The organism is Williamsia sp. (assembly GCF_016462415.1).
Classification (GTDB): domain Bacteria; phylum Actinomycetota; class Actinomycetes; order Mycobacteriales; family Mycobacteriaceae; genus Williamsia_A.
This window is the reverse complement of sequence record NZ_JAEMTF010000017.1, coordinates 1-57,671: the sequence shown is the minus strand read 5'-3', so window position 1 is coordinate 57,671 and position 57,671 is coordinate 1. Positions and strand designations below refer to the sequence as shown.

Sequence of the window (57,671 nt, the reverse complement as noted above, 5' to 3'; positions counted from 1 at the left end):
ATCTGCAGCAGGTGCTCAAGGACGCCGAGTCCGACGAGATCCTGGGCAAGATGAAGGTGTCCGCCCTGCTCGAGGCCCTGCCCAAGGTCGGCAAGGTCAAGGCTCAGGAGATCATGACCGAGCTCGAGATCGCACCGACCCGCCGCCTGCGCGGCCTGGGCGACCGTCAGCGCAAGGCGCTGCTCGCCAAGTTCGACCAGGGCTGAACGCCCTGAGCTCAGACGTTCGGAGGGGTCGACTGGTTGTTTTGGTCGGCCCCTCCGCCGTCGGCAAGTCCAGCGTCGTGCGTCGTCTGCGCGAGCTGATGCCCGACCTCGTCTTCAGTGTCTCGGCCACCACCCGAGCGCCCCGGGCCGGCGAGATCGACGGACGCGACTACCACTTCGTCGGCGCCGAACGGTTCGCCCAGATGATCGCCGACGGGGACCTGCTGGAGTGGGCGGAGATCCACGGCGGCCTGCAACGGTCGGGCACGCCCGCACGACCGGTGTTCGAGGCCCTGGAGGCCGGTTCGCCGGTCCTGGTCGAGGTCGACATCGCCGGTGCCCGCGCCGTGCAGGCCCGACTCGCCGACGCCATCACCGTGTTCCTGACCCCGCCCAGCTGGGAGGTGTTGGTCGAGCGCCTCACCGGCCGAGGCACCGAGACCGCCGAGGTCATCGAGCGCCGACTCGAGACCGCACGGGCCGAACTGGCCATCGCCCACGAGTTCGACCACGTCATCGTCAACGACGATGTCGACCGGGTGGCGCAAAACTTGGTAAGCTTGCTGGTCGGGCGTGAGGATTCCCGGACGCCGTGATCGGCGACCGTCGTGTACACCCGCCTGAACAGTGCGTTTCGACCGACGAGATGTCACAGACAGTACGAAGTGAGGACTTTGCGTGAGCAGTCAGACCAGCGTCGAACCGACCGACGTCGCCGACGCCCCGGCCTACGACACCCCGTTGGGCATCACCAACCCGCCCATCGATGAATTGCTCGAGCGTGCGTCGTCGAAGTACGCCCTGGTGATCTACGCGGCCAAGCGTGCCCGACAGATCAACGACTACTACAACCAGCTCGGCGACGGGATCCTCGAGTACGTGGGCCCCCTGGTCGAGCCGGGCATGCAGGAGAAGCCGCTCTCGATCGCGATGCGGGAGATCCACGCCGATCTGCTCGAGCACACCGAAGGCGAGTAGTCCCATTCGCGGTGAGCGGGACGAGGCGGCGTGAGCGGTAGCGGAACGTCGCGACGAATCGTCGTCGGGATCGGCGGCGGGATCGCCGCCTACAAGGCCTGCTCGGTCATCCGGCACTTCACCGAGGCGGGGCACGATGTCCGGGTCATCCCGACACGTGCCGCCCTCGAGTTCATCGGGGCCGCGACCCTCGAGGCGTTGAGCGGCAACCCGGTCAGCGCCGAGGTGTTCGACGACGTGGAGCACGTCCCGCACGTGCGCATCGGCCAGCAGGCCGATCTGGTGATCGTGGCACCCGCGACCGCCGACCTGATGGCCCGCACCGCGACCGGCCGCGCCGACGACCTCCTCAGCGCCACCCTGCTCACCGCACGGTGCCCGGTGCTCTACGCCCCGGCGATGCACACCGAGATGTGGGAGCACCCCGCGACGCAGCACAACGTCGAGACGATCCGTTCCCGCGGCGGCGTCGTCATGACGCCGGCCTCGGGACGACTCACCGGCAAGGACACCGGAGCGGGCCGACTGCCCGACCCGTCGGAGATCGCCCTGATGGGCGAGGTGTTGCTCACCGACCCCGACGCATTGTCCTACGACCTGCGCGGCACCCGGGTCCTGATCACCGCGGGCGGCACCCGCGAACCGCTGGACCCCGTCCGGTACCTCGGCAACCGCAGCTCCGGCAAGCAGGGGTTCGCGCTCGCCCGCGCGGCATCACACCGCGGTGCCACGGTCACGTTGATCGCCGGTGCCACCGCCGAGCTGGCCGTCCCGTCCGGCGTCGAGCTGATCCCGGTGGTGACCGCGGCGCAGATGGCCGACGAGATCGCCAAGCGCGCCGACGAGGCCGATGTGGTGATCATGGCGGCCGCGGTCGCCGACTTCCGTCCCGTCAGCGTCGCGGACTCGAAGATCAAGAAGGGCGCGGCCGGTCCGGCCCCGATCGAACTCACCACCAATCCCGACATCCTGCGCACCCTCGTCGCCGCGCGCACCGCAGGCGACGTCGCCGCGTCGACCGTCATCGTCGGGTTCGCCGCCGAGACCGGGGACGCGACCGGGGGAGTGCTCGACCACGGTCGGGAGAAGCTGGCGCGCAAGGGATGTGACCTGTTGGTGGTGAACGCGGTCGGCGACGGCAAGGCGTTCGGCACCGACGACAACACCGGCTGGCTGCTGGCGGCCACCGGGACCGAGACCGCGCTACCGCTCGGATCGAAAACACTCATGGCGAGCCGAATACTGGACGCCGTCACCGATCTACTACCCGTGGATCGATGTAGCTGAGGAACGCAGTCACACCGGCTGGCCAGGTCACCGATCCGCCACCGGTATGTGTACCTTGAACAATCGTTACTCGGGGGACACACGAACACCTGCGGGTACACACCTGCCGTCACCACCACTGACCACTGCCGTGCAATCTCGAGAGGAAATGATGACCAGTTCTGGCCACCGTCTCACCGGAGCCTCCCGGCTCTTCACCAGCGAATCGGTCACCGAAGGCCATCCGGACAAGATCTGCGATGCCATCAGTGACTCGATCCTCGACGCGCTGCTCGAGCAGGACAAGCACTCCCGCGTCGCCGTGGAGACGCTGGTCACCACCGGCCAGGTCCACGTCGCGGGCGAGGTCACCACCTCCGCCTACGCCGACATCCCGAAGATCGTGCGCGACAAGGTCCTCGAGATCGGCTACGACTCCTCGTCCAAGGGCTTCGACGGTGCCTCGTGCGGCGTCAACGTCGCGATCGGCGCGCAGTCGCCCGACATCGCCCAGGGTGTCGACAACGCCTACGAGGCACGCGTCGACGGCGAGACCGACGAGATCGACAAGCAGGGCGCCGGCGACCAGGGCCTGATGTTCGGCTACGCCACCATCGAGACCCCGGAGTACATGCCGGTCCCGATCGCGCTGGCCCACCGCCTGTCGCGTCGCCTCACCGAGGTACGCAAGAACGGCACGCTGCCCTACCTGCGTCCCGACGGCAAGACCCAGGTCACCATCGAGTACAACGGCGATCAGCCGGTCCGTCTCGACACCGTCGTCCTGTCGACCCAGCACGCCGCCGACATCGACCTGATCAAGATGCTCACCCCCGACATCAAGACCCACGTCGTGGACACCGTGCTGGCCGATCTCGACCTCCCGACGCTCGACACCTCCGACGTGCGTCTGCTGGTCAACCCGACCGGCAAGTTCGTCCTCGGTGGCCCCATGGGCGATGCCGGCCTGACCGGCCGCAAGATCATCGTCGACACCTACGGCGGCATGGCTCGTCACGGTGGCGGCGCGTTCTCCGGCAAGGACCCGTCGAAGGTCGACCGCAGTGCGGCGTACGCGATGCGGTGGGTGGCCAAGAACGCGATCGCCGCCGGTCTCGCGCAGCGCATCGAGGTCCAGGTCGCCTACGCGATCGGCAAGGCCGCCCCCGTCGGGCTGTTCGTCGAGACGTTCGGCACCGAGACCGTGGACCCGGCCAAGATCCAGGCCGCGATCGCCGAGGTCTTCGACCTGCGTCCCGGTGCGATCATCCGGGACCTCGACCTGCTGCGTCCGATCTACGCGCCGACCGCGGCCTACGGACACTTCGGTCGCACCGACGTCGACCTCCCGTGGGAGAACACCGACCGCGCCGACAAGCTGAAGGCGGCCGCCGGCCTGTGACGACCCGGACCGTCACGACGGTCCGTCTGATCCCGATCCACACAGACGCCACCGATCGATGAGCGCACGCGCTGCCACACGCACGCCTGCCGCCCATCGGCCGGTGGCGTCCGTGCTGCCCATGCTGGGTCTGGCACACCTCGATCGGCCGTTCGACTACCAGGTCGACACCGACCAGGACGAGGCCGCGGTCCCCGGTGCGCGTGTGCGCGTCCGGTTCTCCGGACGTCTCGTCGACGGCTTCGTCCTCGAACGGCTCGAGACGAGCGAGCATCCCGGCAAGTTGGGGTGGCTCGACCGGGTGGTGTCGCCCGAACCCGTCCTGACCCCGGAGGTCGCCGCGCTGTGTCGCGCCGTCGCCGACCGGTACGCGGGCACGATGACCGACGTGCTGCGGTTGGCCATCCCCCCGCGGCACGGGCGGACCGAGCAGGCCCCGGTTGCCGACATCACCGACACCGACACCGTCCCGGTCGCACCGGACCCGGCCGGGTGGGCCCGCTACCGCAACGCGGAGTCCTTCACCACCGTGGTCGGTGCCGGTGGACCCGGCCGCGCCGCATGGCAGGCACTGCCGGGTGAGGACTGGTCGCTGCGACTGGCCGAGCTGGCCACCCATGCGGTGCGCTCCGGCCACGGCGTCCTGATCGTCGTCCCGGACCAGCGCGATCTCGACCGCGTCGAGCGCGCGTGTCGCGAGGCCATCGGGGACACGGTCGTCGCACTGTCGGCCGGGCTGGGGCCGGCCGCCCGTTACCGCCGCTGGTTGCGGGTGCTGCGCGGAACGGCGATGGTCGTCGTCGGCACCCGCAGCACCGCGTTCGCACCCGTCCATCGCCTCGGGCTGATGGTCGTCTGGGACGACGGCGACGACAGCCTGACCGAACCCCGGGCGCCGTACCCCCATCCGCGGGAGGTCGCTGTCCTGCGCGCCGCCGAGAGCGGGTGCGCGCTCGTGATCGGTGGGCTGACCCGCACCGCCGAGACACAGACCCTCGTCGACTCCGGATGGATGCACGACCTCGTCGCCGACCGCGCGACGGTCCGCGCCCACGCGCCCCGGATCCTCGCGATCAGCGATGAGGACCGCCGCGTCACCCGCGACCCCAACGCCCGGGTCGCACGTATCCCGGAGATCGCTTTCGACGCCGCCCGCGCCGCGCTGGCCGCGCAGACCCCGGTGCTGATCAGCGTGCCGCGGCGCGGTTACCACCCGTCCCTGGCGTGTGAACGTTGCCGAACGCGTGTCCGCTGCCGCCGGTGCCGCGGCCCGATGTACGCCGACGGCCCGACCGCTCGCGGTGAACCCGTCCGGATCACCTGCCGGTGGTGTGGACACCACGAGTCGTCGTTCCGGTGCGCGGAGTGCGGCGACACCCACCTGCGCGCCCTCACCTCCGGTTCGAGGCGCACAGCCGAGGAACTGGGCAAGGCGTTCGCGGGCGTGCCGGTGATCACCTCCGGCGGCGACCACATGGTCGACACCGTTCCCACCGGTGCGCGTGTGGTCGTCTCGACCCCGGGGGCCGAACCCGTCGCCGAGGGCGGATACGGCGCGGCGGTGCTGCTCGACACGTGGGCGCAGATGGACCGTCCCGATCTCCGCGCGGGCGAGCAGACCCTGCGCCGCTGGTTCGCCGCGATCACCCTCGTCCGTTCTGCGTCCGACAACGGCACCGCGGTCATCGTGGCCGACGCCGGGATCCCGGTGGTCCAGGCCGCCATCCGTTTCGACGCGGTCGGTTTCGCCGTCGACGAGGTCCGACAGCGTGCCGAGCTCGGACTACCGCCCGCGGTGACGATGGCGTCGGTCGACGGCGCGGCGACGTCGATCGCCGCGTTCGCGGACTCGGTGGCCCTGCCTTCGACCGGCGAGGTCCTCGGACCGGTCGACCTCCCGCCCGACGCCCGACCGCCCGCCGGCAGCGACCGCACGACCGACGGTGGTGACGTCGCGCGGATCCTGTTGCGCGTCAACCGTTCCGAGGGTCGCGAACTGGTCCGCGCGCTGCGGGACGCGCAGATCGCACGCACCACCCACCACGACGCCGGAGCGCTGCGGGTACAGGTCGACCCGCCCACGATCGGTTGACGTCGGCCGCGGTTCGATCGGCGTCGATCCGCGGTCGGTCGAGCCCATAGACTCGTACGCGCCCGGTGCACCACAGCGCCGGGTACGAGGAGAGGATGCAGACGTGTCGGTGGTGCCCATCCGATTGTTCGGCGATCCGGTACTGCGCACCCGTGCGGCCGAGGTCACCGATTTCGGCCCCGAGCTCGGCCGTCTCATCGACGACATGTTCGAGACCATGGACCGGCACAACGGTGCCGGACTCGCCGCGACGCAGATCGGGGTCGAGTCGAGGGTCTTCGTGTTCAACTGCGGGGGAATGCGCGGACACATCGTCAACCCCGTCTGGTCGGCCGAGGGCGACGACACCCAGACCGGTCCGGAGGGCTGCCTGTCGATCCCCGGGATCCAGGCCTCGTGCACCCGTGCCGCGATCGTGACGGTCAGCGGTGTCAACCGCGACGGCGTCCCGCTGCACTTCACCGCCGAGGAGATCGTCGCCCGGGCCATCCAGCACGAGACCGACCACCTCGACGGGGTGCTGTTCCTGCAACGCCTCGACGCAGGTGTCCGCAAGGGCGCCATGCGCGCGGTCCGGGAGTCCGAATGGTTCGCCGCGGGCGTCACCAGCAGCGACGATCCGGGCGCGTACCCGACGACGTGGGTCCACGAGCCCGAGTCTCAGACAGTCAGGGTCGCCGAGTGAGGGTCGTTTTCGCCGGGACGCCTGAACCCGCCGTGGCGTCGTTGCGGCGTCTGCTCGACTCACCCGATCACGAGGTCGTCGGCGTGATCACCCGACCCGACGCCGAATCCGGCCGTGGTCGCAAGGTCGTGCGGTCCCCGGTCGGGACCCTGGCCGACGAGGCGGGCATCGAGGTCATCACCCCGCGTCGGCTGTCCGAGCCGGAGGCGGTCGCGACACTGACCGGATGGGCGCCGGACTGCTGTGCCGTCGTCGCCTACGGCGCACTGGTACCGAAGGCGCTGCTCGACCTGCCGCGCCACGGATGGATCAATCTGCATTTCTCGCTGCTGCCGGCGTGGCGGGGCGCCGCCCCGGTCCAGGCGGCCATCGCCGCGGGCGACGAGATCACCGGCGCCAGCACGTTCCAGATCGAGGTCGGCCTCGACACCGGCCCGGTGTTCGGAACGCTCACCGAGCGGATCCGACCCACCGACACCAGCGGCGACCTCCTCGAGCGACTGGCCGAGCACGGATCGCACCTGCTCATCTCCACCCTCGACGGGATCGAGCGCGGTGAGCTCGTCGGGGTGCCGCAGCCCCCGGACGGGGTCAGCCTCGCGCCCAAGGTCGACGTCGCCGACGCGCGCGTCCGCTGGGATCGCCCCGCGCACATCGTCGATCGTCAGATCCGTTCGGCCACACCGGCTCCCGGAAGTTGGACCGAGTTGGGAGAAGTTCGTTTGAAGATCGGCCCCGTCACCATGACCGACGACGAACCGCTGCCCGCGGGCGCACTGGCGGTGTCGAAGAAGTCCGTCCTCGTGGGTACCGGCACGGCGCCGGTCCGCCTGAGCACGGTGCAACCACCCGGCAAGAAGCCGATGGGCGCCGCCGACTGGGCGCGCGGCGCGCACCTCGAATCAGGCGCGGTGCTGTCATGATCCGCCACGACCACGCGTCCGTTCTGACGTCCGCACCGGTCGACGGGGTGGTCGTATGACCCGCCCGGCACACATCCGCGACAAGGCCGTCGACCCGGTTCGCAAGGCCGCGCGCGACGTGCTGCGAGCGGTGCGCGAACGCGATTCCTACGCGAACCTCGTACTGCCCAAACTGCTCCGTGAGCGGGGCATCACCGGCCGCGACGCCGCCCTGGCCACCGAGCTCGCCTACGGAACGTGCCGGGCCACCGGGGTGCTCGACGCGATCATCGCGTCGGCGGCGGGCCGGGCGGTCGACGAGATCGACGGACCGGTGCTCGACGTCCTCCGGCTCGGCGCCTACCAGTTGCTGCGCACGCGCATCGGTGCCCACGCGGCGGTCTCGACCTCGGTCGATCTCATCCGCAGCGAGGCCGGCCAGGGCCCGGCCGGGTTCTGCAACGCGGTGCTGCGCAAGATCTCCCAGCGCGACGAGGAACTGTGGACCGAGGAACTCGCTCCGTCGATGGCCGACGACGTCGTCGGTCACCTGGCGTTCCGGTACGCCCATCCGCGCTGGATCGCACAGGTCTTCGCCGACGCCCTGGCCGGTCCGGACGGTGGCGTGCGCGCCGGTGAACTGCAGTCGGCGCTCGCCGCCGACGACGAACGGCCGATCGTGCACCTCGCGGCGCGTCCGGGTCTGATCAGTGCCGAGGAGCTGGCGCTGGCGACCGGGGGAGAGGTCGGGGCCTTCTCGCCGTACTGCGTGTACCTGCCCGGCGGCGATCCCGGCAAGCTCGACGCCGTCCGGGACGGGATGGCCGGCGTCCAGGACGAGGGCAGCCAGTTGGTGGCCCGCGCGGTCACCGTCGCACCGATCGAGGGGGACGACACCGGACGCTGGCTCGACCTCTGCGCCGGTCCGGGCGGGAAGGCGGCCATGATCGGTGCCCTCGCCGAGATCGACGACGCCGCCCTCGACGCCGTCGAACCCTCCGAGCACCGTGCCGAACTGGTGCGGACATCGGTGAAGGGACTGCCCGTCACCGTGCACGTCGCCGACGGTCGCGACAGCGGACTGACCCCCGGGTACGACCGCGTCCTCGTCGACGCCCCGTGCACCGGTCTGGGCTCGCTGCGTCGACGTCCCGAGGCCCGGTGGCGCCGCACGCCGTCCGACGTGCCCGAACTCGTCGCCCTGCAACGCCAGTTGTTGCTCGCCGCACTCGAACTCGTGCGTCCCGGCGGTGTGGTCGTGTACTCGACGTGCTCGCCGCATCCGGCCGAGACCGTCGGTGTGGTGGAGTCGGTGGTCGCCGAAGGACTGGCGCGCACCGTCGATGCCCGCCCCCTGGTGCCGGTCGACGACCTCCTCGGCGACGGCCCGTACGTCCAACTGTGGCCACACGTCCACGGCACCGACGCGATGTTCCTGGCCGCCCTGACCCGTCCCTGACCGTCACCGGGCGACAAGGTGATACCGATCGCGCCCACGGCGATGCATAGACTTCCCGCCATGTCTTCCGACCGTCCGGCCCAGCCGATGATCGCCCCGTCCATCCTGTCCGCCGATTTCGCCAACCTGGCCGCCGAGGCCAACGCGGTCGGCGACTCCGACTGGCTGCACGTCGACGTCATGGACGCCCACTTCGTCCCCAACCTCACCCTCGGACTGCCGGTGGTCCAGAGCCTGCTCAAGGCCACCGAGATCCCGATCGACTGCCACCTGATGATCGAGGACCCGGCCCGCTGGGCGCCGCCGTACGCCGAGGCCGGCGCCCACAACGTCACCTTCCATGCCGAGGCCACCGACGATCCGATCGCCGTCGCCAAGGACATCCGCGCCGCCGGGGCGAAGGCGGGGCTGAGCCTCAAGCCGGGCACCGACCTCGAGCCGTACCTGGAGATCCTCGCCGAGTTCGACACCCTGCTCGTGATGAGCGTCGAGCCCGGTTTCGGCGGACAGTCCTTCATGCCGGAGGTGCTCGAGAAGGTCCGCACCATCCGCAGGCGGATCGACTCGGGCGCCCTGCGCCTTCTCGTCGAGATCGACGGCGGTATCAACGCCGACACCATCGAGCAGGCCGCGGAGGCCGGGGTCGACTGCTTCGTCGCCGGCTCGGCGGTCTACGGCGCCGCCGACCCCGCGGTCGCGGTGTCGAAGCTCCGCGCGCAGGCACTCGCGGCGCGCGGCTGACCGTGACCACCGGCGGACCGCGACGCCACGAGTCGGCGATGCGCGAGGCCATCGCCGAATCCGTCCGGGCTCGCGGGCGGAGCTCGCCCAACCCGCCGGTCGGCGCGGTCATCGTCGACGACACCGGCGGGGTCGTCGGGCGCGGACACACCCAACCCGTCGGCGGCCCCCACGCCGAGGTCATGGCGTTGCGAGACGCCGGCGCTCGCGCCCGGGGCGCCACGGCGGTGGTGACCCTCGAGCCGTGCGACCACACCGGCCGCACCGGTCCGTGCACCCGCGCGCTGATCGACGCGGGCGTCACGCGTGTGGTCTACGCCGTCGACGACCCGAATCCGGGTGCGGGCGGGGGAGCGACGACCCTGCGTGCGGCCGGGGTCGAGGTCGAGGCGGGTCTGCTCGGCGACGTCGTCACGCACGGTCCGCTGCGCGAGTGGCTGTTCCGGCAACGGACGTCTCGACCGCACGTCACGGCCAAGATCGCGGCGACCCTCGACGGCCGCATCGCCGCACCGGACGGGACCAGCCAGTGGATCACCGGATCGGCTGCGCGCGAACGGGTCCACGTCGACCGCGAAGAACTGGACGCGATCGTGGTGGGCACCGGCACGGTGTCGCGCGACGACCCGACGCTGACCGCCCGGTTCCCCGACGGGACCCTGCGAGGGCACCAGCCGGTCCGGGTGGTCCTGGGTGATCGACCCATCCCGCCCGATGCACGGATCCTGGGCCCCGAGGCGCCGACCGTCCACGTCCCCGGACACGATCCCGTCGCTGTCCTGCACGCGCTGGACGACGCACTGCACGTCCAGGTCGAGGGCGGGCCGACCGTCCTCGGCGCGTTCTTCGCCGCGGGTCTGGTCGACCGCGTCCAGGTCTATCTCGCGCCGACGATCCTGGGTGCCGGGGCGGCCGCGGTCGACGACCGCTCGGTGCAGACGCTGACCGATGCGCATCGTTTCGTCCGTACCGGTCTGGAGATCCTCGGCGATGACGTTCTGCTCACCCTGACCTCAACCCCCTGACCGGCGTTTTCGCCGGTCGAGGGCGCGCGGGGTGCAGGTCTTGCTGTGCTAGCGTCGAAGAAGAAGTTCTCAGGGCGGGGTGCAATTCCCCACCGGCGGTGACGGCGAGAAATCGGCGAAGCCCGCGAGCGCCCGGACCACCGACCGACCGGTCGGAGGGACGGGGTCAGCAGATCCGGTGTGACTCCGGAGCCGACGGTCACAGTCCGGATGAGAGAGAACGCACCGCGGTGGATTCCGCGTTCGTATCGCCCTGAGTCGTGACGACTCGAGGAGCATTGGTGTTCACCGGAATTGTCGAAGAGCGCGGGACCGTCGTCTCGCGCGAGGACCTCGTGGATGCGGCGCGGTTCACCGTGCGCGGCCCACTGGTCACCAGCGACGCCGGACACGGGGACTCGATCTCCGTCAACGGCGTGTGCCTGACCGTGGTGGACCAGCCCACCGCCGACGACTTCACCGTCGACGTGATGGCCGAGACCCTGCGCCGCAGCAGCCTCGCCTCCCTGGACGCCGGGGCGCCGGTCAACCTCGAGCGGGCCATGTCCGCAGGTGGGCGGTTCGGCGGACACATCGTGCAGGGCCATGTGGACGGGGTCGGACACGTGCTGTCGGTCGACCCGTCCGAGAACTGGACCGTCATCCGTATCGGCATCGACGCGGCCACCTCGCGCTACATCGTGGAGAAGGGATCGATCACCGTCGACGGTGTCTCCCTGACCGTCTCGGGCATATCCGAGCCCGGAGCGGAGTTGTCCTGGTTCGAGATCTCCCTGATCCCGACCACCCTGTCGATGACGACGCTCGGCACCGTGACCGTCGACACCGTGGTGAACCTCGAGGTCGACGTGATCGCCAAGTACGTCGAGCGCCTCACGGCCACTTCGACCCATTCCGACGATTCCCACCACAACGACGAGGTTGCATCGTGACGATCTTCGACACCGTCGAGCGCGCAGTCGCCGACATCGCAGCGGGCAAGGCCGTCGTCGTGGTCGACGACGAGGATCGGGAGAACGAGGGCGATCTGATCTTCGCCGCCGAGAAGGCGACGCCCGAACTGGTCGCGTTCATGGTCCGCTACACCTCGGGGTACCTGTGTGTGCCGCTCGACGGCGCCGACTGCGACCGTCTCGGTCTGCCGCCGATGTACTCGGTGAACCAGGACAAGCACGGGACCGCCTACACCGTCACCGTCGACGCGCGTGAGGGCATCGGCACCGGCATCAGCGCCTCGGACCGGGCGGCGACCATGCGTCTGCTCGCCTCGTCGGAGAGCACCGCCAACGACTTCACCCGTCCCGGACACGTCGTCCCGCTACGCGCCAAGGAGGGCGGGGTGCTGCGGCGCCCCGGTCACACCGAGGCCGCGGTCGACCTCGCGCGGATGGCTGATCTCGCACCCGCCGGCGTCATCTGCGAGATCGTCAGCCAGAAGGACGTGGGCGCGATGGCCCAGACCGACGAGCTGCGGGTCTTCGCCGACGAACACGACCTGGCGCTCATCTCGATCGCCGACCTCATCTCGTGGCGTCGTCGGCACGAGAAGCATGTGGTGCGCATCGCCGACGCCCGGATCCCGACCGATCACGGCACGTTCCGGGCCGTCGGCTACACCAGCATCTACGACGAGGTCGAACACATCGCCCTGGTCCTCGGCGACATCCCCGGACCCGACGGCGAAGGCAACGACGTCCTGGTGCGGGTGCACTCGGAGTGTCTGACCGGCGACGTCTTCGGTTCGCTGCGATGCGACTGCGGACCGCAACTCGACGCGGCCATGGAGATGGTCGCCGCCGAGGGCCGGGGCATCGTGCTCTACATGCGTGGACACGAGGGCCGCGGGATCGGCCTGCTGCACAAGCTCCAGGCCTACCAGCTCCAGGACAGCGGTTCGGACACCGTCGACGCGAACCTCGAACTGGGGCTGCCCGCCGACGCCCGCGACTACGGACTCGGTGCACAGATCCTGGTCGACCTCGGCGTCAGCTCGATGCGCCTGCTCACCAACAACCCGGCGAAGCGGGTCGGGCTCGACGGGTACGGCCTCCACATCACCGAGCGGGTCCCGATGCCGGTCCGGCCCAACGCCGAGAACCTCCGCTACCTGCGCACCAAGCGGGACCGCATGGGTCACGATCTCGACGGCCTCGACGACCTCGGATCGGGTTCGGCCGCCAACGCGGGCGGGACGTCGGCGTGAGCGGGGCGGGCGAACCGATCGTCGAACTCGCCGCGGCGTCGGATCTGAAGCTGGCGATCGTGGCGTCGCAGTGGCATGCCACCATCTGTACCGCCCTGCTCGACGGAGCGCTGCGCGTCGCCGAGACGGCCCAGATCTCCGCACCGACGGTGGTGCGGGTGGCCGGGGCGATCGAGCTGCCGGTGGTGGTCCAGGCGCTGGCGCGCACACATGACGCGGTGGTGGCGCTCGGTGTCGTCATCCGTGGTGAGACACCGCATTTCGAGTACGTGTGCGACGCGGTGACCGCAGGTCTGACCCGGGTGTCGCTTGACGAGAGCACCCCGGTGGGCAACGGCGTCCTCACGACGCTGAACGAACAGCAGGCGCTCGACCGGGCCGGTCTGCCGGACTCGTTCGAGGACAAGGGCGCCCAGGCGGCCACCGCGGCACTGGCCTCGGCCATCACTCTCGGTGAGCTCGCGAAGCTCTCACCGCGGTGACCCGTCCGATGGATGCCTCGACCTCGACCGAATGGGACTTCACCTACCGGAGTCGGCGCACGGCGCGGTACGCGACGGTTGTGGCGGCGCTGTTCGTGATCGCCCACGTGGCGGTCGGCATCCTGTTGCGTGTCTCCGACACCGGGGTGCGGTTCCGCATCACCGACCAGATCGGTCTGGCGATGATCGGGGTCGTGCTCGGTGGCGCGATCATGACCCTGACGCTGCCCCGGATTCGGGTCGGCCGCTCGGGCGTGGCGGTGCGGAACATCCTGGGGGAGCGGGTCTTCGACTGGGCTGACGTCGAGGGCATCTGGTACCCCGATTCCGGACACTGGGCCCGTCTCGAGCTGCCGGCCTACGAACACGTCCCGGTGATGGCCATCCAGGCCAACGACGGTCTCCGCGCGGTGGAGGCCATGGACACCTTCCGTGAACTGCTGACCCGCTACCGCCCCGAAGCGGCGCAGGAATAGCTCGCGTAGGAGGAATCACTCCCCACCGAGGGCGTAAGGCCGTCGGTGCCGGTGATTGTGATGGGAAAAGCCGCCGACGGTGCGGAAAGCACGCATCGAGTGTGCGTCGTCTCGTATCGGATCTCGCGTGCCGTAGTCAGCACACTCGATGGCGCTTTCCACACAGTCAGCAACCGTGTTGGCGTTCCGTGCCACGATCGCACCGCCGCTCAGCGGGTCCCGGTGCCTGTGTGCTGGGCAACCCGGGGCTGATTGTGTGGAAACCTGCCGTCGAGTGTGCTGAGCGCCCACCGTGAGATGTGCTCGGAACGGCGCACACTCGATGGCGCTTCGCACACAGTCAGCAACCGTGTCGCCGATCAGCGGGTGTCGCCCATGACCTCGCCCTCGCGGCGGGGATCGGCTCCACCGATCCATCCGTCGCGGTCGCGGACTACGGCGGCCAGCCCGGACGACTGATCGGCGACCGACACCTGGTGCCCCATCTTCCGTAGCGCGAGGACCAGTGGGTCGCGGTCACCGTTGTCGGTCGGATCGATGCCGGGATGCTCGCCGCCGACGTTCGTGGTCGGGGTGTTGGCGGCCCCGAAGTCGACTCCTGACACCGCCTGCTGCGGATCGAGCCCCCAATCCAGGATCCCGACGAGCGTCTTGATGACGAACTGGATGATCACCGAACCACCGGGGGAGCCCACCGCGGCGACCAGATCCCCACGACCGCCGTCGGCGGTGTCGAAGACCAGGGTCGGCGACATCGAGCTCCGCGGTCGCTTACCCGGCTCGACCCGGTTGGCCACCGGCGCACCGGATTCGTCGACCGGGTCGGCGGAGAAGTCGGTGAGCTGGTTGTTCAGGATGAACCCGTCGACCATGTGGAACGACCCGAACGCGGACTCGACCGTCGTCGTCATCGACGCGGCGTCCCCCTTCTTGTCGATGACTACGATCTGGCTCGTCCCGTGCTCCGGGGTCGGCACCACGCCCGCGGGCACCGGTCCGAAGTCACCCGCCTGTGCCTCGCCCATCGAACGGTTCGGATCGATCAGCGACGCACGCTTCTTCAGATAGGCGGGGTCGGTGAGCGCAGCAAGTGAACCGCCCGGCAGCGGGACGAAATCGGTGTCGGCGACGTACTTGTCGCGATCGGCGTAGGCAAGTCGTTCGGCCTCGGAGATCAGGTGCACGGCCTGCGCGGTCGGCACCCCGCCGTTGCGGTTCCGGTCACGCGGACCCATCGAGGCCAGGTCGAAGTTCGACAGGATCCCCATGGCCGAGGCGACGGTGATACCGCCGGACGACGGCGGCGGCATCCCACACAGGACGTGGCTGCGGTAGGTGGTGCACAGTGATTCCCGCTTTCGGGCGCGGTAACCCGCCAGGTCCTCGAGGGTGGTCAGGCCGGGCGTCATGCCGCCGGCGGTCGACCCCACCTTGTCGACGATGTCGCGGGCGATCGCACCGGTGTAGAACGCATCGGGTCCCTCGCTCGCGATGGCGCCGAGGGATTTCGCGTAGGCCGGGTTGTTCAGCGTGGTGCCCGCGGCTTTCGGGGTCCCATCCGGGTTGAGGAAGTACGCCTTCGCCTCCGGATCGGCGACCAGATCGGTTCTGCTGTCCGCGATCGCAGCCGCCATCCGTGGGCTGATCGCGAAGCCGTTGTCCGCCAACGTCACCGCGGGGGCGAAGAGGTCACCCCACTTCTTCACGCCGTGGTCGGACTGCGCCATCTCGAGCATCCGCAGGACGCCCGGGGTGCCGATCGACCGTCCACTCGCTCGCGCCGACGGAACGGGCTCGGTGCGCTCGGTCGGGCTGACGTACCGCAGGTAGTCGCCCGTCGCCGCGGCCGGCGCGGTCTCCCGGCCGTCGTAGGCCTGCACCGATTTCGACGCCGCGTCGTAGTAGACGAGGAAGGCACCGCCACCAATGCCGGTGGCCTGCGGCTCCACCAGACCGAGGACGGCCTGCGCGGCCACCAGCCCGTCCGCGGCGCTGCCGCCGTCGCGGACGACGTCGCACGCGGCCTTGGTCGCCAGGGGGTTGGCGGTGACCACGGAGTACGACCCGGTGCGCACCGGTGTCATCTGCGTCCGGTAGCCGGTGGCCACCTCCGGGTTGGTGGCGATGTCGCGACTCGGCGGCGCCCCCGAGGTGGCCGACGCGGCCGCGACCGGTGTCCCGTTGGCCACATTCGTACACGTCCCCGAGTCGGGTCCGGACGCGGTGGAACCGTCGTCGCCACAGGCGACCGAGGTCAGGGCGATGGCGGCGACGGCGAGAACGGCCATGCTGCGAGCGGGACGGGGGTGCACCTTCATCCGCCGACGCTAACAAGTCGGGCACGTCTGTGTGCCGTACTAACCTGGACGGCGTGCCCGATCCGACCACGTACCGCCCGGCGCCGGGGAGCATTCCGGTCCACCCCGGCGTCTACAAGTTCCGGGACACCTATGGCCGCGTCATCTACGTCGGCAAGGCGAAGAACCTCCGCTCACGGCTCACCTCCTACTTCGCCGACCTGGCCACGCTGCACCCGCGGACACGGCGGATGGTCACCACCGCCGCCTCCGTCGAGTGGACGGTGGTCGGCACCGAGGTCGAGGCGCTGCAGCTCGAATACAACTGGATCAAGGAGTTCGACCCGCGGTTCAACGTCCGCTACCGCGACGACAAGACGTACCCGATGCTCGCGGTCACGCTGAACGAGGAGTACCCGCGGTTGTTCGTCTACCGCGGACCGAGGCGCAAGGGCGTCCGCTACTTCGGCCCGTACTCGCACGCCTGGGCCATCCGCGAGACCCTGGACCTGCTGACGCGTGTGTTCCCCGCCCGTACGTGCTCGGCCGGTGTGTTCAAACGCCACCGTCAGATCGACCGTCCGTGCCTGCTGGGCTACATCGACAAGTGCGCCGCGCCCTGCGTGGGTCGGGTCGACGCGGCCGAGCACCGCGAGATCGTCCAGGACTTCTGCGACTTCCTCGCCGGTCGCACCGACCGGATGATCAAGCACCTCGACAACCAGATGGCCGCCGCAGCAGCCGATCTCGACTTCGAGCGAGCCGCGCGTCTGCGTGACGACGTCGGTGCGCTCCGTCGCGCCCTGGAGAAGCAGGCGGTCGTCCTCGGCGACGGCACCGATGCCGACGTGGTCGCCATGGTGGCCGACCAGCTCGAGGTGTCGGTGCAGATCTTCCACGTCCGCGGCGGTCGTGTCCGGGGCGAGCGCGGGTGGGTGGTCGAACGCACCGACGTTCTCAACGCGACCACCGACAGCGACGACGACACCCCCGACCTCGGCGAGCAGGTCGGGCAGTTCCTGACCCAGTTCTACGGCGCCCAGGTCGACCAGGACGCCACGGTGAGCGTCGACTCCGACCACGAGGGCGCCGAGCCCGTTCCGCGCGAGGTGCTCGTCCCGGTGCTGCCGCCGGATGCCCCGGAGTTCACCCGGTGGCTGTCGGGGCTGCGCGGGTCGAACGTCGATCTGCGCGTGCCGCAACGCGGCGACAAGAAGGCGCTGTTCGAGACCGTAGAACGCAACGCGGGGGAGGCGCTGACCCAGCACAAGCTGCGCAGGGCGGGAGACCTCACGACCCGGTCGGCGGCACTCACCGAGATCCAGGAGACCCTCGGACTCGACATCGCGCCCCTGCGGATCGAGTGCATCGACATCTCGCACGTGCAGGGAACCGACGTCGTCGCCTCGCTCGTCGTCTTCGAGGACGGCCTGCCCCGCAAGTCCGACTACCGGCACTACGCGATCAAAGAGGCTGCCGGAGACGGTCGTTCCGACGACGTCGCGTCGATCGCGGAGGTGACCCGTCGCCGGTTCCTGCGCTATCGCGCCGACGGTCGACCCGACGCGGGTGTGGTGCTCGAGAGTGGTCCGGTGCCGGCGAACCCGGACGCATCCACGGGGGCCGACGACAACGGTGGAGACCTCGCCCCCGAGGCGTCGATCGACCCGGCCACCGGTCGGCCCCGCCGTTTCGCCTACCCCCCGAACCTGTTCGTGGTCGACGGTGGTGGCCCGCAGGTGCGCGCCGCGGCCGAGGTGTTGCGTGAGCTCGGCATCGACGACGTGGCCGTGATCGGGTTGGCCAAACGCCTCGAGGAGGTGTGGGTACCCGATGACGACGACCCGGTGATCTTCCCGCGTACCAGTGAGGCGCTGTTCCTCCTGCAGCGCGTGCGCGACGAGGCCCACCGGTTCGCGATCACGTTCCACCGCAGCAAGCGCAGCAAGCGGATGACGGCGTCGGTTCTCGACGGTGTCCCCGGACTCGGCCAGACCCGCCGGGCCGCGCTGGTGTCCCACTTCGGTTCGGTGGCCCGGCTGCGCGATGCGTCGATCGAGGAGATCGCGACCGTGCCGGGCATCGGTCAGTCCACCGCGAAGGCCGTCCAGATGGCCCTGGCCGGTCCGGTGGTCGAGTCCTCATCCGGTGCGCCGGGGCCACAGCAGGCAGGATCGACCGAGCGGACACAGGATTCGCGAACAGATGGGAACAGCGATGGCTGACCGGGACCCCGCGACCGGCACCGACATGGTGCCCGGCGCGACGGCCGGGCGACAGATCGACGTCCTGCTCGTCACCGGGATGTCCGGCGCCGGTCGCGGCACGGTGGCGAAGCTGCTCGAGGACCTCGGGTGGTACGTCGCCGACAACGTCCCCGCGTCGCTGATCACCAGCATGGTCGGTGTGGCGCAGAGCGACGACCCGTCGATCACCCGACTGGCACTGGTGATGCGGGCGGGCGCGGAGTCGTTCAGCGCCGAGGTGTCCGACGTCCGCGAGGAGCTCGAGGCCCTCGGTCAGCACCCCCGATTGTTGTTCCTCGATGCCGGCGACGCCGCGCTGGTGCGTCGTTTCGAGCAGGTTCGTCGCTCACATCCGCTGCAGGACAACGGAACCCTGATCGAAGCGATCGCGCGTGAACGCGCCGTGTTGGCGAAGGTGTCGGAGACGGCGGATCTGGTCGTCGACACCTCCGACCTGTCGGTCACCGCGCTGCGCCGAATCGTCGACAACGCGTTCGCCCAGCCGTCGACCACCGAGGTGCGGATCGCGTTCCAGTCGTTCGGTTTCAAGTACGGTCTGCCGATCGACGCCGATCTCGTCGCCGACGTGCGCTTCCTGCCCAACCCGTACTGGGTGCCCGAACTCCGAGACCACAACGGTCTCGAGTCGCCGGTCTCGGAATACGTCCTCGGTCAGCCGGGCGCCTCGGACTACCTCGACGCGTTCGAACGCGTGATCCGCCTCACGGCACGGGGATACGAGCGAGAGGGCAAGCGCTACATGACCGTCGCCGTCGGGTGCACCGGCGGCAAGCATCGCAGCGTGGCGATGTCCGAACAGCTGCGGACACGTCTGTCGACCGCCACCGCCGACGCTCCTGACGTGCCCGACACCGCGGAGGGCCGCGCGTTCGCCGTCCGGGTGGTCCACCGCGACCTGGGACGCGAATGAGCCGCGCGATGGGCAAGATCGTCGCCCTCGGCGGCGGTCACGGTCTGCACGCCACCCTGAGTGCCATGCGTCGGCTCAGCGACGAGGTGACCGCCGTGGTCACCGTCGCCGACGACGGCGGGTCGTCGGGCCGGTTGAGATCAGAACTCGGCGTCATCCCGCCGGGGGATCTGCGGATGGCGATCGCGGCGTTGATGTCGGCGGGCGGTGAGCACGAACCGGCCGGTGGTCGGGACCGCTGGGTGGCACTGCTGCAGCACCGATTCGGTGGGCGCGGGGCGCTGGCGGGACACCCGGTGGGCAACCTGCTGCTCGCGGGCCTCACCGAGGAGCTCGGCGATCCGGTATCGGCTCTCGACGCCGTGATGGAGCTGTTCGGAGTCCCCGGTCGGGTACTGCCCATGTCCGCGGTGCCGCTGAACATCGAGGCGGAGGTCTCCGGGCTCGAGGCCGACCCGCGGATCAGCCGCAGCATCGCCGGTCAGGTCGCGGTGGCCACCACCCCGGGCACCGTCCGACGCGTCCGTCTCCTCCCGGCCGATCCGCCCGCCTGTCCGGAGGCGCTCGACGCCATCGCCGCCGCCGATCTCGTGGTGCTCGGCCCCGGATCGTGGTTCTCCAGCGTCATCCCGCACGTCCTCGTGCCCGAGCAGCTCGCGGCGCTCAAGGCGACCTCGGCCCGGCGGATGTTGTTCGTGAATCTCGCACCGGAACCCGGTGAGACGAGCGGCTTCTCGGTGGAACGCCATCTGCACGTGCTGCACGCCCACGCCGACGACTTCCGCGTGGACGACGTCATCGTCGACGCCGGTTCGGCGCCGGCCGGGCGGGAACGCGAGCACGTCGAGCGGGCGGCCGCACTGTTCGGCGCCCGATTACACGTGGGCGACCTCGCACAGCCGGGTACCCATGTACACGATCCGGAGAAATTGGCCTCCATGGTGCTTACGCTGTGCGAGGAAGAGACCGATGGCTACGCTGTCGGGGCGGTCGACCGACCGCCTTCGGCAGACCGGCTCGGGTAGCCCCGGCGCCGCGAGTACGACGGGGGACGGTGTCGACGCCCGCGATCACGGGCCAGCAGCGACGAGTCGGCGGAACGCCGACGAACCAGGAGTCTGGGGGGCGACCCCCGGCAGGAGGACAGCAACCGGTGGCGATGACAGCAGCCGTCAAGGACGAGCTGAGTCGGCTCGTGGTGACTCAGACGAGTTGCCGCAAGGCCGAGGTGTCGGCGTTACTGCGGTTCGCGGGCGGCCTGCACATCGTCGCCGGACGCGTCGTCGTCGAGGCCGAGGTCGACCTCGGCAACGTCGCCCGCCGTCTCCGCAAGGAGATCTTCGACCTCTACGGCTACAACTCCGAGGTTCACGTCCTGCGCAGCGGCGGGATCCGCAAGAGCGCCCGCTACATCGTCCGCGTCACCAAGGACGGTGAGGCCCTGGCCCGCCAGACCGGTCTGCTGGACATGCGTGGCCGACCCGTGCGCGGACTGCCCGCACAGGTCGTCGGCGGCGGCGTGGCCGACGCCGAAGCCGCCTGGCGTGGAGCGTTTCTCGCACACGGCTCACTGACCGAACCCGGACGGTCGTCGGCGCTGGAGGTCAGCTGCCCCGGACCCGAGGCGGCGCTGGCGCTGGTCGGTGCCGCACGGCGCCTGGGGGTCTCGGCCAAGGCGCGGGAGGTCCGCGGGGCCGACCGCGTCGTCATCCGCGACGGCGAGGCCATCGGCGCCCTGCTGACCCGGATGGGTGCCCAGGACACCCGACTCACATGGGAGGAACGGCGGATGCGCCGCGAGGTGCGCGCGACCGCCAATCGGCTCGCCAACTTCGACGACGCGAACCTGCGCCGGTCGGCCCGGGCCGCGGTGGCCGCGGCCGCGCGGGTCGAGCGCGCCCTCGACATCCTCGGCGACACCGTCCCGGATCACCTGGTCGCGGCCGGTCGGTTGCGGGTCACCCACCGCCAGGCGTCGCTGGAGGAACTGGGACAGCTCGCCGACCCGCCGATGACCAAGGATGCGGTCGCCGGACGCATCCGCAGGCTGCTGTCGATGGCGGACAAGAAGGCCAGGACCGACGGCATCCCCGACACCGAGTCGGCGGTCACCTCCGAACTGCTCGACGAGGCCTGAGCAGACCCCTGCACCACCGGGCGAAGGCGTCGCCTTCGCCTGCGGGAGCCCGGCAGATTAGGCTGGCCGTACCGCGACAGATCTACATACACCCCACAGCTGAGGAGCTCATTGTGACCGTTCGGGTAGGCGTCAACGGATTCGGCCGGATCGGCCGCAACTTCTTCCGTGCCGTCGAGGCGCAGAAAGCGCTGGGCACCACCGACATCGAGATCGTCGCCGTCAACGACCTGACCGACAACGCGACCCTCGCGCACCTGCTCAAGTTCGACTCGATCCTGGGTCGTCTCGACGCGGACGTCACGCTGGAGGGTGACGACACCATCGTCATCGGCGACCAGAAGCTCAAGAGCCTATCGGTCAAGGAGGGCCCCGCCGCACTCCCGTGGGGTGACCTGGGTGTCGACGTCGTCGTCGAGTCCACCGGCATCTTCACCAAGCGGGACAAGGCGCAGGGCCACCTCGACGCCGGCGCCAAGAAGGTCATCATCTCCGCGCCGGCCTCCGACGAGGACATCACCATCGTGATGGGCGTGAACGACGACAAGTACGACGGCAGCCAGAACATCATCTCCAACGCCTCGTGCACCACGAACTGCCTCGGCCCGCTGGCCAAGGTGCTCAACGACGAGTTCGGCATCGTCAAGGGCCTGATGACGACGATCCACGCCTACACCCAGGATCAGAACCTGCAGGACGGCCCGCACGCCGATCTGCGTCGCGCCCGCGCCGCCGCCATCAACGTGGTGCCCACCTCGACCGGTGCGGCCAAGGCCATCGGCCTGGTGCTCCCGGAGCTCAAGGGCAAGCTCGACGGCTACGCGCTGCGTGTGCCGATCCCGACCGGCTCGGTCACCGACCTCACCGCACACCTGCGCAAGGCCGCCACGGTCGACGAGATCAACGCCGCGATGAAGGCCGCCGCCGAGGGACCGCTCAAGGGCATCCTGAAGTACTACGACGCGCCGATCGTCTCCTCCGACATCGTCACCGACCCGCACAGCTCGCTGTTCGACGCCGGCCTGACCAAGGTCATCGACGACCAGGCCAAGGTCGTCTCCTGGTACGACAACGAGTGGGGCTACTCGAACCGCCTCGTGGACCTCATCGGTCTCGTCGGCAAGTCGCTGTAAGGGCGGTCGATCTCCTCTCATGGCACTTGCATCGCTGAAAGATCTGCTCGACGCGGGCGTGGCCGGTCGCATCGTCCTGGTGCGCTCGGACCTCAACGTCCCGCTGGACGGGGAGACCATCACCGACCCCGGACGCATCATCGCCTCGGCGCCCACCATCGCGGCCCTGGCCGATGCGGGTGCCTCGGTGATCGTCACCGCACACCTCGGACGCCCCAAGGGTGAGCCGGATCCGAAGTTCTCCCTCGGACCGGTCGCCGCCCGCCTGGGCGAGGAACTCGGACGCAACGTCCAGCTCGCATCCGACGTCGTCGGCACCGACGCGCTCGCGCGCGCCGAGGGCCTGACCGACGGTGACGTCCTGCTCCTGGAGAACATCCGGTTCGACCCGCGGGAGACCTCCAAGGACTCCTCCGAGCGGGAGTCGCTCGCCAAGGCCCTCGTCGAACTCGTCGGTGACGACGGTGCGTTCGTGTCCGATGGTTTCGGCGTGGTCCACCGCGAACAGGCGTCGGTCTACGACGTCGCGAAGTTGTTGCCGCACTATGCCGGTGGACTCGTCGAGTCCGAGGTCAAGGTCCTGCAGAAGCTGACCGCCGATGTCGAGCGGCCGTACGCGGTCGTGCTCGGCGGGTCGAAGGTGTCCGACAAGCTCGGCGTCATCGAGGCCCTCGCACCCAAGGTCGACACCCTGGTCATCGGCGGCGGCATGGCGTTCACGTTCCTGGTCGCCCAGGGACTCTCGGTCGGCACGTCGCTGCTGCAGGACGATCAGGTCGAGGTCTGCAAGGACCTGCTGGAGCGGTTCGGCGACGTCATCCACCTCCCGGTCGACGTGGTCGTGGCCGACTCGTTCTCCGCCGACGCCGCCACCCAGACGGTCTCGGTGCGCGACATCCCGGACGGCTGGATGGGTCTCGACATCGGTCCGGAGTCGGTGAAGCGGTTCGCGGCCGTGCTGGGCGAGGCGCAGACCATCTTCTGGAACGGTCCGGCCGGCGTGTTCGAGTTCGACGCCTTCGCGGCGGGCACGAAGGGGGTGGCCGAGGCCATCGCCGGCGCCACCGCGTCGGGTGCGTTCAGCGTCGTCGGTGGCGGTGACTCCGCCGCGGCGGTCCGCCACCTCGGTCTGTCCGACGATGCGTTCTCGCACATCTCCACCGGCGGTGGCGCCTCGCTGGAATACCTCGAGGGCAAGGAGCTCCCGGGGCTGAAGGTCCTGGAGGACTGAGAACCGTGGCAAACCGCAAGCCGCTGATCGCGGGCAACTGGAAGTGCAACCTCAACCACCTCGAGGCCATCGCACTCGTCCAGAAGATCGCCTTCGCGCTCCCCGCGAAGTACTTCGACAAGGTCGACGTGACGGTCATCCCGCCGTTCACCGACATCCGCAGCGTCCAGACCGTCGTCGACGGCGACAAGCTGCTGGTGACCTACGGTGCGCAGGATCTCTCGGAGCACGATTCCGGTGCGTACACCGGTGAGATCAGCGGTGCGTTCCTGGCCAAGCTGGGCTGCACCTTCGTCGTCGTCGGGCATTCCGAGCGTCGGACGTTGCACGCCGAGACCGACGAGGTCGTGCTCGGCAAGACCAAGGCGGCGCTGCGGCACGGGTTGACGCCCATCGTCTGCATCGGTGAGGGCCTCGACGTCCGCGAGGCGGGGGACCACGTGGCCTACAACGTCGCGCAGCTGACGGGTTCGCTCGCCGGCCTGACGGCCGACGAGATCGCGAACGTCGTCATCGCCTACGAGCCGGTCTGGGCCATCGGCACCGGTCGGGTCGCGAGTGCGGGCGACGCGCAGGAGGTCTGCGCGGCGATCCGATCGACGCTGGCCGAACTGGCCGACGCCACGGTGGCCGCGTCGGTGCGGGTCCTCTACGGCGGCTCGGTGAGCTCGAAGAACGTCGGCGAGATCGTCGGTCAGACCGATGTCGACGGCGCCCTCGTGGGCGGCGCGTCGCTCAAGTCCGACGAGTTCGCGACCCTGTCCGCGATCGCCGCAGGTGGACCGCTGCCCTGATCGAGGGGTGGACCACGTAGACTCGCCGGGAGTTTGCGTCGCGACAACGAAAAGGATCACCGTCAGTGAAGTTCGTCTTGGACATCGGATTGGTCATCACCAGCGTTCTGATGGTGATCCTCGTGCTGCTGCATCGCGGTAAGGGCGGCGGCCTGTCTTCCCTGTTCGGTGGTGGCGTCCAGTCCAGCCTGTCCGGGTCCAGCGTCGTCGAGCGCAACCTCGACCGGCTGACGATCTTCGTCGGCGTCATCTGGTTCATCTTCATCCTCGGCATCGGTCTGGACATCAAGCTCTCCTGACGCCCGAGATGCCGCCGGTCGCATTGGGCGGGATACTGGTGCGATGACGGAACAGTCCACGGCAGCAAGCAGTCCCGCGTCCGACCGCACCACCTCCGAGCACGGCGCGGACGAGAGCTTCGTCGCCCCCTCGGACGTCCGCGTCACCTCGACCGCCACCGGTAGGCAGGCGACCGAACCCCTGCGCGAGGACATCCGACTGCTCGGCGGTCTGCTGGGTGACATCGTCCGCGAACACGCGGGCGAGGAGATCTTCGACCTGGTCGAACGGGCTCGGGTCGAGTCCTTCCGGGTGCGTCGTTCCGAGATCGACCGCGGTGAGCTCGCCGAGACCCTCGCCGGTCTGGACGTGGCGCAGGCAACCCCCGTCATCCGCGCGTTCAGCCACTTCGCGCTGCTGGCCAACCTGGCCGAGGACATCCACCGTGAACGCCGCCGCGCGATCCACGTCCGCGCCGGCGACCCGCCCGTGGACTCCAGCCTGACCGCGACCTACGCCAAACTCGCCGAGGCCGGCCTCTCCGACGAGGAGGTGGGTCGCGCACTTGCCGACGCCGTGGTCGTCCCGGTGATCACCGCCCATCCGACCGAGACACGCCGACGGACCGTCTTCGAGGCCCAACGTCGCATCACCGACCTCATGCGCTTCCGCGGGCGCACCGAGCTGACCCCCGACGAGGACACCGAGGTCACCGCCGCCCTGCGCAGGCAGGTGCTGACGCTGTGGCAGACCGCGTTGATCCGCCTCGAGCGTCTGCGCATCGAGGACGAGATCGAGGTGGGCCTGCGGTACTACGACGCCGCGTTCTTCTCGGTGATCCCCACCATCAACGCCGCCCTGCGCGACCAACTGCGCGACCAGTACCCCGACGCCGGGTTGACCGACGAGCCGATCCTGCGGATGGGGTCGTGGATCGGAGGCGACCGCGACGGCAACCCCTTCGTCACCGACAAGATCGTCGCGATGGCCACCGGACGGGCCGCGCAGACCGCGGTGACCCACCATCTCGAACAGCTCACCATCCTGGCCCAGGAGCTGAGCATGTCCTCGCGGCTGGTCACCGTCAGTGACGAACTCGTCGCACTCGGTGGGATCGACGACCCCGACGACACCGCGACCGACGAGCCGTACCGACTCGCGCTGCGGCGCATCCGATCGCGACTGATGTCGACCGCCCACGACCGCTTCGGTCCGCAGACACAGGCGCTGGTCGACGCGTTCGTCGACACCGAGGCCCCGCCCTACGCGACCGCCGCGGAACTCCTCGCCGACCTCGACGTCGTCGACGCGTCCCTACGAGCGAACCGCGACGGCCCACTCGCCGACGACCGCCTGCTCACGCTGCGTGAGGCGGTGCGCGCCTTCGGGTTCCACTTGTCGGGCCTCGACATGCGGCAGAACTCCGACGTGCACGAGGAGGTGATCGCGGAGCTGCTCGCCTGGTCGGGGGTACACGACGACTACTGCTCCCTCGACGAGGCCGACCGGGTCGCGTTACTGACCCGCGAACTCGCCGATCGGCGCCCGTTGGTGCGGCCCGGTGCCCAGCTCGGTGAGCTGGCCGCGAAGGAACTCGCGATCGTCACCGCAGGCGCCCGCGCCGTCGCCGACTACGGTCCGGAATCGGTCCCGAACTACATCATCAGCATGTGCACCTCGGTCAGCGACATGCTCGAGGCGCTGATCATGCTCAAGGAGGCCGGGCTCTTCGATCCCGGCTCGGCCGACGAAGGACCGCGCTGCACCGTGCGCGTCGTGCCCTTGTTCGAGACCATCGAGGACCTGCAGCAGGGCGCCGCGACGCTGCTGGCCGCGTTGGACGTCCCGCTGTACCGCGCGCTGGTGTCGGCGCAAGGCGACATCCAGGAGGTCATGCTCGGCTACTCCGACTCCAACAAGGACGGCGGCTACCTGGCCGCGAACTGGGCCCTGTACCGAGCTGAACTGGACCTCGTCGAGGCGTCGGAGAAGGCCGGGATCCGTCTGCGGTTGTTCCACGGTCGTGGCGGAACGGTCGGTCGCGGTGGCGGACCGTCCTACGACGCGATCCTGGCCCAACCCCCGGGCGCCGTGCAGGGGTCGTTGCGCATCACCGAGCAGGGCGAGGTCATCGCGGCCAAGTACGCCGAACCCGTGCTCGCCCGTCGCAACCTGGAGACGCTCCTGGCGGCGACAATCGAGTCGACCCTGCTCGACACCGAGGGCCTGGGCGACGAGGCCGAGGCCGCGTATGTGGTGCTCGACGAGCTCGCCGCCCTCGCGCGGGGTGCCTACAGCGCGCTGGTCCACGACACCCCCGGATTCGTCGAGTACTTCACCTCGTCCACGCCGCTGTCGGAGATCGGTGCGCTCAACATCGGCAGCCGACCGGCGTCGCGCAAACAGACCGAGAAGATCTCGGACCTCCGCGCCATCCCCTGGGTGCTGTCGTGGACGCAGTCACGGGTGATGTTGCCGGGCTGGTACGGCACCGGGTCGGCGTTCGAGCAATGGATCGACGGTGATCCCGAGCGGCTCGAGACGCTCCGCGGTTACTACCGCAGCTGGCCGTTCTTCCGGACAGTGATGTCGAACATGGCCCAGGTGATGGCCAAGTCGGACCTCGGGCTGGCCGAACGGTATTCGCGGTTGGTGGCCGACGAGTCGTTGCGCGAGCGTGTCTTCGGGATGATCACCGCCGAGCACCACCGGACCGTGCAGATGTACTTCGACATCACCGAGACCACCGATCTGCTCGCCGACAACGCGTCGCTGGCCCGATCGGTGTTCAACCGGTTCCCGTACCTCGAGCCGTTGAACCTGCTGCAGCTCGAACTGCTCAAACGATTCCGTGCCGGCGACGACTCCCCGCAGGTCCGGCGCGGGATCCAGCTGACGATGAACGGACTGGCCACCGCGCTGCGCAACAGCGGTTAGTCGCCGGACGTCAGGCGTCCGGGCGCACGGTGATGACCCGGAGGGTCGAGCGGATCTCGTCCGGGGTGAGGCTGTCGAGGCTGTCGCGTGCGTGCAGGAACCCGATGCAGGCGTACACGAGGGCACCGGCACGCATCCGTGCCTCGGCGGGCTCGAACCCCAACTCCAGGAGCGCTTCCTGTACGACCGAGAACACCAGCCGATCGAGCCGCCGGACGGTGTCGGCCACGATCACGTTCGTGCGGGCCCACTCCCGGATCGCGGTCTCCACCGCCCAGGAGCGGTCGCCGACGAGTGACGCCGTCATCGCCTCGAGCCGTTCGCGTGGCGCCATCGACCCGAGTTCGACGAGCGCACGCATCGAGTCGTTCTGCGCATCGCACCAGTGGTCGGCCACCGCCTCCATCAACCCGGTGATGTCGGCGAAGTGCCAGTAGAAGCTGCCCTTCGTGACGTGCAGTTCCGCGCAGAGACGGGTGATCCGTACCGCGGCGACGCCATCTCGGACCAGCAGATTCAACGCGGCGCGCACCCAGTCGTCCACGGACAGTCGACGGGCGCGTCGGCGCGGGGCGTGATCGTCGGGCGACGGCGCGCAGGTCTCCGGCGCGGTCATGCCGAACGCCCGCGACGCGACGGGGTGGGAACGGGGTGGTGACGATGGGTGCACAAGATGGATCCGCAGTCCTCATGACGTTGCCGGTGGTTGCCCGCGGGCACCATGACGGCACCACGCGGTGTTGCGACCCTGACCGACCACCCGAAGTCGGATCTGACCCCGCGCACATACTACCCGGCGTTGTGAGATATCACAGGAATGCCGGGTCCAGAGTTGGTGCGGTCACAGGACCGCACCGACCATCACAACTTGCTCGCGGCTCCCGTGTCGACGAACCAGACCGTCGCGTCGGATCCGTGCGCACCCGCACACGGCCATTCGACCGGGTCACCGCCGGTGACCCCGGCCGCGACGGCATCGGCCTTGTCCTCGCCGGCGACGAGGAACCACACCTGCGCGGCACGGTTGACCGCGGGCAGGGTCAGGGTGATCCGACGCGGCGGGGGTTTGGGGGAGTCGGTGACGGCGACCACCGCGGCGGTCTGCTCGGCGCGGGCGTCGGTGTGCGGGAAGAGCGAGTTGATGTGGCCCTCGCCGCCCATCCCGAGCAGGTGCACATCGAAGACCGGGCTGCCCGCCCCGTCACCGTGCTCATGCAGTATCCGGGCGTAATCGGCCGCGGCGGCGTCGATGTCGTCACCGAACCGACCGTCGGACGGCTCCATGACGAACACGCGGTCGGGGTCGACGTCGACGTGGTCGAGCAGGGCGTGGGTCGCCTGGCCGTAGTTGCGCTCGTCGTCGTCGCGCGGGACGAACCGGTCGTCGCCGAAGTACACGTCGACCGCGCGCCAGTCCACGCCGTCGGAGTTCTCCCGAAGCCATTCGAGAATCGCGATCCCGTTGCTGCCGCCGGTCAGCACGATCGACGCCGAACCGCGGTCGCGCTGCGCCGCGACGATGACGTCGACGAGGCGGCGACCCGCCTGCGCGATCAGTTCGGTCGCGTCGTCGGCGATGACGATCTCCGGTTCCGGTGTGCTCACGAGGCTGCCTCCGCGGTGGGTCGGGTGATACGTGACGCCCCCTGCAGGGCGAGGTGATAGATCTCGTCGGGATCGAGGCGACGGAGCTCCTCGGCGATGCAGTCGCGCACCCCACGGGCGCTCATCGCGACCTTGCCGTCGGGCTTGCCGGGGTTGCTGAGCACCGCGTTGTTGTTCTGGTCGACGGCCAGCACCAGTGGGCCGGTCGTGCGCTCGAGACGGACCTCGAAACTGCCCGAGTGACGCTCGGTCGGCACCCCGAGCTGTGCCTGCAGCCAACCGGCCAACAGATCGATCGACGGAGACCGTCCCGGTCCGGTCACCACGACCCGGTCCACGGGTTCGAACGGGGGACGGTCGAGGGCCGCGGTCAGGATCGCCCGCCAGTAGGTGATCTGGGCCCACGCCAGGTCGGAGTCTCCGGGCGCATAGGTGGCCAGCCGGTGCGCGAGCGCCTCGTCGGGATCGGCGGCCCTCGTCGAGTCGGTGATACGGCGGGTACCCAGGCGACCGACAGGATCCTGCGCCGGGTTCTCGGGCGCCTCGCCGGGCCACCAGGTCACCACGGGGGTGTCGGGCAGCAGGAACGGGACCACCACGCTCTCGGCGTGGCCTGCGAGCTCGCCGTAGAGCCGCAGCACCACGACCTCGGACGCGCCGGCGTCGCCACCCACCCGGATCTGGGCGTCGAGACGCGACGCGGCCGCGCTGTTGCCGAGCGACACCACGATCACCCGACACGGGTGCTCTCGGCTCGCCTCGTTGGCCGCTTCGATCGCACCCTCGGTGGGCTCACCCTCGTCGGCGCAGACCACCAGCGTCAGCACCCGACCGAGCGTCACCGCGCCCCCGGACTCGCGCATCTTGACGAGCTTCTTGCTGACCTTCTCGGTCGTCGTGGCGGGCAGATCCAGGATCATCGGTTGCCTTCTCTGACTGGGGGAGCAGGGTTCACGAGCGCGCCGGTCACGGTCGACGCCACGCCCGCCCGACGCGGGTCATCATGTCCTCGGCCGACCGCGGACCCCACATCCCGGACTCGTAGGTGTCGGGCCTGCCCTCGGCGGCCCACGCCTGCAGCACGGGATCGAGGATGCGCCAGGACAATTCGACTTCGGCGTTGACCGGGAACAGTGAGGGCTCACCGAGCAGCACGTCGAGGATGAGTCGTTCGTAGGCCTCGGGAGACGACTCGGTGAAGGCCTGGCCGTAGCTGAAGTCCATGTTGACGTCACGGACCTGCATGCTCGAGCCGGGCACCTTGGAACCGAACCGCAGCGTGATGCCCTCGTCCGGCTGGACCCGGATCACCAGGGCGTTCTCGCCCAGCTCCTCGGTCATGGTCTTGTCGAACGGCAGATGCGGTGCCTTCTTGAACACCAGCGCGATCTCGGTGACGCGCCGTCCCAGGCGTTTTCCGGTGCGCAGATAGAACGGCACCCCGGCCCACCGACGGCTGTCGACCTCCACCGCGATCGCGGCGAACGTCTCGGTCGTGGAGTCCGCGGAGAAGCCCTCCTCCTCGACCAACCCGGGTACCGGATGGCTGCCCTGCCACCCGGGTCCGTACTGGCCGCGGGCGGTGTTGAGGTCGAGGGGGAGGATGTTGCGGGTCGCCGAGAGGACCTTGATCTTCTCCGCCTGCAACTCCCGCGGCTCGAACGAGACCGGCTCCTCCATGGCCACCAGGGCCAGCAACTGCAGGAGATGGTTCTGGATGACGTCGCGCGCCGCACCGATGCCGTCGTAGTACCCCGCCCGACCGCCGAGACCGATGTCCTCGGCCATGGTGATCTGCACGTGGTCCACGTAGTGCGAACTCCACAACGGGTCGAACAACTGGTTCGCGAACCGCAGGGCGAGGATATTCTGGACGGTTTCCTTGCCCAGGTAGTGATCGATGCGGAACACCGAGTCCTCCGGGAAGACCCCGTTGACCACGGCGTTGAGCTCCTGGGCGCTCGCCAGGTCGTGCCCGAAGGGCTTCTCGATGACCACCCGGCGCCAGCTCTCGGTCCCCGGCACCGCGAGCCCGGAACGCTGCAGCTGCTCACAGACGGTCGGGAACGCACCCGGGGGGATCGACAGGTAGAACGCATGATTGCCGTCGGTGCCTCGCTCGGCGTCGAGCTCGCCCAGCGTGGTGCGCAGCTGGTCGAACGCGTTGTCGTCGTCGAAGGCGCCCTGGACGAAGCGGAAACCCTCGGCCAGCCGCTCCCAGACGTCCTCACGGAACGGGGTCCGGGAGTGTTCGCGCACCGCGTCGTGGACGACCTGCCCGAAGTCCTGGTCGTCCCAGTCGCGTCGCGCGAACCCGACGAGCGCGAAGCTCGGGGGGAGCAGACCACGGTTGGCGAGGTCGTACACCGCCGGCATCAGCTTGCGCTTGGCGAGGTCACCGGTGACGCCGAAGATCACCAGGCTGCAGGGACCCGCGATCCGGGGCAGCCGTTTGTCACGGCTGTCCCGGAGCGGGTTGATCCACGACGTGTCGGCAGCGGCCGTCACGCGCATCAGCCCTTGGATGCTTGGTCGAGTTGCTTCTGCGTCGCCTCGAGCAGCTCGCCCCACGACGCCTCGAACTTGTCGACACCCTCGTTCTCGAGCGTGATGAACACGTCGTCGAGGTCGATGCCGATGTCGGACAGGGCCGTGAAGATCTCCTCGGACTCGGGTCCGCGACCCACCAACGACCCGGTGTCGACCGTGCCGTGATCGGCGAAGGCGTCCATGGTCTTCTCCGGCATGGTGTTGACCGTGTTCGGCGCCACCAGATCCGAGACGTACAGGGTGTCGGAGTAGTCCGGGTTCTTCACGCCGGTCGAGGCCCACAGCGGACGCTGCGGCAGCGCTCCGTCGGACACCAGGCCCTGGAAGCGCGACTCGACCTCGAACACCTGCTGGTAGGCGACGTACGCCAGACGTGCGTTCGCCAGTGCGGCCTTGCCCTTGAGGGCGGTGGCGTCCGGGGTTCCGATGGCGTCGAGCCGCTTGTCGATCTCGGTGTCGACGCGGGAGACGAAGAACGACGCCACCGAATGGATCTTCGAGATGTCGTGGCCGGCCGCCTTGGCCGCCTCGATGCCGTCGAGGTAGGCGCCCATCACCAGTCGGTAGCGCTCGACCGAGAAGATCAGCGTCACGTTGACGCTGATCCCCTCGGCGAGGGTCTTGGCGATGGCGGGCAGACCGTCCTCGGTCGCCGGGATCTTGATGAGCAGGTTCGGCCGGTCGACGATCTTCCACAGCTCGATCGCCTGGGCGGCGGTCTTGTCCGCGTCGTGGGCCAGGCGCGGGTCGACCTCGATCGACACGCGTCCGTCGACGCCGTTGCTGGCCTCGAAGACCGGGGTGAAGATGTCACACGCGTTGCGGACGTCGTCGGTGGTGACCGTGCGGATGGTGGCGTCGACGTCGGCGCCCTGGGCGGCGAGTTCGCGGACCTGCGGGTCGTAGCTGTCCCCGGCGGACAGTGCGGCCTGGAAGATCGACGGGTTCGTGGTCACGCCGACCACGGACTTCGTCTCGATCAGCTCGGCGAGGTTGCCCGAGGAGATGCGTTCGCGCGACAGATCGTCGAGCCAGACCGATACGCCGGCGGACGAGAGTTCCTGGAGATGTGCGTTCTGGGCCATGGTGGCTATCCCTTCACAGTGGTGATGGAGCGCTGAGCGGCCGCGACGACGGCGTCCGCGGTGAATCCGTACTCGCGGAACAGGGTCTCGTAATCCGCGGACTCGCCGAAGTGCTCGAGCGAGATGATCTCGCCGGCCTCGCCGACGACCCGGTACCACGGCATCGCGATGCCGGCCTCGACCGAGACACGGGCCTTCACCGTCGGCGGGATGACCTGATCCCGGTAGTTCTGGTCCTGGTCGAAGAACCACTCGAAGCAGGGCAACGACACGACGCGGGTCGGAATTCCCAGCTCCTCGAGCTTCTTTCGTGCTTCGACGGCGAGTTGCAGTTCCGAACCGGTGCCGATCAGCACGACCTCGGGGGCGCCGTCGGAGGCGTCGGCGAGGACGTAGCCGCCCTTGGACACACCCTCTGCGTCGGTGCCCTCGAGAATGGGGACGCCCTGACGGGTCAGCGCCAGGCCGACGGGTCCGCTGCTCGACGAGCGGGCGATCACCGACTTCCAGGCGTAGGCGGTCTCGTTGGCGTCGCCGGGGCGCACCACCGAGAGGTTCGGGATGGCCCGCAGCGCGGCGAGGTGCTCGATCGGCTGGTGGGTCGGTCCGTCCTCGCCGAGCCCGATCGAGTCGTGGGTCCAGACGTAGATCGGGTCGATGTCCATCAGCGACGCCAGTCGGACCGCGGGGCGCATGTAGTCGGAGAACTGCATGAACGTGCCGCCGTAGACGCGCGTGGGTCCGTGCAGCACGATGCCGGACAGGATCGCGCCCATCGCGTGCTCGCGGATGCCGAAGTGCAGGGTCCGACCGTAGGGGTGGGCGTCCCAGTCGTCGGTCGAGATCGACTCCGGACCGAAGGACTGCGCGCCGTCGATGGTGGTGTTGTTGGACCCGGCCAGGTCGGCCGAGCCGCCCCACAGCTCGGGCAGCACCGGACCGAGCGCGTTGAGCACCTTGCCGGAGGCGGCGCGGGTGGCCACACCCTTGTCGCCGACGTTCCAGGTCGGCAGGACATCGGCCCAGCCGTCGGGCAGTTCGTCGGAGGTGAGCCGGTCGAGCAGCGCCTTGCGCTCGGGGTTGGCCGCCGCCCAGGCGTCGAACTCCGTGGTCCATGCCTCGTGCGCACTGCGGCCGCGTGCCTGCAGCTCGCGGGTGTGGGCGATGACGTCGTCACCGACCTCGAAGGTCTTCTCGGGGTCGAACTTCAGGATCTTCTTGACCGCGGCGACCTCGTCGTCACCGAGTGCGGCACCGTGGGCGCCGCCGGTGTTCATCTTCGTCGGTGCCGGGAACCCGATGATGGTGCGCAACAGGATGATCGACGGTTTGTCGGTCACGGCCTTGGCTGCGGCGACCGCGTCCTCGATACCGCTGACGTTCTCGCCGCTCTCCACCGTCTGCACGTGCCAGCCGTAGGCCTCGTACCGTGCGGCGGTGTCCTCCGACAGGGCGATGTCGGTGTTGTGCTCGATGGAGATGTTGTTCTGGTCGTAGAACAGGATCAGGTTGCCCAGCTGCTGCGTGCCGGCCAGCGAGGAGGCCTCGGAGGTGATGCCCTCCTCGATGTCGCCGTCGGAGGCCACGCAGTAGATGTGGTGGTCGAAGATGCTGTCGCCGATGGCGGGCTCGGGATCGAAGAGTCCACGCTCGCGACGGGCGGCCATGGCCATGCCCACCGCGGTCGCCAGACCCTGGCCCAGCGGACCGGTGGTGATCTCGACGCCACGGGTGTGGCGGAACTCCGGGTGCCCGGGGGTCTTCGAACCGAAGGTGCGCAGCGCCTCGATGTCGGACAGCTCGAGTCCGAAGCCGCCGAGGTACAGCTGGATGTAGAGGGTGAGGCTCGAGTGGCCGCACGACAGGATGAAGCGGTCGCGACCGAGCCACGCGGTGTCGTTGGGGTCGTGACGCATCACACGCTGGAAGAGGGTGTAGGCGAGCGGGGCCAGGCTCATGGCGGTGCCGGGGTGGCCGGATCCGCACTTCTCGACGGCATCGGCGGCGAGGACGCGCACCGTGTCGACGGCTCTGGTGTCGAGATCGCTCCAGTCGTCGGGGTAGGACGCCTTGGTGAAGGCCTTGATCTCATCTGTAACTGCCACGATGGGGAATTCTCCTGTGTCGGTCGCATCGAGCGGGGAAGAGTCGGTCGGTGTCCCGACGGTGCGCGCCCGGTGCCGATCGTGACGGTTCGACCCGATCGCCGGCAGCTCGCATCTTCCGACTCCTGGCCCCAACCCTAGTCGGCCCGCCGGGTGCCGGGGCGCATCGGTAAATCATCCGATACGCGCAGTTCGTTCCCGGCGCGCGAGACATCCAATTGTCGATCGGCAGGTCCCGCCGTCTACCATGCCCTGTAGTAGATGTCGGCGTTCTCGACGACGGTCTCGACGAGGTGTCACCTCGCGACCACCGCACACCCGTATCCCGCTCAGCGCCACGGGATACGGCATGCGACGACACGACACGACGAGTGCAGCGGAATCAGGAGAGCACGTGGAGATCGGGCACAGCGGTGGGGGACACGGAGCCGCCACCACCCGTCCCGTCCGTTCCCCCGACGAGACGCCGGGAACGTCCGGTGCGAGCCGTCTGCGGACCACCGTCCTCGCCTACATCGCGCTGACCAAGCCGCGCGTCATCGAGTTGCTGCTCGTGGCCACCGTGCCGGTGATGCTGCTCGCCGACCGCGGGTCGGTCGACATCGGTCTGATCGCCATCACCCTGGTCGGCGGATGGCTGGGTGCGGCGAGTGCCAACACGCTCAACATGGTCATCGACCACGACATCGACCAGAAGATGAAACGCACCGAACGACGCCCGCTCGCGCGCCATGCGGTGTCGCGTCTGAACGCGTTGATCTTCGGACTCGTCCTCGGCGCCGGCTCGTTCGCGGTGCTGTGGAGCTTCGCCAACCTGCTCAGCGCCCTGCTGGTCATGGCCACCATCGCGTTCTACGTGCTCGTCTACACGATGGTCCTCAAGCGTCGGACCTGGCAGAACGTCGTCTGGGGTGGGGCCGCGGGATGTATGCCCACCCTCGTCGGCTGGGCCGCGGTCACCGGATCGATCAGCTGGCAGCCGGTGGTGCTGTTCCTGATCATCTTCTTCTGGACGCCGCCGCACACCTGGGCGCTGGCCATGCGCTACAAGGAGGACTACCGGGCTGCCGGCGTTCCGATGCTCCCGGTGATCGCCACCGAGGTGCAGGTCGCCCGGCAGATGGTGTTCTACACCTGGGCCACCGTCCTCGCGACGCTCGCGCTGATCGCCGCCACCGGGTGGATCTACGCCGTGGTCGCCGTCGGTGCCGGTGCGTGGTTCCTGCGGGCGGTCCACAAACTGCTCGCGACGACCCGCAACGGCGGCGAGATCGCCCCGCTGAAGGTGTTCCTGCAGTCCAACGAGTACCTGGCCATCGTTTTCTGCGGCCTCGCCGTCGACTCCGTCGTCCACCTGCCGACGGTCGCCAGCCTCTTCTGAGTCGATCCCTCAGGGGATCAGGACGATCGACCCCGTGGTCGCGCGCGCCTCGAGGTCACGATGCGCCTGCTCGGCGTCGGCCAGCGCGTAGCTGTTGCCCACTCGGACCTCGACCCGCCCCTGCGCCACCGCCGCCATCACCTCGCCGCTGCGCCAGGCGAACTCGTCCGGATCGGCCACGAAGTTCGCGAGCGTCGGGCGCGTCACGGTCAGCGATCCGAGCCCGTTGAGTCGTTGCAGGTCGAACGGCGGCACCGGACCGCTCGCGGCACCGAACAGCACGACCGTGCCCCGCACGCGGGTGCTGCGCAGACTCTGCTCGAACGTGTCGGCCCCGACCCCGTCGTAGGCCACCGCGACACCCGTGCCGTCGGTGAGTTCGCGCACCGTGTCGGCGACGTGGTCGCCGTACCGCAGCACCTCTGACGCCCCCGCGGCCCGCGAGAGTTCCTCCTTGGCGTCGGTGGACACCGTCGTGATCACCCGGATGCCGCGTGCGGCGGCCATCTGGGTCAGCACGAGACCGACGCCGCCGGCGCCGGCGTGCACCAGGATCGTGTCGCCGGGGGAGTCGGCTCCCGGCCCCTGCGGGTGGGCGCTCCCGTCGAGCAGATAGTGCGCGGTCAGTCCCTGCAGCAGCGCGCTGGCGGCGACGGGGTCGGCGACCTCGTCCGGCACCGGCACCGCCCGGGCGGCGGTGACCAGCGCGATCTCGGCGTAGCTGCCCGGCGCGTCCGACCACGCGACCCGCGATCCGACGCGTCCCTCGTCGACGCCCTCGCCGACCGCGATGACGGTGCCGGCGCCCTCCGAGCCCGGGACGTACGGGGTCTGCGACGGGTACAACCCCGAGCGCAGGTAGGTGTCGATGAAGTTGATCCCGACCGCGCCCACCCGCACCGCCAGTTGACCCGGGCCCGGGGCCGGATCGTCGATCTCGACGCTGCGCAGGACTTCGGGTCCGCCGTGGGCGGTCACGTGGATTGCCTTCATGTCCACCGTTCTACCGCGAGCCGTCCGATCGGGCACCGCAGGCCCACCGATATGCTGACGTCCATGGCCGATACCTCCGAAGACCAGGGCACCGTCGAGCAGGACGAGAACGCACGGTCGATCCGCATCCCGCGCGGCACGCTCGCCGCGGTCGCCCGTTTCGTGCGCAGCAACGGCGGCTCCGCGACCGCCGTGGTCGAGCCGATCGGCACGTCCGGCGTGCGGGTGCTCATGGTCGGTTCGGAGACCGGAGTGATGGGCGATCAGGTCGTCGCCGACGTCGAGACCGCGCACGCGCTGGTCGGCGCAGTCGACGGACTCGAACTCGGTGAGTGGGATCGCGAGCTCAGCGCCTCGGCGACGCCGCGGACCGGCCACTGGGCCAAGATGGCCGGGTGGGTCGCCCGCACCTGATCGCTCAGGCGCGCAGGCCGGGCGCCTCGGTCGGTGATGCCAGTGCGTCGGATGACGTCGCCGACATGGCCTGACGGGGTCGCATCGCGACCCAGAGTGCCGCGGTCGCCGCCACACACGCGCCGGCACCGGCCACGTGCATGACCACCAGCACCTCGGGGATCCCGGTGAGGTACTGGGTGAGGCCGATGAGTCCCTGGGCCAGCACGAGCGCCACCAGGACGTAGAGACGGCGTCGCAGGCGCGCGGGTGCGCCGACGGCCGCGAGCCCGAATCCCAACGCGACCACGAGGGCCAGATACGCGATCATCAGCTCGGCGTGTGCGTGGACCAGCGTGGTGATCTCGATGGCCAGCCGGGGGACCGGCTTCTCGACGCTCTTGTCGCCGGCGTGCGGCCCGGCGCCGGTGACCATGGTCCCGGCCACGAGGAGTGCACTCATCACCGCGGCACTGAGCGCGGTTAGCCAGCGCAGCGGGTCGGGCACCTGCTTGAGCGCCTCGCCGTCGTCGGGTTCGCGGACCTTCTCCAGCAGCAGCACCGACAGCCAGACCATGCCCATCGACACCAACAGGTGGATCGCGACGGTCCACCACAGCAGGCCGGTGAGCACGGTCAGTCCGCCGAGTACGGCCTGCAGGACCGTCGACAGCGGCATCAGCCATGCGTAGAAGCGCACCTCGCGGCGGCGGCCGGCGCGCGTGACCGCGAGGACGATCAGGGCGGCGGTGAGGACCACCGCGAACGTCAGCATCCGGTTTCCGAATTCGACGGCGGTGTGGATGGCGGCCACCGACGCGTGCGGCTCGGGGGTGAAGCTGCCCGGGAAGCACTGCGGCCAGGTGGGGCAGCCGAGACCCGAGGACGTGACCCGCACGATCGACCCGGTGACGGCGATGCCGGCCTGCGAGAGCATCACCGCGATGGCGATGCCGACCTGCACGCGTCGGGAGGGGAGGGGGAGGTGATTCACCAGCCGGACGAAACCGCGATACAACACGTCTTCGATGCTATAGACCCCGGTGAGGGCGGATCACCACGCGGTTGGTGTGGTCACGTGATCCTGGCCACGCGGCGTCAGGTGAAGCGGAAATACCGTACGGCGGCCGCCCCGGCGACGACGCCCCAGGCGATCAGCACACCGAAACCGACGTAGTCGACGGACTGCTCGCCGGCGCGGTGCAGGACCTCGCTGAGCGCCCCGGACGGCGTACACCGGGCGATCCATCGGACGGCGGTGGGTACGCCGTCGCCGATCACGACGAGGCTGCCGACACCGATCAGGACGAACCAGATGACGTTGGCCAGTGCGAGCACGATCTCCGCCCGCAAGGTGCCGCCGAGCAGCAAACCCAGTGCGGAGAACGCCATGGTGCCGATGGCGATGGCGACGGCCCCGAGGAGCAGCCCGGACACCGACCAGTTCCACCCGAAGGCGACGCCGATCAGCCCGATGATGATGGCCTGCAGCACCACGACGATCGCGACGGCGATCGACTTGCCCGCGATCACGCCCCACCGGGGCAGCGGGGTGGCGCCGAGCCGCTTGAGTGCGCCGTACCGGCGGTCGAAACCGACCGCGATGGCCTGTCCGGTGAACGCGGTCGACATCACCGCCACCGTCATGATCGCGGGGACGAACCGGTCCGCGCGGTTCTCCTCGAAGGTGCCGATGGGCAGCAGGCAGAGCCCGATCAACAGGGTGACCGGGATGAACAGCGTGAGCAGCAACTGTTCGCCGTTGCGCAGCAGGAGGATCAACTCGATCCGCGACTGGGCGAGGAGCATCCGCAGGACCGGCGCCGGGCGCGGATCGGGGGTGAACAGGCCCGGGGTGAAACGTGAGGCCCGTGCGGCCGCGGGAGTGGTCATCCGCGCAACTCCCGTCCGGTCAGGTCGAGGAACACGTCCTCGAGGCTGCGTGTCTCCACGCGGAGGTCGGTGGCGAGCACGTTGATCTTCGCGCACCACCCGGTGACGGCGGCGAGCACCTGGGGGGTGACCTCACCCGCCACGAGGTACGTGCCGGGATTGACCTCCGACACCCGGTAGCCCTCGGCGAGGATCGACACGAGCAGGGTCAGGTCGAGTCCGCGGGGCGCACGGAACCGCAGTTCGTTCTCGGCGCCGCGGCTGGTGACCTCGGCGGGCGTCCCGTGTGCGACGACCCGGCCCTTGTCGATGATGATCAGGTCGTCGGCGAGTTGTTCGGCCTCGTCCATCAGGTGGGTGGTCAGCAGCACCGACACCCCGTCGGCGCGGAGACGGTCGATCAGCTCCCACACCAGGATCCGTGCGGCGGCGTCGAGGCCGGCGGTCGGCTCGTCGAGGAACACCAGTTCCGGACGCCCGACGATCGCGCACGCCAGGGCCAGTCGCTGCTGCTGTCCGCCGGACAGACGGCGATAGGAGGTGCGAGCGGCGTCGACGAGCCCCAGGGTCCGCAACAGCCAGTCAGGGTCGATCGGGTTGGCCGAGTAGGCGGCGCACAGTCGCAGCATCTCGCCGGCGCGGGCCCCCGGGTACGCTCCGCCGCCCTGCAGCATGACTCCGATGCGGGTGCGCAGTCGTTCGTTGTCGGCGACCGGGTCGAGACCCAGAACTCGGACCTCACCGGAGTCGGGGACGCCGAACCCCTCACAGATCTCGACCGTCGTGGTCTTGCCCGCACCGTTGGGGCCGAGCAGGGCCAGCACCTGGCCACGTTCGAGGTCGAGGTCGAGACCGTCGACCGCGGTGAGGTCTCCATACCGCTTGACCAGCCCGCGGATCTGCAATGCGGGCGCCTGCGCCACGGGTCCGGCGTGGGCGGAACCGCTCCCGTCGACGGGCGGCGCGGCCGCCGGGTGACGGAGAGGACTCTTCACAGGGCCCAACACTATTCGTCGGCGGCCTCGAGTCGCCAAACGGACCTGGGCGGACGGTGGTCGGGGATCAGTCCCCGGGGGTCGCGGTCGCCGGCTCGCGGGTCGGCGTGACCTCCGCGGGTGCGGACGGTGGTGGCCCGTCGTCGTCGCGATCGACGGTCTGCGGGGTGTCGCCGGTCTTCTGCCAGGGCATCTTCTCGAAGAACACGGCGGTCAGCACGGCGGTGAGGAAAATCGACGCGACGATCGCCTCCGCGAGCTGGAACCCGCGGGTGCCCGCACCTGTGGGCAACACCACCACCGCGATGATCGCCGACACCGCGATCGCCACCAGGCGGAACCACCGGCCGGTCGCCCACGCGGCGAGCGGGATGACCGCCCAGAGCAGATACCAGGCCTGCACGAACGGGAACAGCAACACGAACATCGCCATGGCGATCCCGAGCGCACCCAGCGGGTGCAGACGGCCGGCCAGGGCCGCGAGCAGCCATCGGATGACGAACAGTCCGGCGATGACCTGACCGATGGGACGCGCGACGTCGAGCATCGCCTGGGTGTGATCGCCCAGCCCCACCAGCACACCCACCCGACCGCCGGTCACCGACAGCAGCGTGGGCATCGACATCCACGACCGGACCACCCCGCCGGTGCTCAGGGTCGACGTCCAACCGAACCCGAGGCCTGTTCCGAGACAGATCGCCACCACGACCACGACCAGGATGGTCATCAGCGCTCCGGCGGACGCGGCGAGCGCGATCACCGACTGTCGCGACCGCGCCCACCACTGCGACGGCGGCGCGTGCCGCAACGCGGGCAGGGTGGCGCCCCAGCGCAGCGCGAGGGCGATGCCGACGAAACCGAGTGCCAGCAGTGAACTGATCTTGACCATCGACGACGCCGCGATGATCGCCGTCCCCGCTATCAGCAGCCAGCCGCTGGGACTCGGCAGGATCGTGCCGACCCGTCGCAGGCGGTGCGTGCCGTAGATCGCCCGGAAGCACAGCTCGAGACCGGCGAGCATGAGCCCCAGCATTAGGGCCTCGTTGTGGATGCCGCCGACCAGATGGAGGATCAGCAGCGGGTTCAGTGCGCCGAGCCAGAGTGCGGCGGTGGGCGAGACCCCGCAGCGGCGGGCCAGGCGGGGCAGTGCCCAGACGATGAGTGCGACACCCACCAGTGCGAGCATGCGATGCAGCAGGATCGCGGTGGTGAGGTTGTCGCCGGTGATGGCGGTGATGTTCTTGCCCAACCACAGGAACAGCGGCCCGTAGGGCGCGGGGGTGTCGCGCCACAGGTTGGGCACCGACCGCGTCAGGACGTCACCGACCCCGAGTCCGCGGACCGGGCTGACCTTGTACGGATCCATCCCGCGGTAGGCGATCGCGCTCTGGGCGAGATACGAGTAGATGTCCTTGCTCAGCAGCGGGGGCGCCAGGATGATCGGCGCGATCCACAGCAGCAGGGTGCGGTCGGCCTGACGCTGCGACATGCGGCGTCGCGGCTTGGTGCCGCCCATGACCTCGACGTTGAGCCGGCCGACCGCGAACCGTCCGAGCAACAGCCAGGCGAGGACCAGGATCAGGGTTCCGCCGATGGACAGCGTCAGCGCGACCGGCCACATGCGTGAGGGCAGCGACAGCACGCGTACCCCCGCGATCGGGTTCTGCAGGACCGGGACGGCGCCGGTACCCAGGGAACCGATGAGGATGAGGATCGATCCGACCGCCCCGAAGATCCGAACCCGGTTCAGACGCCGGTTCTCGTCCGGTTCCAGATCGCCGACCTCGGGCTCCTCGCCGTGCAGACGGGCCATCGTGACGCCGTAGTCGCCGGTGTCGTCGACCGCCGGTGACGCCGACCGCTGACGCAACCCCAGGTAGGTCAGCGCGGCGCGGACACGGATCCGGACGCCGGACACGGCGTCTGGATCGACGGTGTCGACGCTCCCTGCGTGCGCAGGCTGCTCCGCGCGGGGTGTGGGATCGGGCACAAGACAAGACTGTAATCGTCCCGGGTGTCCTCGGTGGTCGGCCGCGTGTCCAGGTGTTTCCGCGGTGTTCTGCTGCCGGTGGTTGCGCGGCTCCGACCGTGGTCAGAGGAGGATAGGTAACCCTTGCTGGCATGCGGTGTCCAATTAGGTGACACTTGTGTTGTGAAATCCACTCAGGACGGTTCTGCCGTGTCCGTCGACTCCGGTGTTGCACCGGTGTCGGTGTCGCACGACGGTCAGACCCGCACCGCGGTGGTGGCCTTTCTCGTCGAGCACGGACCGGCCACTGCCGGTGACATCGGCGAGGAGTTGGGGATGAGCGCGGCGGGTGTGCGCAGGCACCTCGATGCTCTCATCACCAGCGGGGAGATCCGGGCGTCGGCGGTGTCGGCGCGCTATGCGCGGCGCGGTCGTGGACGCCCGGCCAAGCAGTTCCAGCTCACCTCCATCGGACGCGGGAAGCTTCATCACGCCTACGACGACCTCGCCGGTGCGGCGATGCGTCGACTGCGTGACGTTGCGGGCGAACAGGCGGTCCGCGACTTCGCGGCCGACCGGATCGACGCGATCGTCGCCGATGTGCCCGAGAACACAGCGGGCGATTCCGATCCCGATGCCGTGATCGAGACCGCCGACCGGATCGCGGTCGCACTCACCGCCGCCGGGTTCTCCGCCAACACCCGTCGTGTGGGTGCCGGTGTGCAGATCTGCCAACACCACTGCCCGGTCGCCCACGTGGCCACCGAGTTCCCCGAACTGTGCGAGGCCGAGACCGCCCGGTTCACCAACCTCCTCGGCACGCATGTGCAGCGCCTGGCGACCATCGCCAACGGCGACTGCGCCTGCACCACACACGTCCCACTAGCGGTGGCGTCGTCGGCTGATCCGGCCGACGCCGACACTCGCGGTACGAACGACAGCCCGTCGTCGTCCGATGCACAGCTCGCATCGGCCGTCGGCACCAACCGAGAGGACTCTCGATGACAGTCACCGATCCACGCACACCGGTCGCGCCCGCGCTGACCCAGGAGGAGACGATCGACTCGCTCGGCACCTACGGGTACGGGTGGTCGGACTCCGACGTCGCGGGTGCGAGCGCCAAGCGCGGCATCAACGAGGCCGTCGTCGCCGACATCTCGGCCCGTAAGAGCGAGCCCGAGTGGATGCTGGCCGCCCGCCTCAAGGCCCTGCAGACCTTCGGCAAGAAGCCCATGCCCACCTGGGGTTCGAACCTCGACGGCATCGACTTCGACAACATCAAGTACTTCGTGCGCTCGAGCGAGAAGCAGGCCGCCACCTGGGACGACCTGCCCGCCGACATCAAGAACACCTACGACAAGCTCGGCATCCCCGAGGCCGAGAAGCAGCGGCTGGTCTCCGGTGTCGCGGCGCAGTACGAGTCCGAGGTCGTCTACCACTCGATCCGTGAGGACCTCGAGCAGCAGGGCGTGCTCTTCCTCGACACCGACACCGCGCTCAAGGAGCAGCCCGAGCTGTTCCGCGAGTACTTCGGCACCGTCATCCCCGCCGGTGACAACAAGTTCTCCGCGCTGAACACCGCGGTGTGGTCGGGTGGCTCGTTCATCTACGTGCCCACGGGCGTCCACGTGGACATCCCGCTGCAGGCCTACTTCCGCATCAACACCGAGAACATGGGCCAGTTCGAGCGGACGCTGATCATCGTCGACGAGGGTGCCTACGTGCACTACGTCGAGGGCTGCACCGCGCCGATCTACAAGACCGACTCGCTGCACTCCGCGGTCGTCGAGATCATCGTCAAGAAGGGTGGTCGGTGCCGCTACACGACCATCCAGAACTGGTCGAACAACGTCTACAACCTGGTGACCAAGCGCGCCAAGGCCGAGGCCGGCGCGACCATGGAGTGGGTCGACGGCAACATCGGCTCCAAGGTCACCATGAAGTACCCCGCGGTGTGGATGACCGGTGAGCACGCGAAGGGCGAGGTTCTCTCGGTCGCGTTCGCCGGACCGGGCCAGCACCAGGACACCGGCTCGAAGATGGTGCACCTCGCGCCGAACACCTCGAGCAACATCGTCTCGAAGTCGGTCGCCCGTGGTGGCGGTCGTGCGTCGTACCGCGGTCTGGTCCAGATCAACAAGGGTGCCCACGGATCGCGATCGACGGTCAAGTGTGACGCCCTGTTGGTCGATCAGATCAGCCGCAGTGACACCTACCCCTACGTCGACATCCGTGAGGACGACGTGACGATGGGCCACGAGGCCACCGTCTCCAAGGTCAGCGACGAGCAGCTCTTCTACCTGATGAGCCGTGGACTGACCGAGGACGAGGCCATGGCCATGGTGGTCCGCGGCTTCGTCGAGCCGATCGCCAAGGAACTCCCGATGGAGTACGCCCTGGAACTGAACCGGCTCATCGAGCTGCAGATGGAAGGATCCGTCGGTTGAGCACGGAAAACATCACCGCAGGACCCTCGGGAGTCGTCGGCGCCGTCCGGGGTGAGAACGTCCATCCGGTCACCAACAAGGGTGAGCTGTTCACCTCGTTCGACGTCAATGCTTTCGAGGTCCCCGGATCTCGTGACGAGGCGTGGCGTTTCACGCCGTTCCGCCGGCTGCGCGGTCTGCACAACGGTGAGGCGGTGGCCGACGGCACCGCGAACGTGACCGTCGAAGGTGTCTCGGACGGCGTGACCGTCGAGACCGTTGGTCGCGACGACGCGCGTCTCGGCGACGGCGGCGTCCCGTTCGACCGGATCGCCGCGCAGGCGTTCTCGTCGTTCGAGTCGGCGACGGTCATCACCGTCGGCCGGGAGGTGGAGGTGGCCGATCCGGTCACCATCACCATCACCGGTCCCGGTGAGGGCCGGGTGGCCTTCGGGCACACCCAGATCCGGGTCGAGCGTTTCGGGCGGGCCGTGGTCGTCATCGATCAGGCCGGCAGCGGGACCTACGCCGAGAACATCGAGTTCGTGGTCGCCGACGGAGCGCATCTGACCGTCGTCAACCTGCACGACTGGGCCGATGACACCGTGCATGTCGCCGCTCATCACGTGCGACTCGGTCGCGACGCGACCATCCGACACTTCGCGGTCAGCCTCGGTGGTGACCTGATCCGTCTGTCCCCACTGGTGCATTACGACGGCCCGGGCGGCGACGCCGAGATGTGGGGTCTGTACTTCGCCGACGCCGGACAGCATCTGGAACAGCGTCTGCTGGTGGACCACTCGCAGCCGAACTGCAAATCCAACGTCGTCTACAAGGGCGCCCTGCAGGGCGATGCGAGCAACCGTGCCCGCGAGGCGCACACGGTGTGGGTCGGCGACGTCCTGATCCGCGCTGAGGCCGAGGGCACCGAGACGTTCGAGGTCAACCGGAACCTGTTGCTGACCGACGGCGCGCGCGCTGACTCGGTGCCGAACCTGGAGATCGAGACCGGCGAGATCGTCGGCGCCGGCCACGCCAGTGCGACGGGACGATTCGACGACGAGCAGTTGTTCTACCTGCAGGCCCGTGGAATCCCCGAGGACCAGGCGCGGCGACTGGTGGTCCGCGGTTTCTTCGGCGAGGTCATCGCCAAGATCGGCGTGCCCGAGATCCGCGAGCGTCTCGAGGCGGCCGTCGAGGCCGAACTCCAGATCGCCGGGGCCTGACGGGTCCCGCGCCCGCACACACTTCGCACGACTACGACCAAGAGGACTGAAACACCGTGGCAACACTCGAAATCCGTGACCTGCACGTCAACGTCACGCCCAAGGACTCCGACGCGGAGCCCATCGTCATCCTCAAGGGTGTCGACCTGACCGTCGAGTCCGGTCAGACCCACGCGATCATGGGGCCCAACGGCTCCGGCAAGTCGACGCTGTCGTACGCGATCGCCGGTCACCCGAAGTACCAGGTGACCCAGGGGACGATCACCCTCGACGGTGAGGACGTCCTGGCGATGACCGTCGACGAGCGCGCACGCGCCGGACTGTTCCTGGCGATGCAGTACCCCGTCGAGGTTCCCGGCGTGTCGATGTCGAACTTCCTTCGTACCGCGGCCACCGCGGTCCGCGGCGAGGCGCCCAAGCTGCGCCACTGGGTCAAAGAGGTCAAGGAATCCCTGAGCGAGCTGGAGATCGATCCCTCGTTCGTCGAGCGATCGGTCAACGAGGGCTTCTCCGGCGGCGAGAAGAAGCGCCACGAGATCCTGCAGCTCGGCATGCTCAAGCCCAAGATCGCGATCCTCGACGAGACCGACTCCGGCCTCGACGTCGATGCGCTGCGGGTCGTCTCGCAGGGTGTCAACAACTACCGCGAGCGTGAGAACGGTGGGGTGCTGCTCATCACGCACTACACGCGAATCCTGCGCTACATCAAGCCCGAGTTCGTCCACGTGTTCGTCAACGGCCGTGTCGTCGAGTCCGGCGGCCCCGAGCTCGCCGACGAGCTCGAGGAGAACGGCTACGTGAAGTTCACCAGCGCGGCCGCGGGCGCCTGAGCGTTCGCCCCACGGACCGCTCGCATTCTCTCGGGAGGTGATCGCATGACCACAACCGTCGCGACCGACTCGCCGGTCGACGCCCTCGACGTGGAGCGGCTCCGGGCCGACTTCCCGATCCTGGCCCGGACCGTGCGCGACTCGAAGCCCCTGGTCTACCTCGACTCCGGGGCGACCTCGCAGCGTCCGCTTCAGGTGCTCGACGCCGAACGGGACTTCCTGACCACCTGCAACGCCGCGGTCCACCGGGGTGCCCATCAGCTGGCCGAGGAGGCCACCGACGCCTACGAGGACGCCCGCGAGATCATCGCCGGGTTCGTCGGCGCCGAGACCGACGAGATCGTGTTCACCAAGAACGCGACCGAGTCGCTCAATCTGGTGGCCTACACCCTCGGCGACGATCGATCGGGCGCCCTGTTCGGTGGGAAACCACTCGGACCCGGCGACACCATCGTCGTCACCGAACTCGAGCACCACGCCAACCTCGTTCCGTGGCAGGAACTGTGCCGCCGAACCGGGGCGACCCTGCGTTGGTACGGGGTCACCGACGACGGTCGCATCGATCTGAGCTCGCTCGACCTCGACGACTCGGTCAAGGTCCTCGCGTTCACGCACCAGTCCAACGTGACCGGCGCGGTCGCCGACGTCGCCGAGATGGTGCGTCGCGCCCGCGCCGTCGGCGCGCTCGTCGTGCTCGACGCCTGCCAGTCGGTTCCGCACATGCCGGTCGATTTCGCCGCCTCCGACGTCGACTTCGCCGCGTTCTCCGGGCACAAGATGTTCGGTCCGTCGGGCGTCGGTGTGCTCTACGGCAAGCGCGCGTTGTTGGCCGAGCTGCCTCCGTTCATCACCGGTGGATCGATGATCGAGACGGTGTCGATGGAGGTGTCGACCTACGCCGACCCGCCCCAGCGCTTCGAGGCCGGCGTGCCGATGACCTCGCAGGTCGTCGGACTCGGCGCGGCCGTCCGCTACCTCCAGGCCATCGGTATGGACGCAATCGCCGAGCACGAGCGCGTCCTCGTCGGACACGCATTGGCCGTGCTCGGTGCCATCCCGGGCGTGCGGATCATCGGTCCGACCGACACCACCGACCGCGGGGGAGCGGTGGCGTTCCTCGTGGACGGCATCCACGCCCACGATCTCGGTCAGGTCCTCGACGACGAGGGTGTCGCCATCCGCGTCGGACATCACTGCGCATGGCCGCTGCACAAGCGCCTGGGCGTGGCGGCCAGCGCGCGTGCATCGTTCGCCGCCTACAACACCACCGCCGAGATCGATGCGCTCGCCGCGGCGATCGTCACCGCGCAGAAGTTCTTCGGGGTGGCTGCGGGAACGGAGCAGCGGTGAGAATGGAACAGATGTACCAGGAGGTCATCCTGGATCATTACAAGCACCCGCACGGTCGCGGACTGCGAGAGCCCTTCGGCGCCGAGGTCCATCACGTCAACCCGACCTGTGGCGACGAGATCACCCTGCGCGTCACGCTCTCCGACGACGGCTCGTCGGTCACCGACATCTCCTATGACGGTCAGGGCTGCTCGATCTCCCAGGCCGCGACGTCGGTGCTCTACGACCAGGTGGTCGGCATGGACATCGCCGAGGCGCTGGCCACGGTCGGCTCGTTCAACGACATGATGACCTCACGCGGGAAAGACGAGGGCGACGAGGATGTCGTGGGCGACGGCATCGCCTTCGTCGGAGTCAGCAAGTACCCGGCCCGCGTCAAGTGCGCGCTGTTGGGCTGGCTGGCCTTCAAAGACGCTCTCGCACAGACCGTTGCACTGCAGTCCGCGGAAAGGAACTGACATGACTGACACCACCACACCGACCGGCGAGGTCACCACCTCCCTGCCCAGCCTCGACGACATCGAGGAGGCCATGCGCGACGTGGTCGACCCCGAGTTGGGCATCAACGTCGTCGACCTCGGCCTGATCTACGGCATCGATGTCGACGCCGAGGCCGTGGCCAAGATCGACATGACCCTGACCTCGGCGGCCTGCCCGCTGACCGACGTCATCGAGGACCAGTCGCGTGCGGCGGTCGTCGGGAGCGGGCTGTGCACCGAACTGGTGATCAACTGGGTCTGGCTGCCGCCGTGGGGCCCGGACAAGATCACCGATGACGGACGCGAGCAGCTCCGGGCCCTGGGCTTCACCGTCTGACCCTCGTCGATCGGCGTTGGATCCCCACACCGGCCCTGAGCGGCCCACCGATTCTCACGAAACGTCGGACTCTGACGCGACGTCCGATGTGGACGACAGACGTGCGCGCAGGCGCCGACGCTGGTATCAGCCCCCGGTGGCGGAATCCCGTGTCGACCGACTGATCCGGGAGGCCCGTGAGCGAGGCGACTTCGACGACCTGCCCGGCCTCGGCAAGCCGCTGGATCTGAGCGGTCTCGACGACCCCGACTGGTGGGCCAAGAAGAAGATCCGTGACGAGGGGCTCGACTCGTCGGAGTTGCTGCCGGCCACGTTGCAGTTGCGGCGCGAACGCCAGGAGTATCCGGAGTCGTTGCGCGACATACGGAGCGAGGAGGCAGTTCGCCGCATCCTCGTCGATTTCAACCGCCGGGTGAAGCGTGAACGACTGGCGCCGTCGCTGGGTCCGGCCTCACGCATCGTTGTGGCCACGATCGACATCGAGGAAATGATCACGAGGTGGCGGGCACTGCCGCGCTAGACGAATCGGCGAGCGAGCACAGTGGCGCTCTTTTGGTTGTAGTGGTAACAATGGTTGTTATGACTACAACTACTGCAGACGACGACGCCCCGGCTCGTTCCCTCGACCGTGTTCTGTTGATCGGCGCCTCACGTGGGCTCGGTCTCGCGCTGGCCGACGAATGGTCCGGCCAACGACGAGAGGTGGTCGCCACCGTGCGTGGTTCGCGTCGGACGCCCCTGCACGATCTCGCCGACCGAGACGACCGGGACATCGAGATCGAGACCGTCGACATCACCGAGCCCGAACAGATCGCTTCGCTCCGAGAGCGCTTGGCGGGCCGGACGTTCGACCTGCTATTCGTCAACGCGGGCGTCACGAACGAACCCGAGGGGACGGTCGCCGAGACCAGCGACGAGGAATTCACCCGGGTCATGATCACCAATGCGCTGAGCCCGTTGCGCGTCATCGAGGCGCTGGCCGACCTCGTGGAACCCGACGGCACGATCGGGGTGATGTCGTCGGGGCAGGGGAGTGTCACCAACAACGTCACGGGCGGCCACGAAATGTACCGCGGGAGCAAGGCGGCGCTGAACACCTACGTGCGTAGCTACGCAGCGCGGCATGCAGGCGACCGTCGCTCGCTCGTGCTGATGGCGCCGGGGTGGGTGCAGACCGATCTCGGTGGCAGCGAGGCACGTCTCACCGTCGACGATTCCATCCCGAACGTCGTGAGGACATTGGACTCCCTGTCCGGATCAACCGAATTGCGATACGTCGACTACCTGGGACGTACGGTTCCGTGGTGAGCGACGGCGCGGACCAGGAAGCGACCGACCGGGACCACGGTGCCTGGGCGCGGATGTACCGCTACGTCGAGGCGCAGAACCGCCGGGGCGAACTCGCCGACGCACTCGGGTTTCGCCTGGGCGGCGGTCGGGGCAAGGTCCTCTTCCAGCTGCGAGACCGGCCGATGACGCTGCGCGACCTCGCCGAGGTCAACAACGTCGACGCCCCGTACACGACGCTGATCGTCGACAAGCTCGAAGCGCACGGCCTCGTCGAGCGACGTCCGCACCCCGACGACCGTCGGCGCAAGCTGGTCACGCTCACGGCGGCCGGTCACGACGCCATCGCGACGGCCGACGCCATCCTCCTGCGGCCGCCGTCGTCGGTGTCCGCGCTCACCGACGGCGAACTCCGTCAGCTGGCCGCACTTCTCGGTCGCCTGCTCGACGCGGAGGACGACACCACCGGCGACGCCTGAATTCACCAGCGGGTCGGTGCCGCGGCACCTCGTGCGACCGCGATCCCGACACCCGGGTCGGCGACCCGCATCATGGTGAGCATCGCCGCCATCACCCCGCGCGGATCGTCGCGACCGGACAGGTAGGCCCGTTGTCGATCGGCGGGCAGCTCGAAGAATGCGTCGAAGAACTCGACGGTGGTCTCGGCGTCGAGACCCAACAGAGCGTTGAGCCCTCGCCGACGCAGGGTGTGCACCAGTCGGGCGCGCGCCGTCCACAGCGCCGATCCGGGATCGTCACCCCGCGCGATCGCGGCCACGACAGCATCGGCGCAGCGCATCGAGGTGGCGACGCTGTACCCCGTCGCCGGGTGCATCAGACCACCGGCCGCACCGAACGTCATCGGCCGCGATGTCCATGGACGCCCGCCACCTCCGGTGACCGCGAAATGCACCCGTTCGATGTCGTCGCCGTCGACGTCGATCGCGTGGCCGCGACGACTCAGCCTGGTGCGCAATCGATCTCGCAGGGTCCCGACCGACAACGCCGGGTGCCCGACGAGACAGGTCTCCTCGACGAGGACCCGGTCAGCCGAGACCGGGACGGTGTACAGGAAGCTCGGGACACGGGGCCCGTCGTCGGAGCCGTCGAACGGCCGCCAGTCCATCAGGACGGCCGGGTCGGCGCCCAGGATCGGGGCGGCCTGCTCACGGGGTACGAAGACGCCGTACGCGGTCTGGGCGGGTCCGGTCGTCGATATGGACCCGCGCGCGTCGACGACGACCTGTGCGGCCACCGTCACGCCGGTGCTCAACGACACCGACCGTGCGTCGGTGGTCATCGCCGTCCCGGCTACCGCTCGCACCCCGTCGAGGGCCAGGCTGCGCTGGAGGGCGGCGGTGTCGAGCACCGTGTATCCGCGGCGCAGGGTGTGATGGGTGGGGGAGTACACCGCCACCGATTCGACCTGATGCGAGATGGCGACAGGGTCGACCCACCCCGGGAGCTCGTCGGTCCAGGCGGCGTAGGTCGAGCGCCACACCCGGTCGGGGTCGCGGTCGACGAGGACGACATCGATCCCGGCCAGCGCGGCACGGTGGGCCAGGGAACGTCCCGCCGGTCCGGCGCCGACGACGGCCAGGGTGCACCGGTGGACGGTGTCGCCCACGGCGGTCCTAGCTGCCGGCGGCGAGCATGCCGCCGTCGACGCGGATCGTCTCCCCGGTGATCCAGCTGGACTCGTCGCCGGCGAGGAACGCCACGACCTGGGCGACGTCGGTGGGCACGCCGACACGCTTGAGGGGGTACCGCGACGCGACGACGTCCTCGCCTGCGGCCAGCAGACCCTCGGCGAACTGCGTCTTCACCACTGCCGGGGCGACCGCGTTCACCCGGATACCGGGTCCCAGCTCGGCGGCGAGTTCCTCGGTCAGGCGGATCAGCGCGGCCTTCGACGCACCGTAGGCGGCGATCACGCCGGTGGAACGCAGACCGGCGACGCTCGCCACGTTGACGACGGTTCCGCCGTGCTCGCCCATACCGGCGCGGTGGCACTCCTGGATGAAGCCGAGCGCGGCAACGACGTTGACGTCGAAGATCTTGCGAACGGCGTCGAGGTCGGCCGACATCAGCGGACCGAAGACGGGGTTGATCCCGGTGTTGTTGATCAGGATGTCGACGGTGCCGGTCGCTGCCGCAGCGGTGGCGACCGCACGGGCACGGTCCTCGGCCGACCCGGCGTTACCGGGGTCGGATGCGATGACGGCCCCCGGGACCGCGGTGCGGATCGACTCCGCAGCCTGCGCCAGCGGCTCGGCTTTGCGTGCGGTGATGGTGACGGCGGCTCCACGACGGGCGAGTTCGGTGGCGATCGACAATCCGATGCCACGACTCGCGCCGGTCACCAGGGCCGAGCGTCCGGCGAGCGATCGGAGGCCGGATTCGGCGGGTGTGTCTGTTGGTTCGGTCACATCCTGCACCGTAACGAAGCACCTCCGGCGCCGCCCGGCCGGTCGTGGCGAAAAGCAATGGTCATGAGCGCGTAAACTCAAACGTCGTGATCACGGCAACCGACCTCGAGGTGCGCGCAGGCGTCCGCACCCTCCTCAATGTTCCGGGGCCGGGTATCCGCATTCAGCCCGGCGACCGGATCGGACTGGTCGGACGCAACGGCGCCGGCAAGACCACCACCCTGCGCATCCTGGCCGGTGAGGGCGAACCGTACGCCGGATCCGTCAGCACCATCGGCGAGGTCGGGTATCTGCCGCAGGACCCCAAAGAGGGTGATCTGAACGTCCTCGCGAAGGACCGGGTGCTCTCCGCGCGGGGTCTCGACACCCTGCTGCGCGACCTGGAGAAGCAGCAGGCGCTGATGGCCGAGGTCGCCGACCCGGTAGCCCAGGACAAGGCGGTGCGCCGCTACGGAGAGCTCGAGGACCGTTTCTCCTCGCTCGGCGGGTACGTCGCGGAATCCGAGGCCGCACGGATCTGCAACAGCCTGAGCCTGCCCGACCGAGTCCTCGAGCAACCGCTCAAGACGCTCTCGGGCGGTCAGCGCCGGCGTATCGAGCTGGCCCGGATCCTGTTCGCCGCCGCCGACGGCAGCGGCGGGAAGTCCAACACCACCCTGCTGCTCGACGAGCCGACCAACCACCTCGACGCCGACTCGATCGGCTGGCTGCGCGCCTTCCTGCACAACCACGACGGCGGCCTCGTCGTGATCAGCCACGACGTGGATCTGCTCGCCGACGTCGTCAACCGCGTCTGGTTCCTCGACGCGGTCCGCAGCGAGGTCGACGTCTACAACATGACATGGAAGAAGTACCTCGACGCCCGCGCCAGCGACGAGCAGCGCCGTAAGCGCGAACGCGCCAACGCCGAGAAGAAGGCGGGCGCGCTGCGCGTCCAGGCCGCGAAGATGGGCGCCAAGGCCACCAAGGCCGTCGCCGCGCAGAACATGCTCAAGCGTGCCGACCGGATGATGGACGAGCTCGACGCCGAGCGGGTCTCCGACAAGACCGCCAAGATCCGCTTCCCCGAGCCCGCCTCATGCGGCAAGACGCCGCTGATGGCGTCCAACCTCACCAAGATGTACGGATCGCTGGAGATCTTCACCGGCGTCGACCTCGCCATCGACAAAGGCAGTCGGGTCGTCATCCTCGGGCTCAACGGCGCGGGCAAGACCACACTGCTGCGCCTGCTCGCCGGCGTCGAGAAGCCCGACACCGGATCGCTCGAACCCGGATTCGGGCTCAAGGTCGGTTATTTCGCCCAGGAGCACGACACCCTCGACGACCGGGCGTCGGTGTGGGAGAACATCCGCCACGCCGCACCCGATGCGGGCGAGCAGGATCTACGCGGCCTCCTCGGCGCGTTCATGTTCACCGGGCCGCAGCTCGAGCAGCCGGCCGGGACTCTGTCGGGTGGTGAGAAGACGCGTCTGGCGTTGGCCGGGCTGGTGTCGTCGGCGGCCAACGTGCTGCTGCTCGACGAGCCGACGAACAACCTCGATCCGATCTCCCGCGAGCAGGTGCTCGACGCGCTGCGCACCTACTCCGGCGCCGTCGTGCTGGTCACGCACGACCCCGGTGCCGCGGCCGCGCTGGAGCCCGAGCGGGTCATCCTGCTGCCGGACGGCACCGAGGACCACTGGAGTGACGAATATCAGGAGCTCATCGAGCTCGCCTGATGACGCGAAGCTCCTCGATCCCGAATGTGTCAACGATACTGCTGCTGCAGTTGACCTTTCACCAGCTTGCCGGTGGCGGTGCGGGGTAGTTCGTCGACGAAGTCGATCGTGCGCGGGACCTTGTAGGCGGCAAGCGCCTCGCGGGTGAAGGCGATGAGCTCGGCGGCCAGGTCCTCGGACGCCGCGGTCCCCGCCTCGAGCTGCACGCAGGCCTTGACCTCCTCGCCCAGTTCGTCGTTCGGCACCCCGATCACCGCGACGTCGAACACCGCGGGGTGACCGATCAGGATGTTCTCGGCCTCCTGCGGGTAGATGTTCACGCCACCGGAGATGATCATGAAGGCCTTGCGATCGGTCAGGTAGAGGAAGCCGTCGTCGTCGACGTGCCCGATGTCGCCGGTGGTGGCCCACAGGGGATGGTCGGGATGCTGTGCGGCACGGGTCTTCTCAGGGTCGTTGTGATAGGAGAAGGTCTGCGCCTCACGCTCGAAGAACACGGTCCCGGTCTCGCCGGTGGCCAACTCGGTCCCGTCGTCGTCGCAGACGTGGATGACCCCGAGCAGTGGCTTGCCGACCGATCCGGGGTGTTCGAGGGCTTCCTCGCTGTTGATGAACGTGGCGCCGACCGCCTCGGTCGACGAGTAGTACTCCTGGATCACCGGGCCCCACCACTCGATCATGGCGCGTTTGACGTGCACCGGACACGGCGCCGCAGCGTGGATGGCGACCTTCATCGACGACACGTCGTAGGCATCGCGTGTCTGCGCGGGGAGTTTGAGCATGCGGATGAACATGGTCGGCACCCACTGGCTGTGCGTGGCCCCGTACTTCTCGATCAGTCGCAACGCCTCCTCGGCGTCGAACCGGTCCATCATCACCACGGTGCCGCCAACCGACTGCGTCATGCCGCAATACCGCAGCGGCGCAGCGTGATAGAGGGGAGCAGGGGAGAGGTAGACGGTGTTCTCGTCGAACCCGTACATCGGCGCGAAGATCGCCGTGTAGACGTCCGGGATCTCGTCGACCTGACCCTCGGGCAGAGCCGGTTTGATCCCCTTGGGTCGGCCGGTCGTCCCCGACGAGTAGAGCATGTCGTGCCCGCGTGGTTGAGTCGCCGGACGTAACGGCGACGCCGCCGCGAGGGCCTCGTCGTAGGAGTCGAACCCGTCGATTCCCGCGCCCCAGGCGAAGCGGCGTTCGATGGTCGGTACCTCATCGCTGGCCGAGACCGCATCGGCGGAGGCGGTGCTCGCAAACAGTACGCGCGCACCACAGTCGCCGAGGATGAAGTTCGTCTCCGCAGCCGTCAGATGGTAGTTGACCGGGGTGATGTAGAGCCCGGAACGCAGTGCGGCCCAGTAGACCTCGAACACCCGGAGGTCGTTGGTCGACACCAGTGCGATGCAGTCGCCGCGCCGCAGTCCCAGTTCATGCAGCAGATTGGCCAGGCGGGTCGACCGTTCGTCGAGTTCGCGGTAGGTGAGTTGCTCACCGGTGGCAGGCGAGATCGCGGCCGGCTTGTCGGGCATCGTCGCCGCGAAAACTCCTGGGAACATCGTGGCCTTCCGTTCGGACATGACCGAGCGATCAGTCGGTGATCCCGATGGTAACGATCGATTCTCGCCGCCGCGGCAAAGTAAGCGAACTTATGTACCGGCGCGGTGCGGTCACCGGTGTCGTTGCCGACCCTCGTCGGGGAAGAACTGCCTGCGGATGCCGCCCCACCACAAACCGGTCAGGACGAAGAGGACCAGGGCGAGCACCCACAGCCACGTCGTCTGCGAGATCAACCCGATGAACAGGAGGACCGCAGCCAGCGCGGTGGCCCCGTACCCGATTGCGATACCGGGGCCGAACCGATAGTCCTGAGCCATCATGGCCTCGACGTCAGCCGAGCCAGACGGGCGTCACGGTGGCACCGGATGCCTCCGCGAGAACGACCGGTGGAACCGGTCCCGGGGGGCACCGCGCGGTCATCGGGACCGGGGACGGCGCACCGACTCCTCGACGAGATCGAGGACGGCGTGCAGATCTCCGGTTCGGTGTCCCGACGCCAACCGGGTGATCATGCCGTCCAGGACCAGGTCCAGGTACTGCACGATGACCGCGGTGGGGATGTCGTCGCGGAGTCGGCCGGCGCTGCGCTGACGTTCGAGCCGGGCCAGGGTCGCGGTCTCGAGATCGACCGACCGCTCCAACCACTCGGTGCGGAACGCTGCGTCGGTGCGCAGCTTCCGCGCGATCTCCAGACGGGTTCCGAGCCAGTCGAAATCCTCGGGGTGGTCGAGCATGTCGCGCATGACCTGGACGAGACCCTGCTCGGCCGCGACGTCGGCCATCCGCTCGGCGTCCTCGTGGGCCAGCGCCAGGAACAGCGCTTCCTTGTCGCGGAAGTGGTGGAAGATCGCGCCGCGGGAGAGTTCGGTCGCCTCCTCGAGGCGACGGACGGTGGCGCCGTCGTAGCCGTATTCGGCGAAGCACCGCCGCGCGCCGGTGAGGATCTCGCGACGACGCGCGGCGAGATGGTCCTCGCTGACCTTGGGCACGGTGATGACCTCTAACTCATGGCGTGCTCACCCACGGTGGACCCGCGAGCGGGCCCACCGTGGGATGAACGGACTTCGACACTGCAGGTACTGCGTCAGCCCTTGATCATGTTGCGGAGCACGTACTGCAGGATGCCGCCGTTGCGGTAGTAGTCCGCCTCGCCGGGGGTGT

54 protein-coding genes and 1 riboswitch (1 of these 55 running past the window's edge) are annotated in these 57,671 nt (G+C 69.0%); of the genes, 37 read left to right on the top strand and 17 right to left on the bottom strand.

The window, feature by feature from the left end:
* From mihF to JHC79_RS06755, 15 genes are all read left to right on the top strand, one after another.
* Positions 1 to 206, top strand: partial view of an integration host factor, actinobacterial type gene (mihF, locus tag JHC79_RS06825; protein WP_188492521.1) — the 3' portion only. The gene continues 112 nt to the left of window position 1, outside the view; the window shows 206 of its 318 coding nt (coding positions 113–318); its start codon lies off the left edge, out of view; its stop codon occupies positions 204 to 206.
* Complete coding sequence (gmk, locus tag JHC79_RS06820; protein WP_296389415.1) at positions 203 to 802, top strand: guanylate kinase; 600 nt, start codon at positions 203 to 205, stop codon at positions 800 to 802. The genes mihF and gmk overlap by 4 nt, the downstream gene beginning before the upstream one ends.
* An 82-nt stretch (positions 803 to 884) precedes the next feature.
* Complete coding sequence (rpoZ, locus tag JHC79_RS06815; RefSeq protein ID WP_296389406.1) at positions 885 to 1,184, top strand: DNA-directed RNA polymerase subunit omega; 300 nt, start codon at positions 885 to 887, stop codon at positions 1,182 to 1,184.
* 30 nt (positions 1,185 to 1,214) lie between these two features.
* Entirely contained in the window at positions 1,215 to 2,471 is a 1,257-nt protein-coding gene (gene coaBC, locus JHC79_RS06810) for a bifunctional phosphopantothenoylcysteine decarboxylase/phosphopantothenate--cysteine ligase CoaBC (RefSeq protein ID WP_296389405.1), read from the top strand.
* Between the two features lie 151 nt (positions 2,472 to 2,622).
* The gene (gene metK / locus JHC79_RS06805) at positions 2,623 to 3,852 is read left to right on the top strand and encodes a methionine adenosyltransferase (protein WP_296389404.1); all 1,230 of its coding nucleotides are present in this window, start codon (positions 2,623 to 2,625) and stop codon (positions 3,850 to 3,852) included.
* 58 nt (positions 3,853 to 3,910) lie between these two features.
* Positions 3,911 to 5,944, top strand: a complete 2,034-nt coding sequence (locus JHC79_RS06800) for a primosomal protein N' (RefSeq protein ID WP_296389403.1) — start codon at positions 3,911 to 3,913, stop codon at positions 5,942 to 5,944.
* Between the two features lie 103 nt (positions 5,945 to 6,047).
* Positions 6,048 to 6,629: a peptide deformylase gene (def, locus tag JHC79_RS06795; RefSeq protein ID WP_296389402.1), complete on the top strand. Its 582-nt coding sequence runs from the start codon at positions 6,048 to 6,050 to the stop codon at positions 6,627 to 6,629.
* Positions 6,626 to 7,552, top strand: a complete 927-nt coding sequence (gene fmt / locus JHC79_RS06790) for a methionyl-tRNA formyltransferase (protein WP_296389401.1) — start codon at positions 6,626 to 6,628, stop codon at positions 7,550 to 7,552. The genes def and fmt overlap by 4 nt, the downstream gene beginning before the upstream one ends.
* 55 nt (positions 7,553 to 7,607) lie before the next feature.
* Complete coding sequence (locus tag JHC79_RS06785) at positions 7,608 to 8,990, top strand: transcription antitermination factor NusB (RefSeq protein ID WP_296389400.1); 1,383 nt, start codon at positions 7,608 to 7,610, stop codon at positions 8,988 to 8,990.
* A gap of 60 nt (positions 8,991 to 9,050) precedes the next feature.
* The gene (gene rpe / locus JHC79_RS06780; protein ID WP_296389399.1) at positions 9,051 to 9,731 is read left to right on the top strand and encodes a ribulose-phosphate 3-epimerase; all 681 of its coding nucleotides are present in this window, start codon (positions 9,051 to 9,053) and stop codon (positions 9,729 to 9,731) included.
* A 2-nt stretch (positions 9,732 to 9,733) separates the two neighbouring features.
* A complete protein-coding gene (gene ribD, locus JHC79_RS06775; protein WP_296389398.1) occupies positions 9,734 to 10,756 on the top strand; it encodes a bifunctional diaminohydroxyphosphoribosylaminopyrimidine deaminase/5-amino-6-(5-phosphoribosylamino)uracil reductase RibD in 1,023 nt (340 codons plus the stop codon).
* Between the two features lie 61 nt (positions 10,757 to 10,817).
* Positions 10,818 to 10,982: riboswitch (FMN riboswitch) on the top strand.
* Between the two features lie 55 nt (positions 10,983 to 11,037).
* On the top strand, positions 11,038 to 11,688 hold the full coding sequence (locus tag JHC79_RS06770; RefSeq protein ID WP_296389397.1) for a riboflavin synthase: 651 nt from the start codon (positions 11,038 to 11,040) through the stop codon (positions 11,686 to 11,688).
* The gene (locus JHC79_RS06765) at positions 11,685 to 12,959 is read left to right on the top strand and encodes a bifunctional 3,4-dihydroxy-2-butanone-4-phosphate synthase/GTP cyclohydrolase II (RefSeq protein WP_296389396.1); all 1,275 of its coding nucleotides are present in this window, start codon (positions 11,685 to 11,687) and stop codon (positions 12,957 to 12,959) included. The genes JHC79_RS06770 and JHC79_RS06765 overlap by 4 nt, the downstream gene beginning before the upstream one ends.
* Positions 12,956 to 13,441, top strand: a complete 486-nt coding sequence (gene ribH, locus JHC79_RS06760) for a 6,7-dimethyl-8-ribityllumazine synthase (protein ID WP_296389395.1) — start codon at positions 12,956 to 12,958, stop codon at positions 13,439 to 13,441. Before JHC79_RS06765 ends, ribH begins: the two co-directional genes overlap by 4 nt.
* 8 nt (positions 13,442 to 13,449) lie before the next feature.
* A complete protein-coding gene (locus tag JHC79_RS06755) occupies positions 13,450 to 13,917 on the top strand; it encodes a PH domain-containing protein (protein ID WP_296389394.1) in 468 nt (155 codons plus the stop codon).
* Between the two features lie 359 nt (positions 13,918 to 14,276).
* Here the strand turns inward: JHC79_RS06755 and JHC79_RS06750 are convergent, their stop codons facing one another.
* Positions 14,277 to 16,235, bottom strand: coding sequence for a gamma-glutamyltransferase family protein (locus JHC79_RS06750; RefSeq protein WP_296389393.1), 1,959 nt, complete (start codon positions 16,233 to 16,235; stop codon positions 14,277 to 14,279).
* A 53-nt stretch (positions 16,236 to 16,288) separates the two neighbouring features.
* Here JHC79_RS06750 and uvrC point away from each other — a divergent pair, with 53 nt between their 5' ends.
* The 9 genes from uvrC to ppc all read left to right on the top strand — a co-directional run bounded on the left by uvrC (position 16,289) and on the right by ppc (position 27,902).
* Positions 16,289 to 18,439, top strand: a complete 2,151-nt coding sequence (gene uvrC, locus JHC79_RS06745; protein WP_296389392.1) for an excinuclease ABC subunit UvrC — start codon at positions 16,289 to 16,291, stop codon at positions 18,437 to 18,439.
* 25 nt (positions 18,440 to 18,464) lie between these two features.
* Positions 18,465 to 19,391 (top strand): RNase adapter RapZ, encoded by a 927-nt coding sequence (gene rapZ, locus JHC79_RS06740; RefSeq protein ID WP_296389414.1) that lies wholly within the window; start codon positions 18,465 to 18,467, stop codon positions 19,389 to 19,391.
* On the top strand, positions 19,388 to 20,416 hold the full coding sequence (gene yvcK, locus JHC79_RS06735) for a uridine diphosphate-N-acetylglucosamine-binding protein YvcK (protein ID WP_296389391.1): 1,029 nt from the start codon (positions 19,388 to 19,390) through the stop codon (positions 20,414 to 20,416). The genes rapZ and yvcK overlap by 4 nt, the downstream gene beginning before the upstream one ends.
* A gap of 134 nt (positions 20,417 to 20,550) precedes the next feature.
* Positions 20,551 to 21,528 carry a DNA-binding protein WhiA gene (whiA, locus tag JHC79_RS06730; protein ID WP_188492554.1) on the top strand — a complete coding sequence of 326 codons (978 nt, stop codon included), beginning with the start codon at positions 20,551 to 20,553 and terminating at the stop codon, positions 21,526 to 21,528.
* Between the two features lie 113 nt (positions 21,529 to 21,641).
* Entirely contained in the window at positions 21,642 to 22,661 is a 1,020-nt protein-coding gene (gap, locus tag JHC79_RS06725) for a type I glyceraldehyde-3-phosphate dehydrogenase (RefSeq protein ID WP_296389390.1), read from the top strand.
* Between the two features lie 19 nt (positions 22,662 to 22,680).
* Complete coding sequence (locus JHC79_RS06720; protein ID WP_296389389.1) at positions 22,681 to 23,892, top strand: phosphoglycerate kinase; 1,212 nt, start codon at positions 22,681 to 22,683, stop codon at positions 23,890 to 23,892.
* Between the two features lie 5 nt (positions 23,893 to 23,897).
* On the top strand, positions 23,898 to 24,686 hold the full coding sequence (tpiA, locus tag JHC79_RS06715) for a triose-phosphate isomerase (RefSeq protein WP_296389388.1): 789 nt from the start codon (positions 23,898 to 23,900) through the stop codon (positions 24,684 to 24,686).
* Positions 24,687 to 24,751: 65 nt separating this feature from the next.
* Positions 24,752 to 24,985 carry a preprotein translocase subunit SecG gene (gene secG / locus JHC79_RS06710; RefSeq protein ID WP_188492562.1) on the top strand — a complete coding sequence of 78 codons (234 nt, stop codon included), beginning with the start codon at positions 24,752 to 24,754 and terminating at the stop codon, positions 24,983 to 24,985.
* 43 nt (positions 24,986 to 25,028) lie between these two features.
* A complete protein-coding gene (gene ppc, locus JHC79_RS06705) occupies positions 25,029 to 27,902 on the top strand; it encodes a phosphoenolpyruvate carboxylase (RefSeq protein WP_296389387.1) in 2,874 nt (957 codons plus the stop codon).
* Between the two features lie 10 nt (positions 27,903 to 27,912).
* Here ppc and JHC79_RS06700 read toward each other — a convergent pair whose 3' ends face one another.
* The 6 genes from JHC79_RS06700 to tkt all read right to left on the bottom strand — a co-directional run bounded on the left by JHC79_RS06700 (position 27,913) and on the right by tkt (position 35,247).
* The gene (locus JHC79_RS06700; protein WP_296389386.1) at positions 27,913 to 28,518 is read right to left on the bottom strand and encodes a TetR/AcrR family transcriptional regulator; all 606 of its coding nucleotides are present in this window, start codon (positions 28,516 to 28,518) and stop codon (positions 27,913 to 27,915) included.
* Between the two features lie 245 nt (positions 28,519 to 28,763).
* Positions 28,764 to 29,507: a 6-phosphogluconolactonase gene (gene pgl, locus JHC79_RS06695; RefSeq protein WP_296389385.1), complete on the bottom strand. Its 744-nt coding sequence runs from the start codon at positions 29,505 to 29,507 to the stop codon at positions 28,764 to 28,766.
* Positions 29,504 to 30,427 carry a glucose-6-phosphate dehydrogenase assembly protein OpcA gene (gene opcA, locus JHC79_RS06690; RefSeq protein WP_296389384.1) on the bottom strand — a complete coding sequence of 308 codons (924 nt, stop codon included), beginning with the start codon at positions 30,425 to 30,427 and terminating at the stop codon, positions 29,504 to 29,506. The genes pgl and opcA overlap by 4 nt, the downstream gene beginning before the upstream one ends.
* A gap of 46 nt (positions 30,428 to 30,473) precedes the next feature.
* The gene (gene zwf, locus JHC79_RS06685; RefSeq protein ID WP_296389383.1) at positions 30,474 to 32,015 is read right to left on the bottom strand and encodes a glucose-6-phosphate dehydrogenase; all 1,542 of its coding nucleotides are present in this window, start codon (positions 32,013 to 32,015) and stop codon (positions 30,474 to 30,476) included.
* Positions 32,016 to 32,020: 5 nt separating this feature from the next.
* Positions 32,021 to 33,142, bottom strand: coding sequence for a transaldolase (gene tal / locus JHC79_RS06680; RefSeq protein WP_296389382.1), 1,122 nt, complete (start codon positions 33,140 to 33,142; stop codon positions 32,021 to 32,023).
* Positions 33,143 to 33,147: 5 nt separating this feature from the next.
* Positions 33,148 to 35,247: a transketolase gene (gene tkt / locus JHC79_RS06675; protein WP_296389381.1), complete on the bottom strand. Its 2,100-nt coding sequence runs from the start codon at positions 35,245 to 35,247 to the stop codon at positions 33,148 to 33,150.
* Positions 35,248 to 35,641: 394 nt separating this feature from the next.
* On the opposite strand from tkt, the gene JHC79_RS06670 reads away from it, so the two are divergent.
* Entirely contained in the window at positions 35,642 to 36,628 is a 987-nt protein-coding gene (locus JHC79_RS06670; protein ID WP_296389380.1) for a heme o synthase, read from the top strand.
* A 9-nt stretch (positions 36,629 to 36,637) separates the two neighbouring features.
* Here the strand turns inward: JHC79_RS06670 and JHC79_RS06665 are convergent, their stop codons facing one another.
* Positions 36,638 to 37,621 (bottom strand): quinone oxidoreductase, encoded by a 984-nt coding sequence (locus JHC79_RS06665; protein ID WP_296389379.1) that lies wholly within the window; start codon positions 37,619 to 37,621, stop codon positions 36,638 to 36,640.
* Between the two features lie 63 nt (positions 37,622 to 37,684).
* Here JHC79_RS06665 and JHC79_RS06660 point away from each other — a divergent pair, with 63 nt between their 5' ends.
* Positions 37,685 to 38,035 carry a hypothetical protein gene (locus JHC79_RS06660; RefSeq protein ID WP_296389378.1) on the top strand — a complete coding sequence of 117 codons (351 nt, stop codon included), beginning with the start codon at positions 37,685 to 37,687 and terminating at the stop codon, positions 38,033 to 38,035.
* A gap of 4 nt (positions 38,036 to 38,039) precedes the next feature.
* On the opposite strand, the gene JHC79_RS06655 is transcribed toward JHC79_RS06660, so the two are convergent.
* From JHC79_RS06655 to mptB, 4 genes are all read right to left on the bottom strand, one after another.
* Complete coding sequence (locus JHC79_RS06655; RefSeq protein ID WP_296389377.1) at positions 38,040 to 39,035, bottom strand: heme A synthase; 996 nt, start codon at positions 39,033 to 39,035, stop codon at positions 38,040 to 38,042.
* A 77-nt stretch (positions 39,036 to 39,112) separates the two neighbouring features.
* Positions 39,113 to 39,907: an ABC transporter permease gene (locus tag JHC79_RS06650; protein WP_296389376.1), complete on the bottom strand. Its 795-nt coding sequence runs from the start codon at positions 39,905 to 39,907 to the stop codon at positions 39,113 to 39,115.
* The gene (locus tag JHC79_RS06645; RefSeq protein ID WP_296389413.1) at positions 39,904 to 40,830 is read right to left on the bottom strand and encodes an ABC transporter ATP-binding protein; all 927 of its coding nucleotides are present in this window, start codon (positions 40,828 to 40,830) and stop codon (positions 39,904 to 39,906) included. Before JHC79_RS06645 ends, JHC79_RS06650 begins: the two co-directional genes overlap by 4 nt.
* A gap of 139 nt (positions 40,831 to 40,969) precedes the next feature.
* Positions 40,970 to 42,787 carry a polyprenol phosphomannose-dependent alpha 1,6 mannosyltransferase MptB gene (gene mptB / locus JHC79_RS06640; RefSeq protein ID WP_296389412.1) on the bottom strand — a complete coding sequence of 606 codons (1,818 nt, stop codon included), beginning with the start codon at positions 42,785 to 42,787 and terminating at the stop codon, positions 40,970 to 40,972.
* A gap of 294 nt (positions 42,788 to 43,081) precedes the next feature.
* Between mptB and JHC79_RS06635 the strand changes: the two genes are divergently transcribed.
* From JHC79_RS06635 to JHC79_RS06590, 10 genes are all read left to right on the top strand, one after another.
* Entirely contained in the window at positions 43,082 to 43,876 is a 795-nt protein-coding gene (locus JHC79_RS06635) for a metalloregulator ArsR/SmtB family transcription factor (RefSeq protein WP_296389411.1), read from the top strand.
* Positions 43,873 to 45,318: a Fe-S cluster assembly protein SufB gene (gene sufB, locus JHC79_RS06630; protein ID WP_296389375.1), complete on the top strand. Its 1,446-nt coding sequence runs from the start codon at positions 43,873 to 43,875 to the stop codon at positions 45,316 to 45,318. The genes JHC79_RS06635 and sufB overlap by 4 nt, the downstream gene beginning before the upstream one ends.
* 86 nt (positions 45,319 to 45,404) lie before the next feature.
* Positions 45,405 to 46,523 (top strand): Fe-S cluster assembly protein SufD, encoded by a 1,119-nt coding sequence (gene sufD, locus JHC79_RS06625; protein ID WP_296389410.1) that lies wholly within the window; start codon positions 45,405 to 45,407, stop codon positions 46,521 to 46,523.
* 56 nt (positions 46,524 to 46,579) lie between these two features.
* Complete coding sequence (gene sufC, locus JHC79_RS06620) at positions 46,580 to 47,353, top strand: Fe-S cluster assembly ATPase SufC (RefSeq protein WP_296389374.1); 774 nt, start codon at positions 46,580 to 46,582, stop codon at positions 47,351 to 47,353.
* 45 nt (positions 47,354 to 47,398) lie between these two features.
* A complete protein-coding gene (locus JHC79_RS06615) occupies positions 47,399 to 48,703 on the top strand; it encodes a SufS family cysteine desulfurase (RefSeq protein WP_296389373.1) in 1,305 nt (434 codons plus the stop codon).
* Complete coding sequence (gene sufU / locus JHC79_RS06610) at positions 48,700 to 49,161, top strand: Fe-S cluster assembly sulfur transfer protein SufU (protein ID WP_296389372.1); 462 nt, start codon at positions 48,700 to 48,702, stop codon at positions 49,159 to 49,161. Before JHC79_RS06615 ends, sufU begins: the two co-directional genes overlap by 4 nt.
* Before the next feature lies 1 nt (position 49,162).
* Entirely contained in the window at positions 49,163 to 49,519 is a 357-nt protein-coding gene (locus JHC79_RS06605; RefSeq protein WP_296389371.1) for a metal-sulfur cluster assembly factor, read from the top strand.
* Between the two features lie 136 nt (positions 49,520 to 49,655).
* Complete coding sequence (locus JHC79_RS06600; RefSeq protein WP_296389370.1) at positions 49,656 to 50,039, top strand: DUF1992 domain-containing protein; 384 nt, start codon at positions 49,656 to 49,658, stop codon at positions 50,037 to 50,039.
* Between the two features lie 59 nt (positions 50,040 to 50,098).
* Complete coding sequence (locus JHC79_RS06595) at positions 50,099 to 50,827, top strand: SDR family oxidoreductase (protein ID WP_296389369.1); 729 nt, start codon at positions 50,099 to 50,101, stop codon at positions 50,825 to 50,827.
* Positions 50,824 to 51,285, top strand: coding sequence for a MarR family transcriptional regulator (locus JHC79_RS06590; RefSeq protein ID WP_296389368.1), 462 nt, complete (start codon positions 50,824 to 50,826; stop codon positions 51,283 to 51,285). Before JHC79_RS06595 ends, JHC79_RS06590 begins: the two co-directional genes overlap by 4 nt.
* Positions 51,286 to 51,287: 2 nt before the next feature.
* On the opposite strand, the gene JHC79_RS06585 is transcribed toward JHC79_RS06590, so the two are convergent.
* Both JHC79_RS06585 and JHC79_RS06580 read right to left on the bottom strand, forming a co-directional pair.
* Complete coding sequence (locus JHC79_RS06585) at positions 51,288 to 52,433, bottom strand: lycopene cyclase family protein (protein ID WP_296389367.1); 1,146 nt, start codon at positions 52,431 to 52,433, stop codon at positions 51,288 to 51,290.
* A gap of 7 nt (positions 52,434 to 52,440) precedes the next feature.
* A complete protein-coding gene (locus JHC79_RS06580; RefSeq protein ID WP_296389366.1) occupies positions 52,441 to 53,235 on the bottom strand; it encodes an SDR family oxidoreductase in 795 nt (264 codons plus the stop codon).
* An 86-nt stretch (positions 53,236 to 53,321) separates the two neighbouring features.
* Here JHC79_RS06580 and JHC79_RS06575 point away from each other — a divergent pair, with 86 nt between their 5' ends.
* Positions 53,322 to 54,953 carry an ABC-F family ATP-binding cassette domain-containing protein gene (locus tag JHC79_RS06575; RefSeq protein WP_253663240.1) on the top strand — a complete coding sequence of 544 codons (1,632 nt, stop codon included), beginning with the start codon at positions 53,322 to 53,324 and terminating at the stop codon, positions 54,951 to 54,953.
* A 29-nt stretch (positions 54,954 to 54,982) separates the two neighbouring features.
* Here JHC79_RS06575 and JHC79_RS06570 read toward each other — a convergent pair whose 3' ends face one another.
* The 3 genes from JHC79_RS06570 to JHC79_RS06560 all read right to left on the bottom strand — a co-directional run bounded on the left by JHC79_RS06570 (position 54,983) and on the right by JHC79_RS06560 (position 57,499).
* Positions 54,983 to 56,509, bottom strand: a complete 1,527-nt coding sequence (locus JHC79_RS06570) for an acyl-CoA synthetase (protein ID WP_296389409.1) — start codon at positions 56,507 to 56,509, stop codon at positions 54,983 to 54,985.
* Between the two features lie 111 nt (positions 56,510 to 56,620).
* Entirely contained in the window at positions 56,621 to 56,830 is a 210-nt protein-coding gene (locus tag JHC79_RS06565; RefSeq protein WP_296389365.1) for a hypothetical protein, read from the bottom strand.
* Positions 56,831 to 56,926: 96 nt separating this feature from the next.
* Positions 56,927 to 57,499 (bottom strand): TetR/AcrR family transcriptional regulator, encoded by a 573-nt coding sequence (locus tag JHC79_RS06560; protein ID WP_296389364.1) that lies wholly within the window; start codon positions 57,497 to 57,499, stop codon positions 56,927 to 56,929.
* Positions 57,500 to 57,671 lie beyond the last annotated feature (172 nt).

Excerpts from the sequence above, each read along its gene's own strand:
- ppc (WP_296389387.1), top strand. The coding sequence starts at position 25,029 with ATGACGGAACAGTCCACGGCAGCAAGCAGTCCCGCGTCCGACCGCACC.
- JHC79_RS06750 (WP_296389393.1), bottom strand. The coding sequence starts at position 16,235 with ATGAAGGTGCACCCCCGTCCCGCTCGCAGCATGGCCGTTCTCGCCGTC.
- sufB (WP_296389375.1), top strand. The coding sequence starts at position 43,873 with ATGACAGTCACCGATCCACGCACACCGGTCGCGCCCGCGCTGACCCAG.
- JHC79_RS06755 (WP_296389394.1), top strand. The coding sequence starts at position 13,450 with ATGGATGCCTCGACCTCGACCGAATGGGACTTCACCTACCGGAGTCGG.
- JHC79_RS06700 (WP_296389386.1), bottom strand. The coding sequence starts at position 28,518 with ATGACCGCGCCGGAGACCTGCGCGCCGTCGCCCGACGATCACGCCCCG.
- JHC79_RS06570 (WP_296389409.1), bottom strand. The coding sequence starts at position 56,509 with ATGTTCCCAGGAGTTTTCGCGGCGACGATGCCCGACAAGCCGGCCGCG.
- JHC79_RS06565 (WP_296389365.1), bottom strand. The coding sequence starts at position 56,830 with ATGATGGCTCAGGACTATCGGTTCGGCCCCGGTATCGCAATCGGGTAC.
- whiA (WP_188492554.1), top strand. The coding sequence starts at position 20,551 with ATGACAGCAGCCGTCAAGGACGAGCTGAGTCGGCTCGTGGTGACTCAG.
- JHC79_RS06720 (WP_296389389.1), top strand. The coding sequence starts at position 22,681 with ATGGCACTTGCATCGCTGAAAGATCTGCTCGACGCGGGCGTGGCCGGT.
- tal (WP_296389382.1), bottom strand. The coding sequence starts at position 33,142 with ATGGCCCAGAACGCACATCTCCAGGAACTCTCGTCCGCCGGCGTATCG.
- JHC79_RS06665 (WP_296389379.1), bottom strand. The coding sequence starts at position 37,621 with ATGAAGGCAATCCACGTGACCGCCCACGGCGGACCCGAAGTCCTGCGC.
- JHC79_RS06650 (WP_296389376.1), bottom strand. The coding sequence starts at position 39,907 with ATGACCACTCCCGCGGCCGCACGGGCCTCACGTTTCACCCCGGGCCTG.
- JHC79_RS06785 (WP_296389400.1), top strand. The coding sequence starts at position 7,608 with ATGACCCGCCCGGCACACATCCGCGACAAGGCCGTCGACCCGGTTCGC.
- yvcK (WP_296389391.1), top strand. The coding sequence starts at position 19,388 with ATGAGCCGCGCGATGGGCAAGATCGTCGCCCTCGGCGGCGGTCACGGT.
- JHC79_RS06800 (WP_296389403.1), top strand. The coding sequence starts at position 3,911 with ATGAGCGCACGCGCTGCCACACGCACGCCTGCCGCCCATCGGCCGGTG.
- JHC79_RS06615 (WP_296389373.1), top strand. The coding sequence starts at position 47,399 with ATGACCACAACCGTCGCGACCGACTCGCCGGTCGACGCCCTCGACGTG.
- metK (WP_296389404.1), top strand. The coding sequence starts at position 2,623 with ATGACCAGTTCTGGCCACCGTCTCACCGGAGCCTCCCGGCTCTTCACC.
- rapZ (WP_296389414.1), top strand. The coding sequence starts at position 18,465 with ATGGTGCCCGGCGCGACGGCCGGGCGACAGATCGACGTCCTGCTCGTC.
- opcA (WP_296389384.1), bottom strand. The coding sequence starts at position 30,427 with ATGATCCTGGATCTGCCCGCCACGACGACCGAGAAGGTCAGCAAGAAG.
- JHC79_RS06660 (WP_296389378.1), top strand. The coding sequence starts at position 37,685 with ATGGCCGATACCTCCGAAGACCAGGGCACCGTCGAGCAGGACGAGAAC.
- JHC79_RS06605 (WP_296389371.1), top strand. The coding sequence starts at position 49,163 with ATGACTGACACCACCACACCGACCGGCGAGGTCACCACCTCCCTGCCC.
- rpe (WP_296389399.1), top strand. The coding sequence starts at position 9,051 with ATGTCTTCCGACCGTCCGGCCCAGCCGATGATCGCCCCGTCCATCCTG.
- JHC79_RS06595 (WP_296389369.1), top strand. The coding sequence starts at position 50,099 with ATGACTACAACTACTGCAGACGACGACGCCCCGGCTCGTTCCCTCGAC.